Source organism: uncultured Draconibacterium sp., assembly GCF_913060805.1.
GTDB lineage: Bacteria > Bacteroidota > Bacteroidia > Bacteroidales > Prolixibacteraceae > Draconibacterium.
The window spans coordinates 1-44,798 of the sequence record NZ_CAJXTC010000041.1; the positions used below are offsets into that span (position 1 = coordinate 1).

Consider the following 44,798-nt stretch of genomic DNA (forward strand, 5'->3'; position numbering starts at 1 on the left):
GGATTCAGCAGGAGCTGGTCGCACAGGACTTACCCGGCGACAAAAGTAGAAAATTTTGTTCTTCCGCCAAACAAAATTTACGCATCGCGTAATTTTAAAGGCAAAGCCATGACTTATCAGATTGAAAATGAAACATAAACATGTGTAATTTTTTAAGTAAAATTTATAAAACTGAGTGAATTTTATCCGGCTTCGAACCGAGAGTTACTATCAATGCATACTTTTGGCTTAATGCTACAAAAAATCATTTATATTTGTCGAACCTATAATTAAAACAAACATCATGGAAAACAATTCTTCTCCACTGTTAAAATCATCGTTAACCTATGGTCTTTACGCAGCTTTAATTTCCATTTTTCTTAATGTAGTTATCTGGGCCGGTGGCATCATGGAATCATTAGGAATTTTTGGTTCGTTAATCGTTGCTATTCTTTCGCTGGTAATTTCGTTTGTTGTTATGCTGATTTTCACAAAGAATTACCGTAATAAAGAATTTGATGGTTACATTAGTTTTGTAGAAGCTTTTAAATTTGCCATGCTGGTAACAATTGTTTCAACCGTAATCCTGGTAATTTACACCTATGTATTCCATAGTTTTATTGCACCTGATTATATGGAAAACCTGATGGCAAGTATGCAGCAAAAAACATTGGAATTTATGGAAAGCAAAGGAGCTCCGGATGCAACTATTGAACAGACGCTGAGTCAGTTTGAGAAAGTTCCCACAATCGCTAAAACACTTCAGTCGACAGTACTGTCCGGTCTTATTGGCGGAGGTATTATTTCGCTTATTGTTGCGGCAATTGCCAAAAAGAAAGTTGAAGATTCATATTAATAATTTACAAAAGAGTTTTTAATGGATATTTCCGTAGTTATTCCCCTGTTTAACGAAGAAGAATCACTACCCGAACTGGCGGCGTGGATAAAAAAGGTGATGGAGGAAAATAACTTCACGTACGAAGTTATGATGATTGATGATGGCAGCCACGACAGCTCATGGAAAGTGGTAGAACAACTTCAAAAAGAAAATTCGTGTATTAAAGGAATAAAGTTCAGGCGTAATTATGGGAAGTCGGCTGCATTATATTGCGGTTTCGAAGCGGTGCAGGGCGATGTGGTAATTACCATGGATGCCGATTTGCAGGACAGCCCCGACGAAATTCCGGAGCTTTTCCGTATGATTAAGGAAGATGGTTTTGACCTGGTTTCGGGCTGGAAGAAAAAACGTTTCGACCCGGTTCTTACGAAAAACCTACCCAGTAAATTATACAACTGGACAGTTCGCCGGATGAGTGGTATTAAACTGCACGACATGAACTGCGGCCTGAAAGCTTACCGCAAAAACGTAATAAAAAGCATTGAAGTTTACGGAGAAATGCACCGCTATATTCCGGTTCTGGCAAAATGGGCCGGCTACAAAAATATTGGCGAAAAAGTGGTTGTTCATGCCGAAAGAAAATACGGAGTAACCAAGTTCGGGCTTGAGCGCTTTATTCGTGGCCCGCTCGACTTACTTTCGGTAATGTTTATTTCGCGTTTTGTGAAACGCCCCATGCACTTTTTTGGAATTTTAGGTGCGCTAATTTTCTTTATCGGTTTTGCATCTGCCGGATATCTGGGAGTTCAAAAGATCATTCAGCTAAACCATGGAATTACCGGACATTTAATTACCGACAGTCCCTATTTTTATATTGCTTTAACATCGATGATTCTTGGCGGACAATTCTTTTTGGCCGGATTCCTTGGCGAATTGGTATCAAGAAGTTCGAGCGATCGTAACAAATATCAAATTGATGTAAAGACATTTGAGTAAAGACTTTTTATTTCATGGAGCAAAAAGATATCCGTTTTCGTAAACAGCGCGATTTGGGCGTTGTTATTTCTGATTCATTTGATTTTTTAAAACAGGAAGCAAAACCGATCATGCGTATGATTGGCATTTATGTTCTGCCTTTTGTAATTTTATATGCCGGTGCACAGGTTTATTTTCAGCGCAATGTGTTAAGTCAGTTCGACCTCACCAATCCTGAAAGTATTATGGCCGACATTGGCCCTTTCTACCTCAACCTGTTTATGTTTATGTTTTTTGGCCTTTTTGTGCAGTCGCTGCTGGTGGGCACCTACTACAGTTATCTCGAGGCTTACATAAAACACGGAAAAGGCAATTTCCAACTGACCGATATCAGTTCGAAGTTTTTCTCCAATAGCCTGCTGGCACTCGGAGCTAACCTCATTTTTGTTATTATCGTATTTTTTGGCGCCATGATGTGTATTGTGCCCGGATTGTATTTTGCCAACACCTTTTCAATAGTAGTTTTCATTCTTATTTTCGAGAAGAAAGGAATTAGTGATGCGCTTAGTCGCTCATGGAAACTGGTAAACTCAAGCTGGTGGAATACTCTTTTGATCAACCTGATTGCGGTAGTTATTGTATATGCTGTTGGAATTGTATTGTCAATTCCATCGATGATCATGGGAGTTTCAACTACTATTTTTTCTACCGAAGTAACCAATCCTGCCGATTATCCGAACTGGTACTGGGTGTTGACTGCTATTTCATCGGTAATAACTACTGTTCTATTGGTTATTCCGTTTACATTTCAGGCATTTCAATATTTTAATCTTGCCGAGCGTAACGATCCTACAACACCGCTTGCTCCTCTGGAATAGACAATATATTCAGGTTCAGACCGGTTGAACTTTCAACAACTTCATAAAAGCATGTAATACTTTTTACAATGTTAGTGTAACGCGTGGCTTTTTGTGTCGTCTTATTAAAAAGCAAATCAACTTTTTAACGAACAAAAGCCATAAAAAATGATTAAAACAAACAAGCTCTCAAAAGTTTTCAGAACCGATGAGATTGAAACCAGTGCACTAAACGATGTTAACCTACATGTAAAAAACGGCGAATTTGTTGCTATAATGGGACCTTCGGGCTGCGGCAAATCAACGCTGCTAAATATTATCGGGCTTCTCGATAATCCGTCATCAGGCAAGTATTTTTTCGACAATGAGGAAGTAGGTCAACTGAAAGAACGCAACCGAACCATGCTCAGAAAAGGAAACATCGGTTTTGTGTTCCAGAGTTTTAACCTGATTGATGAATTAACTGTTTTTGAGAATGTTGAGCTTCCGCTTATTTATTTAAAAATGAAAGCCGGCGAACGTAAAAAGCGCGTTGAGGAAGTACTGGAGCGCATGAAAATCGGTCACCGAAAAAAACATTTCCCGCAACAACTTTCCGGAGGTCAGCAACAACGTGTGGCCATCGCACGTGCAGTGGTGGCTAATCCAAAACTTATTCTTGCCGATGAGCCCACCGGAAACCTCGACTCAAAAAACGGGGAGGAAGTGATGCAATTACTTACCGAGCTTAACCAGGAAGGAACTACCATTGTGATGGTAACACACTCGCTTCGCGATTCGGAATATGCCCACCGCGTTATCAACCTTTTCGACGGTATGGTAATTACCCAGGAAGTGAAAAAAGAGCTGGGAGAGATTCTACTTTAATCATTTCGCTACACACAAACACTGCTCAATTCCGCTGAACCCGGATTGAGCACCATAAAACCAAAAACTATTACCATGTCAGAATTTAAACGTAACCTCAGGCTGGGATGGAGAAATATCCTGAAAAACAAATTCTTTTCCTTTTTAAATATTGGCGGCGTTGCCATCGGGATTGCCGTTACCACCCTCATCCTTTTTTGGGTGGTCGACGAACTCAGTTTCGACAAATTTAACGACAACCTCGGGCAGATGTACCAGGTTTACGAACACCAGGTTTATTCCGACGGACAGGATCTGCATACCGGATGCACGCCTTTTCCCTTGGCCAACGAATTAAAACAAACTTATCCTGAAATTGAAAATGCCACCACTTATACCAATCTAGGCGGCTTGCCGGTAAAATACGAAACCACCGAATACAAAGACATCAGTCTGACGCTGGCCGATCAGGAGTTTATGAATATTTTCTCGTTCGAACTTATTGAGGGGGATTTGAATGCCATTGATGCTCCCGATAAAATATTAATCACACCAAAAATTGCCCAACTATTTTTCCCCAATGAATCGCCAATTGGCAAAATGCTAACCGTTTACGGCAACTACACTTTTACGGTTGGAGCGATCATCGACTATCCAAAAGACCATTCATCAACACAGTTCGACATTTTGGCATCGATAAAATTGGCCGAACAACTTGGTGCTGATCTCACACGATGGGGAAACAACTGGCCATTCACATGTTTGCTGCTCACCAAAGGAACCGACGCCAATCAATTGGAAAGTAAACTCACTGGATTCCTGAAAGAAAAGGGACAGGAAAATACATCCATTTACCTGTTCCCGTATGCAAAGCGTCATTTATATACTTTCTCAGGGGAAAACAACCGCATTCAATATATTTACCAGTTTTTGGCTATTGCGCTGATCATTGTTCTTATCGCATCCATCAACTTTGTAAATTCATCTACGGCCAGTTCCGAAACACGCCGGCCCGAAGTTGGAATCCGCAAAGTTTTAGGAGCTACAAAAGCTAATCTCACCTCACAGTTTTTTTACGAAAAAGGGTTGATGATTGTAATTAGCATCATATTGGGAGCGGCGATGGTTCTTGCTTTTACACCACTTTTTGGTCAACTTTCCGACAAGCATATTTCCCTGTCGCTATTGGGTAACAAATACCTCATTTTTATGCTGATCGCAATGATCCTGACAACGCTTATTTTATCGGTGGCCTACCCGTCGTTGTATATTTCTTCATTCCCACCGGCGCGCGTATTAAAAAAAGCTACCCGCAAAAGTGCCAACCGGATCAGTTTCAGAAGCTTGTTGGTTGTCGTTCAATTTACGCTATCAATCATCCTGATTATCTGTACCATTGCGGTGAATTCGCAACTCAAATTCATCAATAATTACGATTTGGGATACAACCAGAACAATCTCGTCTACATTAATCTTGACGACGCAACGAAAACTAAACACGAAGCGCTTTCGGCATCGTTAAAAAATATCAGCGGCGTGGAAAACCTTACAAAAGCTGATAAACTTCCGTTTTGGGGTGGAAACTCGTCGTGGGGTTACGACTGGCAAGGCAAAGATCCGGAGAACAAAGTATTGATTTGCGCCATGCACGTTGACCGTGAATATTTCGAAACGCTGGGAATTTCAATGGCTGAAGGACAAAGCTTCTCCCCTTCCACTGAGTTAGCAGAAGATAGTGAAAGCGAATTCTCAAACGAAGTAATCCTGAATCAGGAAGCCATTCGCCGCATGAAAATGAGCGAACCAATTCAGAAATACTTTGGCAGAAATGGCGGCGACAGAGCACGCATTGTGGGAGTTGCAAAAGATTTTCATTTTGAGTCGTTACGCACAGGAATCGAGCCGATGGTAATGCTCCCGTTAAACGACAATCCCGATGTTTTGATCATGCGGATACGACCCGAAAATTTTAGTCAAACGATTACTGCAATAAAGGATAACTGGAAATCCATTATTCCTGACTCCAATATCGAGATTGGCTTTTTTGACCAACGACTGCAAGACATGTATAATTCCGAACTGCGCATATCAGGCCTGTTCCAATACTTTTCGTTTGTAGCCATATTTATTGCCTGCATTGGTTTGTTCGGGCTATCGGTTTTTGCCATTGAACGCAAAAGAAAGGAGATCGGTATCCGCAAAGTAAACGGATCAAAAGTTTCGCAAATTCTGGCCATGCTCAACAAAGACTTTATCAAGTGGGTACTCATTTCGTTTGTGATTGCATCGCCACTGGCATGGTATGTAATGAGCAGTTGGTTACAAAACTTTGCCTACCAAACCGAACTTCACTGGTGGATTTTTGCGCTGGCTGGAATTCTTTCCGTTGCCATTGCATTGTTGACGGTTTCGGTGCAGAGTTATAAAGCTGCAACCCGTAATCCAGTCGAGGCTTTGCGTTACGAGTAAGACTTAATAAAATATAAAAGCGGGATTCCATTATTACTATTCGGAATTCCGCTTTCTATATAAAAAATCCTCCGCTAGCAACACTTAAAAATAAAGACAAAAAGGTTTCACCATTCATCAGTTTTAACCACCTATTTGTCGCATCATTTCAATTTTTATCCCGATTTTTATAAACTTAGCGATTCAAAAGAAAGCAGAAAATGGCAAATACAACCCGTTTAATAATAGTTGGAGGATTTTTGGGAGCAGGAAAAACTACTTTGCTTTTCAATGCTACACAAAAGTTAATGGAAGAAGGGAAACAAGTGGGTTTGGTTACCAACGATCAGGCGTCGGAGTTGGTCGATACCTCATTTCTGTTACGTACAAAAGTAAATGTTGCCGAAGTTAGCGGCAGCTGTTTTTGTTGCAATTACAAGGGATTTACAGATTCTCTACTACAAGTAAAACAAGAAGCTAACGCTGATGTTGTAATTGCCGAACCGGTTGGAAGTTGTACCGATTTATCGGCCACATTAATGCAACCGTTAAAGGAAAATTTTAATAAAAAATTGGTGATTTCTCCGCTAAGTGTTCTTGCCGATCCGGTTCGTCTTACCGATATTTTAAACGGCGGAAATGCAGGATTACATCCGAGTGCAGCCTATATTTTCAAAAAACAACTGGAAGAAAGCGACATTATTCTTATTTCAAAAGCAGATCTTTTAAAAGAGGATGAGCGGGACGAACTAAAGCAAAAAGTGGAGGCTGCTTTTCCTTTTGCAACCGTTCTTTGCATCAGTTCAAAAACCGGTGAAGGGATACAAGAATGGTTGAAACTTATTGAAACAACTACCAAAGCCGGACAACGTATTGTTGAAATTGATTACGATAGATACGCCGAGGGAGAAGCTGTTTTGGGCTGGTTAAACGGTTCAATAACATTATCGGGTAAAACTGACTGGAATAAATTTGTTGCAGACATTCTAGGTCGCCTGGCAGCCAAAATCGATGAAATGCAAGTTGGAGTAGGCCATATAAAAGTACTGCTTGAAAACCATCAGGAATTCATTTCCGGCAATATCACAGGCTCCTCGAAAACACTTTCGATAAGAGGAGAAGTCAGTGAGTCCGAAAAAGTACAACTTACAATTAATGCGCGCGCTGAAATCACTCCTGAAAAATTAGATCGATTAATAAAAGAAACGTTGAATAGTGTTTCCGGCAATGAAATTAAAACAACAATTAAAGCATGGAAATACCTTAGCCCCGGATACCCAAAACCAACGCACCGATATAAAAATGTGGTCTATCCGGGAAACAATATTTAACACGAAGGGTAATTGTAACAAAGTGTTAGAAGTGAAGTGTATAGCTATTGGCTATGCACTTTTTTTATTTTAGCGAACAACCAAATCTGCCGAAACTTTTGATTTATTGCGCGTTACAAAAACGGCATCTAAACTTTTAATAATTAATTGGAATCCGCTTAATCATTTTGGGCGGTAAACGGTTATTATTGGGTAGATTTGCACAACATTTTTTTAAGATGCGCAAAACCCAGAGGAATAAAAAAACAGAAGGCAAACAGCGGGGAGGCTTGTTTCAGGTGCTTGGACCTTACAAAGCGCTGGTTACAACCTTAATTATAATGGCACTTGCCGGTAGCGGAATCAACCTGCTTATTCCACGAATTATTGCCCGCGGAATCGACTCATTTACAGCCAACCAATTTGACGCTAAAACGGTAATTACTGAATTCGTTTTGGCAGCAGTCGGGATATTTATTTTTACGCTACTTCAGGGTGTTGTACAAACTTTAGCGGCCGAAAAAGTTGCCAAAGATCTTCGCAATAAATTGTCGGACAAGATTTCGAAACAAAACTATTCGTTCATTTTAAAAGCCAATCCTTCGAAATTGTTAACCAACATGACTTCCGATATGGATTCGGTAAAAATGTTTGTATCGCAGGCATTTGTTTCCATTATCTCGTCGTTGTTTATCATTTTCGGCGTAGCGGTTCTGCTGATTTCCATTAACTGGAAACTGGCGCTGGCCGTGCTCACCATCGTACCTATCTTGTCGGTGGCCTTTTACATTGTATTCAAAAAAGTAAAAGTGCTTTTTAAGCTTAGTCGCGAGGTGATCGACGCACTCAACCGTGTGATCAACGAAAGTATTCTGGGCTCGGCACTTATCCGGGTTTTAAACTCGCAACAGCCCGAAATTCTGAAGTTTGTAGAAAAGAATGTGGAATCGCGCGATTTAGGACTTTCAATTGTTCGCCTGTTTTCGGTGCTCATCCCAATTGTAACATTTGTGGCCAACTTTGCTATTGTAATCATTCTGGCACTTGGCGGACACTATGTGGTTTTGGGAACGCTTACGCTCGGTAACTTTGCAGCCTTCAACAGTTATGTAATGATGTTGATTTTTCCGGTAATGATGATCGGATTTATGAGCAATATTATTGCATCGGCAACGGCTTCTTACGGCCGAATCAGGCAAGTTTTGGATGCTCCGCCACCAGTTGACAACGGAACTGTAAACACAGATATTTCGGGAGACATTAAACTGCAAAATATTTCGCTGAGTTTTGATAAAAAGCCGGTGCTGAAAAATATTTCGTTCGATATAAAAGCCGGAAGTAAAACGGCGATTATCGGACCAACAGCAGCAGGAAAAAGCCAGTTGCTTTATTTGCTTACCAATCTTATTTCACCGGATTCAGGATCGATCACCATCGACAATATACCGGTTAAAGATTACTCCACCGAAGTGTTAAACCGGCAGCTTGGTTTTGTCTTTCAGGACAATGTGATTTTTAATATGAGCCTGCAGGAAAACATCGCGTTTAACGACCAGGTTTCGGATGAAGATCTACAAAAAGCCATTGCCACGGCCGAACTGGCTGATTTTATAAAAACCTTACCCGACGGTTTAAACACCATCGTTTCGGAGCGGGGGACCAGTCTTTCGGGCGGGCAAAAACAACGTATTATGCTGGCGCGCGCACTGGCTTTAAATCCGAAAATACTTTTGCTCGACGATTTTACTTCGCGAGTTGACCGTAAAACCGAAGATAAAATTCTGGCCAATATTCATAAATATTACCCGGAACTTACGCTGCTTTCCATCACGCAGAAAATAGCTCCGGTTACCGGATTCGACCAAATCATTCTTCTTATGGAGGGCGAAGTAGTTGCAACGGGTAAACACGAAAGTTTGAAAGAAAATTCGCCCGAATATATTCAGATTTATAACTCACAAAAAAGTACTAGTCACTATGAAACGAGCATGTAATACATTACACCCAAGCAGATTATTTAAATACGTGCGAGTTCCATACTATACCATTAAAAACTAACAATTTTAATAGTATGAATTATAATCTGAGCCGCACACCCGATAAAAAAGAGAAGAAGCTTCCGTTTCTGAAATCACTTAAGAAACTGGTAGCTATTATCAGTGGCGAACGCCGTAACCTGATCATCGCTTTTGCAGCAATTGCATTAAATGCCGCATTAAGTCTGGCGGGCACATACGTAATTGGATATACAGTTGACAATTATGTGCAGACCAAAGATTACAACGGAATTTTGCTTTTTGCCGGAATTTTGCTGGCAATGTACGTGGTAGCTTTTTTTGTGAATTATGCGCAAATGATTATGATGGGCGGTATTGGGCAGCGTATGTTATACAGCCTTCGTAACTCAGTATTTAATAAACTACAAGAACTGCCACTCGATTTTTTTAACCAAAATAAATCGGGCGATCTGATATCACGCATCAACAACGACACGCAAAAGGTAAACGAGTTCTTTTCACAATCGCTGATGCGTTTTATTGGCGGAATTATTACCATGACCGGAGCAGGAATTTTACTATTGGTTATAAACCTGCCACTGGGATTGGCAGCACTCTCTCCTGCCCTGCTTTTGCTGGTTTTTACCAAAGTTATTTCGCCGTGGATACGCAGAAAGAACGAGGCCAGTTTAAAAAGTCTGGGCGACCTTTCTGCAGAAATTCAGGAAAGCCTGGCCAATTTTAAGGTGGTTGTTGCTTTTAACCGCCGAGACTATTTCAGGAAACGATTTACCGAAGTAAATGAGGAAAATTATAAACAATCGGTTTATGCCGGAATTGCCAACACAGTTCTGAACCCGGTTTATACTTTTGCTGCGAATATTGGGCAATTGATTGTGCTGGCCTTGGGTATCTACCTCATCATACAGGGAAGTTTCAGCGTTGGTTTGCTGATCAGTTTTATCGCTTATGTGATGAACTTTTATAATCCCTTGCGGCAACTGGCAATCCTTTGGGCAAATTTCCAGCAGGCGCTGGCAGCTTGGGACAGGATCTCGTTTTTGCTTTCATTGGAAAGTAACCTGAGTGTTATGCCAGCGGAGGAAAAACAAGATACTTCAGCACTGGTGCATTTTAAAGATGTTTCGTTCTGTTACCCTAATGGGAAAGAGGTACTTCATAAAGTCAGCTTCGATCTGGAACGTGGAAAAACCTATGCATTTATCGGACCAACCGGTGGAGGGAAAACAACAACCGCTTCGTTAATTGCGCGCTTATACGATGCTACAAAAGGAACAATTCTGCTGGATGGAAAGGACATAAAGTCCTACGATCCGGCTGAGAGAACGGCCAAAATCGGTGTTATTCTTCAAGACCCGATTTTATTCTCGGGCACGGTACGCGAAAATATTTTATACGGCAACGAAGCCATGTCAGCTTTAAGTAACGAAGAGCTACGTCAATCGCTTGAAGAAGCCGGACTGGGAAGTTTGTTGCAACGTTTTGACAGTGGTTTGGAAACGCCTATTCAAATGACAGGCGATGGAATCAGCTTGGGCCAAAAACAATTGATTGCTTTTATGCGGGCCATTTTGCGTAAACCGGAATTACTTATTCTTGATGAAGCTACGGCAAATATTGATACGGTTACCGAGCAGCAACTCGAAAAGATCATCAACAACCTGCCGGCATCAACATCGAAAGTGATAATTGCCCACCGATTGAATACCATTGAAAATGCCGATGAGATTTTCTTTGTAAACTCAGGAGAAATTACAGCTGCCGGCTCGCTTGACAAAGCACTTGACCTTTTGATGCAAGGAATTAATGAAAGCTAAAACTGAATTTTGAATTTCGATTAACGATTTTAGATTTACGATTGAAAAATAAGCACTTGAAAATTCAGAATAAACTTACTTCGTCGTTCATTATTCGTTAATGATCATTCTACATTCCATTCAACATCGCAAACTAACTTTGCACCTCAACCTTCCGAACTGTTTTAAACAGGTAGCGGGCAGCAAAAATTCCTACCACAATATTTGCTAGTAATCCGGCCCAAAATACGCCGCTTATTCCAAATAAAACAGAACCCAGCCAGGCAAGTGGCACATAAATAATCAGCATTCGGATCATTGAGAAAACGGTTGACGGCATCGGTTTGTTAATACCGTTAAAGCTTGAAGTTGACAACATTAACATTCCCAAGAAACCGTAACTAGCACCGATTATGTAGAAATATTTAATGGTGATTTCTACCACCTGTGCATCGGTTGAGAACAGTGCAGCGATTGAATCTCCAAAGAACAATAAAAGCACAAAAACGGTAGCTCCCCAAATCATCGAAAACTTAAACGACAGTTTTAATGCTTCGTTAATTCGTTGAAACTTTTGTTTGCTGAAATTCTGCCCTACAAAAATGATCAGAACCGATCCAAGCGCAGCGATAACCATTAACGCAAACATCTCAACACGCGAGGCCACACCAAAAGCGGCAACAGCTTCTTTACCAAATCCGGCCAATATTCTTGTTATCAATCCTACCGAAATTGGTGTAATAAGCATCGACAACGATGCAGGTCCGGCCACATACAACACCTTCCTCCAGGTTTCGATAGTTTTTTGAAAACCACCCAATCGGAAGGTCAGCATTTTATTCCGGTTGATCAGGATATAAAGAATGGCCACCAGGCCAAGACTTCTGGTAATTACAGTAGCCCACGCAGCACCTTTTATGCCCATCTCGGGGAAAGGGCCGTATCCAAAAATCATTAACGGATCGAGAATGGCGTTAAACACAGCGCTAAAAAGCATGATCATTCCGGGTGTAAAAGTATCGCCGGTTGCCCGCACAATGTTGTTCCCGATCATTGGAATAACAACAAATGGCACGCCGAGGTACCAGATCCTCATATAATCATCAACATACTGAAGTACATCTTCTTCGGCGCCTAAAGCCGTAAACAAGGGTTTAATGGTAAGTAGCCCGATGGTAACGAAAATCAAAACTACAATCAGTCCGAGCACAATCGCCCTGCCCGACATCGCTTTAACATCGTTTTTATCAGCGTGTATAATATTCCTGGAAATGAGGGAACTTGTGCCAATTCCAACACCCATTGCTACACTGTTCAGGAACATCACCACCGGAAAACTAAAGCTCATTGCAGCCAGTTGCTGAACCCCCAGTTTTCCAACAAAAAAAGTGTCGATCAGGTTAAAGATCACCATTCCAATCAGCCCCAGCAACATGGGCCAGGTTAACTGCATAAGGTGCTTCTTTACATCGCCTTCCGTCAGGTTTCTACTTCGATTTGTCATATATTTTCTAATCGTTTACTTACAATTTTTGGTTTCATCCAGTTTCTTGCGGGCGTTAAACTGCATACGCTTCAGGTACTGAAATAGTTCGTCTTGTTCCGCTTCGGAAAATCCATCCAGCAAAGTCTCAGTCCAGTCGGCAAATACAGTTTTTAACTGTGGCAAAATCTCCTTTGTTTTTTCGGTCAACCGGATTTGCATTACACGGGCATCATTTTCGGCAGGAGTACGCTGAATGTAGCCATTTTGCTCCATCAACCGGATTTGCGAAGTGATGGAAGATTTATCGAGATGCAGGTATTTTGCCAGCTCATATTGCGAAACGCCCTCGTGCCGCGACACATACATAATCGTAGCAATTTGCGCATGCCCGATCGACAACGACTTAAACTCCGACTGAAAATACTTGTGCGCAGCCTTCGAAAGCTCCCCGATCATCCGGCCTGCAAACCGACTCTTCTCTTCCGATTCTTTATTCATGCTGCAAATTTATAAATTAGTTGGAATTCCAACTATTTATTAAAAGTGTTAAAGGTTGTTTTTAACATTAACATATCATCGTTCTATTTTTTCATCTCGGAGAGGAATCGTATTTTTCGGAAAATTTTAACGATGCGAATTTCATTTCTATTCCTGTTTATTCTTTTTGCGCTGGGATCTGCCGCTCAAGGTAGTAGCGTAAAAATTGCTTTGCTGAAATACAACGGTGGCGGCGACTGGTATTCCGATCCTACTGCCCTGCCCAATCTCATCGAGTTTTGTAACGAAAATCTGCATACCAATATAAATCCTGAGCCATCGACCATTGAAATTGGCAGCCCCGAGCTGTTTAATTTTCCGTTTGTGCATTTAACCGGGCACGGCAACATCATTCTATCGGAAAGCGATGCGATGAATTTGCGCGTTTACCTCGAAGGCGGTGGTTTTTTACACATCGACGATAATTACGGACTGGATGAATATATCCGCCGCGAAATGAAAAAGGTTTTCCCCGACCAGGAGTTTGTTGAACTGCCGCCGTCGCACGAAATTTTTCATCAGAAATACGATTTTAACGAAGGCATCCCGAAGATACATGAGCACGACAATAAGCCACCTCAGGCATTTGGATTATTTGTCGACGATCGGTTGGTTTGTTTGTACACCTACGAAACCGACTTAGGTGATGGTTGGGAAGATATCGACGTACACAACGATCCGGAAGACCTGCGCCAAAAAGCGCTCAAAATGGGTGCTAACATTATCGCCTACGTATTCGGACAATAATCAATTTGGCAGTTTAACAATTTATTTCATGAAAGTAGTAGCCTTTAACGGAAGCCCGAGACGTAACGGAAATACATCGATTTTAATCGAAGAAACATTTAAGATCTTCCAGGCGGAAGGAATAGAAACCGAAGTTGTACAGATTGGGAACAAACCGGTTCATGGTTGCACTGCGTGTGGAAAATGCCGCGAAATTCAGGACCGGAAATGCCACATTAAAAACGACCTGTTGAATCTTTGTATCGAAAAAATGATTGAAGCCGATGGGATTATTTTTGGGACGCCGGTTTACTTTGCCGATGTGAGCACCGAAATAAAAGCTTTGATGGATGTGGCCGGTTATGTTACGCGCGGCAACGGGCACTTGCTAAAACGAAAAGTTGGTGCCGGTGTAATTTCTGTTCACCGAGGTGGTGCTCTGCCCACTTTCGATACCATAAACCGATTCTTTCTGATCAACCAGATGATCGTTCCCGGCTCCAGCTATTGGAACTTTGCTTTTGGTAAAAACCAGGGCGACGTGCTGCAGGATGAAGAAGGAATCAACACGATCAGAACACTCGCGGAGAACATGAGTTGGTTGATGAAGAAGATTCAAACAGATTGAGAAGAGATTGAATTAGAATGAAGGCAGATTGAAAATCGAATGATTAACTGTTAAATTGCTAAACTGACAACTACGACTATATACTGAGACTCTTCCATGTTGCCAATTTATCCTTAATCCTTTATCAATAATCCTTCCTCTCCTTTCAACTTTTGCCTTGAATTGAGAAATTGCCTATTGCAACTCTCGCATACTGCCTATTCCCATTAAATACGAGTCCTTATCTAATGAATGTCAGTATTAATGTACTTCGTTTGCACTTTCTTTGCGCCCGATTAATTAATTGATTTTTGTTAACCACAGGGTTTTAAAAGGAAAACGATCGATGAAAACTGAAGGATTGCCGAATGTTCAGATAACGGCTTATGAAGTTCGTGATGATGAGAAAAAGCTCATAGAAAAATTCGAAAAAGAGCTGGCCATTAAAATAGTAAGTACAAAACGAGCACTTAGCGAAGGTACTCTTCACCTGGCAGAAGGAAGTAACGCCATTACAACGTTGGGGCAGAGCCAGTTGAATGCATCAATGCTGGAAAAATTGCAGGTAATAAAAATAAAATGTATCTCGACGCGTACCATCGGCTACAATCATATCGATGTAAAAGCAGCCGAGAAACTCGGCATAAAAGTATGTAACGCCACTTACGATCCGAATGGCGTGGCGGATTATTCCGTCATGCTAATTTTGATGCTGCTACGCAGATACAAACAGGCGATGTTCAGGGCCAATGTTAACGACTATTCGCTGGAAGGTTTGCAGGGACGAGAGATGAAAGACCTGACAATCGGTGTGGTAGGTACCGGAAACATCGGTAGTCATGTTATTGAAAATCTTTCGGGTTTTGGATGTCGGATTTTGGCTTACAACAAAAGCATTAATCCCAAGGCTGCAGAAAAGGCAACTTATGTAAGCCTTGACGAGTTGTATGAACAATCGGACATAATCAGCTTCCACCTGCCTTTGACTGACTCAACCTACAAAATGGTGAACCGCTCAACATTAGCACAAATGAAAAATGGCGTGATGCTGATTAACACTGCCCGCGGCGAATTGATGGACTTTGAGGATATTATCGAAGGAATCGAAAATCACAAAATTGGTGCACTCGGTCTTGATGTATTTGAGAATGAGCACGGTATCTATCACCACGACCGCCGAAACGACATTATCAGCAACAAAGATATGGCCTACATTCGCCAGTTTCCGAATGTGATTATGACTCAACACATTGCCTTTTATACCGACACCGCAGTTGAAAGTATGGTTTCATCAGCACTAAATGGCATTATTGAAGTGTTAACGACCGGAAGCAGCAAACATGAAGTTTAGCGATCGGATCAAAGCATTTCCGGGTGGAAGCATGTTGTTTCCTATGGCTTTGGCTGCGGTAATCAATACACTTTTTCCACAGATACGAATGTTGGGTTACCCCACTTCTGCACTATTTTCAAGCAGCGGCACCATGGCCTTGATTGCAATGATCTTGTGTTTAATTGGCCTGCAGTTCCGAATGGAACAATTAAAAGTATTGGTAAAAAGCGGTGGCCTTATCATTTTCCTGAAACTGCTTATTTCAATTGTTTCCGGATATGTGATATTGCACTATTTCGGGTTGGATGGTTTTTGGGGCATTTCGGCACTGGCATTGGTCGCTGCTATTTCGAGTGTAAATCCGGGAATTTACCTGGCTTTGATGAAAAGCTATGGCAACAATAACGACATCAGCTATTTTACCTTGCTGAACCTGATCGGTTTGCCTTTTGTGCCCATTAGTATTTTAGGATTTACCTCCGGAAACGGAATCGATTATATCAGTATTATTTCTACGCTGGTGCCTTTCCTAATTGGTATTGTGCTCCGTTCGTTGGATGCCAGCCTTGAAAAATATACAGACAAAGGAATAAAATTACTTATCCCCTTTCTTGGCTTTTGTCTGGGTGCCAATATCAATTTAACGGTTGCATTTAAAGCCGTGGGCACGGGAATGGTTTTGTTGATCATCTTTCTGCTGGTAAACAACTTGGTACTTTTGGTGATCGAACGCTATCTGTTTAAAAGAACCGGCTATTTATCGATTGCGATCAGTTGTATTGCCGGCCTGTCGATTGCAGTTCCTGAATTGATGGCAGAACTCGATCCGGCTTATCTACCCTATGTAGAAACCGCAAAATCACAGGTTGCTTTTGCTGCCATTTTCAGTGCACTCATCGTTCCTTTATGGGTAAAAAGGCTGGCTGTTAAGCCAATTGAGTAAAAACCATCCCAGTAAAAAAAGGTTATACTATCCGAGTTGCTATTCAAAACTTTTTCTCCCGATACTTCGATCGGGATTTGGCTATGGCCGATTTTCAATTCGTCCGACATAGCCGTCCTCAACTTTCTACTTATTCTTCCTTTTGCCCTTTTCCTTTTCACTTTTGCCTTGAAACTTATTCTTCTTTCTTCGCTTCGTCCCAAATCTCATCCATCTCAGCAAGACTCATATCGTGCAGACTTTTTCCCTGCATCAGCGTTTTGCCTTCGAGGTAATTAAAGCGTTTTATAAATTTAATGTTAGTGCGTTCCAGCGCTGCTTCGGGATCGATATCATACAAACGGGCAGCATTTACAACGGCAAAAAGTAAGTCGCCAAATTCGGCTTCCATTTTATCTTTATCGGCTTTATTAATTTCAACGCTTAACTCGTCAACTTCTTCTTTTACTTTATCCCAAACCTGCTCTTTGTACTCCCAGTCGAAACCTACACCACGAACTTTTTCCTGAATACGATTGGCTTTTACCAGCGCCGGCATGGCAGCCGGAACACCCTCCAAAACACGTTTATTACCGCCTTTTTCCTTCAGTTTTAGTGCTTCCCAGTTTTCAGCAACTTTATCTGCCGAGCCATCAACATCAACATCGCTAAAAATATGCGGATGACGATAAACCAGCTTTTCGTTTATTCCTTCCAGCACATCGCCAATATCGAACGCCCCTTTTTCATCACCGATTTTGGCATAAAAAACAATGTGCAACAAAATGTCGCCCAGTTCCTTTTTAATCTCCTGCAAATCGTTTTTCAAAATGGCATCGCCCAATTCGTAGGTTTCTTCAATAGTTAGTTTGCGCAACGACTCGAGTGTTTGTTTTTTATCCCACGGACATTTCTCTCGCAATTCGTCCATTATATCCAGCAAGCGTTTAAACTCTTCTATTTTTCGTTCCATTCTTTTCAGTTTCAAATTCTATCCGAAGTTAAGGATTCAATTCTTTAACAAAACAAAACTGATTTTAAAGTTTTACAGACTTATTAAAGAAATAATTTTATCTTGTTAGCATAATTATTAAAATTCAAATTTATGATATTAGGAGTATCTGAATGGCTAAGCGGCAAATTAGGCTGGAATGTAACAACAATACGGATTGCATTTGTAGTTGGCGTATTTATTTTTGGTGTAGGACTGGGTTTGTACTTTATTCTTTGGCTCGTAAAAATGTTCTCGAAATAAAAAAATTTCCAATTCCTCCATCGTTCAGAAATTGAATATCAAAGCCTTCCGACATGCGATAGTGGCAATTTATTTTCGTAAATTTGCCGTGCTTAAATTTTTAAGAAGACACATTGGATAAACAAATTTTACTGGAAGGAATTGATCTCCTTGAATTTTTTGGAGTAAACAATTCGAAAATTGAACTGATAAAAAGGCTGTTCCCAAAAATTAAGATCACTGCACGGGGCCACGCCTTGTTCGTTCAGGGGGAGCCATCGGAAATAAAAGCTTTTGAGAAAAAGTTCGCCCTCATTCTCGATCATTATTACCAGTACAATATGCTCTCGGAAGAAATTATTCACGAGCTGTTGGATTCGGGTATTTCTTCGTTTGAAGAAAGCAGCACCGGTGAACCCGATATTATCGTTTTTGGTAACAGCGGGAAACCCGTTCGTGCCCGCACGCCCAACCAACGCCGGTTGGTGGAAGCCAGTGCAAAAAACGATTTGATTTTTGCCATTGGTCCGGCGGGAACTGGAAAAACCTATACCGCAATTGCACTGGCAGTAAGAGCACTAAAAAATAAAGAAATACGTAAGATTATTTTGAGTCGCCCGGCTGTTGAGGCCGGCGAGAACCTGGGTTTTCTTCCCGGCGATTTAAAAGATAAGATCGATCCGTATTTGCAACCACTTTACGATGCTTTGCAGGATATGATCCCGCCGAAAAAACTGGAGGAATTTCTGAAAGACGGCGTGATACAAATTGCCCCGTTGGCTTTTATGCGCGGACGAACATTGAGCAACGCTTATGTTATTCTCGACGAAGCACAAAATACCACCGTTAACCAGCTAAAAATGTTTCTAACCCGAATGGGACTCAACGCCAAATTTATTATTACCGGCGATGTTACACAGATCGACCTTCCGAGAAAAAGTCATTCAGGCTTGATACAGGCGCTGAAAATTTTGAAGGGAATTAAAAATATCGGGAACATTTATTTCGATAAAAAAGACATTGTACGCCACCGTTTGGTACGCGACATTGTAGAAGCTTACGATAAACATGACGAGGAGAAAATTGAGATAAAAACTGAATCGAAAGATAAAGGCGAAAAGTAAATCATTCTTCAGTTTGTAAAACCGTTAAAACTTTAACCATTTTACAATTTATCAGTTTTACAATTTCCGGAGTTAAACAAAAACCAGCTAAATTTGTAATAAAAGCGGAAAAGCATTTTAACACAGACAATAAGTATAATACAACAATAAATATTCAACAAAAATGGGTAACGCACTTACAAAAACAAGTTTCAATTTCCCGGGACAAAAAAGCCACTACAAAGGTAAAGTTCGCGACGTATACAACATTAACGACGACTTTTTGGTGATGGTTGTTTCCGATCGCATTTCAGCATTCGACGTGGTACTGCCAAAAGGAATTCCTTTTAAAGGCCAGGTACTTAACCAGATTGCAGAGAAATTTTTGGATGCTACTGCCGATATTGTTCCGAACTGGAAAATAGCAACACCCGATCCGAACGTAACAGTGGGTCATTTTTGCGAAACTTTCCCGGTAGAAATGATCGTGCGCGGTTATTTAACCGGTAGTTCGTGGAGATTGTACAAAAATGGCGGTCGCGACATTTGCGGCGTTCCGCTTCCTGAAGGTTTGAAAGAACACCAGGCTTTTCCTGAACCGCTGTTAACGCCAACAACAAAAGCAGAGCAAGGCGCTCACGACGAAAACATTTCGCGCGAAGAGATCATCGCACAGGGATTGGTTTCGGAAGAAGATTACAAAGAACTGGAACGTATTTCGTTGGCGCTGTTTAAACGTGGTAGCGAAATTGCCAAAGAAATGGGATTGATTTTGGTAGACACCAAATACGAGTTCGGTAAAAAAGATGGTCAGATTTACCTCATCGACGAAATTCATACACCCGATTCATCGCGTTATTTCTACGCCGACGGTTACCAGGAACGTTTTGATAAAGGCGAAAACCAAAAGCAACTTTCGAAAGAGTTTGTTCGCGAGTGGTTAATGGAAAACAATTTCCAGGGCCGCGACGGCGATGTACTTCCTGAAATTCCTGAGTCGTTTGTTAACGAGGTTTCAGAAAGATACATTGAATTGTACGAAAACATTACCGGCGATAAATTCGTAAAATCGGACACTACTAAAATTGAAGACCGCATTGAAACTGCCGTTAACGATTTTTTGAAGCAAGCATAAAAGAATAACGATCATAAACTAAAGACACCTGCTTAATTTTAAGCGGGTGTTTTTGTTTGTAATATTTATTGTTAACTTTCTACCCTTAAACACGAATACAAAACCAGAATCTCTATGTTTAAACCTCTTCTTGTAAGCCTAATTTTACTAGTTAGTTATCAGTGTTTACATGCTCAAAAGAAATACATTAACCGAAAGATAGCCCAGAAAAATTACGAAGGTTATATGTTAATGACAGAAGAAAAGTACCAGGATGCGCTGCAACTTTTTAACGAAGCACTGAACGAAGATCCCGAGGCCTTTTTCATCTATCAAAACAGGGCACTTTGTAAACTACAATTAAATGATACGGTTGGGGCAATTACCGATTTTAAATCGAATATTGATTTAGAACCCGATAACGCCGAAACTCGATACGCACTGGGAAATCTCTACAAACATCGGAAAGACTCAGTAAATGCGCTTAACTATTTTGTTCAGGCGATAGACGTTGCGGCGGATGATTTCAGCCAAACAAAACTGTTATACATGAACCAGTTTGCCGGAAACTATTACCGTTTGAATGAAAAGTACGATTCGGCGCTGGTGTTTTACGATCGGGTTAAAAACTATACGCCCGATAATTCCTCGGTATACATCAATTCTGCCGTGTGCTATTTCTACATCGACAGTATTGATAGTTTCTGTGCCGACCTTGAAGAGGCATTTATTCTGGGAGGAGATATAAACTGTATTGCTTTAAGTGCGTATTGCGACGGATGCTCGCATTTGCTGGAAGCCCGCGGCCACACCGACACACTTTCGAGAGCTCTTGACACAAGATTGGCAGGAATAATTTCGGATACGATCTACTATCCGAATATGACGAATAACGAATATGATATTTCGGAAACTGATTATAACCGAAAAGTTAAAGTATATTTTAATGATAACTGGCAAATATGTTTACCGGGTGAAGCCAGCTACTACAGGAAAGCTTTCTGGGCAAAATACCTGAATAGTTTTGGTGGCGAATTTGAGGATTACTACATCAGCGGAGAACTATATGCCACCGGGAGACTCGAACGAAACAGAATAAATGGCGACTACCGGGAGTTTTATAAAAACGGAAACCTGAAACTAGAAGCCCATTTCACGAATACACTCCCTCGCGGAATTTGGATCTATTATAATGAGGACGGCACAGAGGATATGCGGGTAATTTTCAAGAACGAATCGTTTGAGTTGAAAATAGTAAATGAAAATAATCCCAATTATCACCTTAACTCAGGCAATGGAGAATTCGAAATCTTTATCGAAAAATGGCCGGAAATCTCCTTTGTTCTCCGTGGTGAATATCTTGATCATATGAAAACCGGAAAGTGGACGTATAGCCAGGGTGATGAAATAATTTTACAGGAAAAATACAAAAATGGTGAATTCAGAAATGGCTTCGTAAATACTGATCAAGGGAGATTGCCGATAGCTGACAGCGCCCTTAAGCCTGCAATTTTTATCCCTCCCCACATAACTCAAATTGGAGGGCTCTATTTTAGCTCGGTTGAAGCCGCCAATTATTATTCGTATATAAAAACTGTTGGCTTATAAAGCGAATTTTGTTTTCTTCGCTAAAGTGAAATTTCATGTTGCTTATTTCTCACTTAAAAAATTGAATAATGAAAAAATTGACGATACTGGTTTTACTGGCATTCTTCGCCATAACTACTTTTGCTCAAGACGAATTCACCCTGGTAAAAGAAGGCGATACTGCTCCCGATTTCTCCATAACAATGCAAGACGGTTCGGTAAAAAAACTATCAGATTTGAAAGGGAAAGTGGTGTGGATAAACTTTTTTGCCAACTGGTGCCCGCCATGCCGAAAAGAGTTGCCTCATCTTGAAAAAGAAGTGTACCAAAAACTAAAAGCAAACGAAAACTTCGAGGTATTGGTCATCGGGCGCGAACACGATTGGGAAACGGTCAATAAATTTAAAGCCGAGAATAATTACACACTTCCCTTCTACCCCGATGCGGAACGCGATATCTTTTCGAAATACGCCAAACAAAACATTCCGCGTAACTTTATAATCGATAAAGACGGAAAAATTGCAGTCGCTTCCATTGGTTTTAAAGAAGACGAATTCAATAAAATTATTGAAAAGGTGCATGAACTGATTAACTAGGATTTAAACAATATTAATAAAAGAGCTGTTTGTATTTTACAAGCAGCTTTTTTTATGCTTTGAATTAAACACAAAACGCTGATAATTAATTTACTCACTAAAAACATAACTTTTATGAAAAAACTGCAATTGAAAATCCTGGCACTGTTCTGTGCCGGAGCATTAGTTTACTCGTGTAACGACACTCTTGTAAGCGACGAAAACGTTGATGAAGCTGTAGAACTTAAATCGGCATCATCATCGAAAAACAGTTACATTGTTGTACTGAACGATGCTGATCTTACGGCAGAACTGGCACAGCTAAAAGGTTACGAAAAGAAACAAAATGCTGTAAAAGCAAAGTCGGCGAAAATATTAAAACGTGCCGGCATTACCGACGGTGAAATTGGCCATGTTTACGGCAGTGCCTTAAAAGGATTCTCTGTAAAAATTGCTCCCGGGCAATTAAAGAAACTCGAAAACGATGCTTCGGTGGCTTATATCGAGGCCGATAAAGTTGTCGCTTTGGCTCCACCTCCTGGAAAAGGTCCTAACAAAGGCGACGGTGGCGACACCGGAGGCGGTGGACCATCAACGCAGGAAACTCCATGGGGAATTACCCGTGTTGGCGGTGCTGCTGTCGGAACAGGGAAAGTTGCCTGGATTATTGATTCTGGAATTGATTTGGATCATCCTGATTTGAATGTAGACAAAATAAAAAGTGAGACATTCTTGGGAGGAAAGTCAACTCCAGATGATCAAAATGGACATGGAACCCATGTTGCCGGAACAATTGCAGCAAAAGACAACTCTGAAGGTGTTGTTGGTGTTGCAGCCGGAGCAACGGTTGTTGCAGTTCGCGTACTCGATCGCCGAGGAAGCGGCACGGTTTCCGGTGTAGTTGCCGGAGTTGATTACGTGGCTAATAATGCATCACCGGGAGATGTAGCAAATATGAGTCTTGGCGGCGGTATTTCTACGACACTGGACAATGCTGTTTTAGCAGCCGCATTAAGCTGTCCATTTGTTTTAGCAGCCGGTAACGAAAGTGATGATGCAAACAGTCATTCTCCTGCACGCGTAGGTGATGAAAGCACAAAAGTTTTCACTATTTCAGCTTGTGACAGTAACGATAACTGGGCCTATTTCTCGAATTACGGAAGTGCCGTTGATTATTGCGCACCGGGTTACAGTATCAAGTCAACCTGGAAAGACGGAGGATACAATACCATTAGCGGAACATCAATGGCTTCGCCGCACGCAGCGGGTGTTCTTTTAATTGGATCAGCCAAAGCAGATGGTTATGTAAATGGTGATCCGGATGGCAACCCGGATCCTATAATTTCTTGGTAATTATCTAAGTTAAATAGCTCATAGCCCGGAGAATTACTCCGGGTTTTTTATTGCTCATCATTTAATAGAATTTCCGCAATTTTATACAGCTCATTCCCCACTTTTGCTCGTGTATCATTGGTAATTACAGCTACAACCATTTTCTCTTTCGGGTAAATAATAAGATTAGCACATCCTCCCACCGAACCACCGCCATGACCATAATATTCGCGTCCAAATTCATCGGTCCCTGAAAAGAATCCCATTCCATAGTTTGTTTTTTCTCCGTTTTTTAAGGTTTGTGGCGTAATCAATTGTTGTTTTATCGCTTCCGGAAAGAGTGTATTATTCAGCATTGCATTCCCAAATTTCACTAAATCAACTGAGGTAGAAATAAAACCACCTCCGGCCCATTTGTAACTGTTGTCAACATAAGGAGCATTAATAACCTTACCCTTGTCCATATCATAATAACCGGCACGAAACACAATGAGCGAATCCATACGCTCGGCAGTTGTTTCGGTCATTTCTAAAGGATTAAAAACACGTGTTTGCATAAAATGCAGAAACTCCTCGCCTGAAGCCCCTTCCATTACAGCACTTAAAAGATTAAAACCGTAACTGGAATAACTGTATTTTGTTCCCGGCTCAAATAATAAGGTGTCATTCATAAAAATTTTCAATCCATGTTTCACGGTTGGGTAATACTTCGACGATAGGTATTCGTCCCCATTATAATGCCTTATTCCAGCCAAATGTCCGGCCACCTGTCGCGTAGTAATTTCGTATTTCTTTTCAGGGAAATCGGGTACATATTTCTGAAGCGGCGCATCAAGATCAATTTTTCCTTCTTCAATTAAAATACCCAATCCTGCGGCAGTAAGCGCTTTTGAAATACTTCCTATTCTGAATTTTGTTTTCTCGGGATAAACCGGAACCTGTTGCTCGTAGTTGCTCAAACCAAATCCCTTCGACAAAACAATTTCATTATCAATCGAAACTGTAGCTGTCCACCCCACCGATTCACTTTCAACACGTAACTGTTCGATGTAATCTTCAGTCGCTTTTATTTTTGGGTCCTCTTTGGCACAGGAAATTCCTAGAAGCAAGACGATGATTAGCAGATAGTAAAGGTTTTTCATTGTGGTTCAATTTTGATTTCTGATTTCGCAACGAGAAGAAGCTATATAAAGTTACAAGAAAAACAGGATTCCGGAAACGTTGCACAATAAAGAATAAATCATCTTTTTTGCTCTTTTTGCCAAATTGTGTATTTTTGCCGCGCATTTTAAACACAGGTAACATGTTTTTATACAACCGGGTAAATAAGGAAGAACTAAAAAAAAGGCTGGCTGAAGAAACCTTTCAGCGTAAAACGATATCATTTTATCGCTATCACATTCTGGAAAATCCACAAGATTTTAGGGATGAATTGTTCCGCGATTGGTTTCCGCTGGACTGTTTTGGCCGAATTTATGTTGCCCGCGAAGGAATTAACGCACAAATGAGCGTACCGGAACACCACTGGGAAGCTTTTGTGGAGACCTTAAAAAAACATGAGATTCTGCAAGACATTCCGATTAAATATGCCATTGAAGACGATGGGAAATCGTTTTATAAACTAACGATTAAAGTACGCCCAAAACTGGTTGCCGATGGTTTGGATGACGATGCATACGATGTTACCAACGTGGGAAAACACTTGTCGGGTGTTGAATTCCACAAATACATCGGGCAGGAAGACACTGTTGTTGTCGACATGCGCAACTACTACGAAAGCGAGATCGGACATTTTGAAGGTGCTATTTGCCCGGAAGCAGATACTTTCCGCGAAGAACTGGAAATTGTTACCGACCTGCTGGAAGACAAAAAAGATAAAAAAGTGCTGCTATACTGCACCGGCGGAATCCGCTGCGAAAAAGCAAGCGCTTACCTGAAACATCAGGGATTTAGCGATGTAAACCAGTTGCACGGTGGAATTTTGGAATATGCCCGCCAGATAAAAACGGAAAATCTCGATTCAAAATTTATTGGTAAAAACTTTGTTTTCGACGAACGTTTGGGCGAAAGTGTAAACGGCGAAATCATTTCAAAGTGTCATCAGTGTGGAAAAGCCTGCGACTCGCATACCAACTGCGATAATCAAGGTTGTCATATTTTGTTTATCCAGTGCCCCGAGTGTGCCGAGAAATACCACGGTTGTTGTACGCCCGAATGTGCCGATGAAAAAATGCAGGGCACCGGCCGACCATCCGATTTGCGCATTGGTTTTGGCAACAGCCGTAAATTCAGAAAAAGCCTTTCGTTAATGCGAGTAGAAGAAAACAAATTAAACGTGTGATAAAAAGCGCCTTATACGTCATCCTGAACTTGTTTCAGGATCTTCATTTTACAAAAGTGAGATTCCGAACTAAATTAGGAATGACGGTAAAGCATTTATACACATTTCCTATTTTTGCGGCATGAACAATTTTTGGCAAGAGTTTGAAGGACCTGCGTTTTCGCTGGCCCCCATGGAAGATGTTACCGATACGGTTTTTCGCGAAATTGTAATGGGAATGACTGAACCGGGGAAACTGCACATGGTTTTTACCGAGTTCACTTCTGTTGAAGGCATGAATCACCCGGTGGGTCGGGAACGTGTTTCGGAACGTTTGATCGTGAATGAATCGGAACGTGCTTTGCTCAAAAAACAAAACATTAAAATTGTGGCACAAATCTGGGGACGCAACCCGGAGATTTACCACAACATTGCCAAATACATCACCGAAAATTACGATTTCGATGGCATCGACATTAACATGGGATGCCCGGTAAAAAAGGTATTTAAAATTGGTGCTTGTAGCGCTTTGATAGGCGAACCGGAGCGTGCCAAAGAAATAGTTCTGGCCACAAAAGAAGGCACACACCTACCTGTTAGTGTAAAAACCCGCACCGGAATTAAAGAACACATTACCGAAAACTGGATTGCCAATTTGCTGGAAGTTGATCCGGCAGCCATTATTCTACACGGACGTACACAACGTATGCAATCGGATGGCGACGCCAGCTGGGAAGAAATTACCAAAGCCGTTCAACTTAAAAACAGCTTAAAACCGCATATTCCTGTTCATGGCAACGGAGATATTCTGTCGTACCAACAAGGACTGGACCGCGTAAAACAAACAGGCGTAAACGGCGTAATGATTGGTCGGGGAATTTTCCATAATCCATGGTTTTTCAATCCCGAAAAAGAAGAGATTTCGATGGAAGACCGCATTGCCAAATTGCTGGAACATACACGTCTTTTTGAGCAAACCTGGAGCCCCGATAAAAATTTCAATATCCTGAAACGCTTCTATAAAATCTACCTCAATTCGTTTCCGGGCGCTGCAAAAATGCGTGCCGATGTGATGGAAATGAAAGATTATGACGAGGTATATCGTTATTTTAGTCCAAGCATCTAAAAGACTTTTGGAAAATATTTCCTGATTTTCACCAATTGCTTAATGTTATGTAAGCAAAGTATTTTGCGGGCAAAGCTCAAAATTTCTTCATAAAACTGTAATTATTTGACGGTTACTTCTACTTTTATTTCAAAATAACCGAAACAACCATTATGAAGAATTTGTACCTGCTTTTCATCTGCCTTATTGCTTTTTCGTGTAGTTCGAACAAAACCAAAATTTACCAGTGGCGCGGCGAAGACCGCAAGGGGATTTTTAACGAACAAAATCTGCTAAAAGAATGGCCCGAAGACGGACCTGCCGAACTTTGGTATGTTGAAGGAATTGGAGATGGTTTTGGATCGCCAACAGTAACCGACAATGAGATTTTTATCACAGGAGCTATCGACAGCACGGCCACTTTATTTTGCATGGATTTAAACGGGCAGAAAAAATGGGAAGTGTCACTCGGCAAAGAATGGGTTACCAGCTACCCGGGATCGCGCTCGCAACCTACTGTTGTTGACGATTTAATTTATTTGGGTACGGGAATGGGAAATTTGTTTTGCCTGAAACGCTCGAATGGAGAGTTGGTTTGGGAAAAACGGTTTGTGGAAGATTTTAATGGTATTTATCCGCGTTTTGGTCACTCCGAAGCGCCTGTTATTGATGGCGAAAAGGTTTTCTGGACTCCAGGAGGAAAAGAGTACAATGTGGTTGGATTAAATCGTTTTACAGGCGAAGTATTGTGGAGCAATGCCGGACACAGTGAACGATCGGGTTACAATCCGGGAACGTTGATAAAACTACCAACACGTCACATTTTCGTAACGTTTTCAGCTTATAATATGATGGGCTTTGATACGGAAACAGGCGAACTTTTATGGACACATGCACAGGATAATGTTCCGCTCGACAAACGCCAACCGGGAATGGGCGATACACACAGCAACTGTGTTATTTACGACACAGGTTATATTTACTACGCTGCCGGAGATGGAAATTGCGGAGTAAAACTGCAACTCTCGGACGACGGAACAGCGTTTAAAGAAGTTTGGCGCAATAAAGGTTTCGACAGTTACATGGGCGGGATTGTGAAAATTGACGACCAACTTTATGGAAGCGGAACTTCAACTAAATACTTTAAAAGTATTGATGCAACAAGCGGCGAATTAACCGACTCGTTGCGGATAGGTTGGGGCGCTGTTATAGCAGCCGACGACATGCTTTATTACTATGGTCAGAACGGAACTTTATCGTTAATCGATTTTGATGAAACCGGAAAGATGAACCAGATCAGCGATTTTAAAATAACAAAAGGGGCAAAAGAGCATTTCTCGCACCCTGTTATTAAAGATGGAGTTTTATATCAGCGACACGGCCAGGTGCTGATGGCATTCGATATAAAAGCTATGGATTAAAGTTCTACGTATTTCAGGAACTCTTCGCGAACACTTTTGTCTTTGAATTTACCGGAATACTCGGCAGTAACAGTACTGCTGCTTTCATCCTGAATTCCGCGCGACGATACACACATGTGTTTGGCATCGATTACAACGGCCATATCATCGGTTTTGAGTATGGTTTTTAGCTCGTTGGCAATTTGTACGGTTAAACGCTCCTGCACCTGCGGACGACGTGCAAAATAGTCGACAATACGGTTTATTTTGCTCAAGCCAATCACTTCTCCCGACGAGATGTAAGCGACATGTGCCTTTCCTACAATAGGTAAAAAATGGTGTTCGCAGGTAGAATTCATGTTGATGTTCTTTTCTACCAACATTTCGCCGTATTTGAATTTATTTTCGAATACGGAGACTTTGGGTTTATTGGCCGGATTTAATCCACTGAAAATTTCCTGCACAAACATTTTGGCAACACGATGTGGCGTTCCGCTCAAACTATCATCATTCAGGTCGAGCCCCATTGTTTCCATTATGTCGCGAAACTTGTCCTCGATAATTTCCATTTTTCGTGCGTCGCTCAGCACAAAAGCATCATCGCGCATTGGAGTATCGATTGATGTTGCAATATGATTATCGCCTATTGTCTCATGATTTTCATGTCCGTTTGTTTTACCATTCCTTTTCTTGTCGGCGCTGGTAAATATTATTTCTTCTCTGTAACTCATAATTTCTGTTTCTAGTTTCTACGAGTTAATAAACAGACCAAAAACTATTTTGTTTAATCTATAAAAACTAAATATTAAACAAATTGACTCTCATTTGATGATACAATTCTCAACTCGATTGAAACGAGGAATGAAACTCGCTGGTTTTTAACCACATAAAAAGACGCAGAAAAAATTCAGATTTAAACGGCTCAATCCCCTACCGCCATTCGTTTACACCGCAAAACAGGAATTGTATTTTTTTTGCCATTTTTTTTCATTTTTCTTTGCCAGTGTAAAAACAATTTCTACTTTTGCACACGCTTTAACAAAGCAACGACGTTCAAAACAAATATTGATACAAGTAATAAATGAAATCGCTGAAAAGCGAAATGACATTTAGCACTAAATACCACTGGTGAGGTGGGTGAGTGGCTGAAACCACCAGTTTGCTAAACTGGCGTACGGGTAAACTGTACCGCGGGTTCGAATCCCGCCCTCACCGCTTAAAAATATTTTCGGGATGTAGCGCAGTCCGGTTAGCGCACCTGCTTTGGGAGCAGGGGGTCCCAGGTTCGAATCCTGGTATCCCGACCACTGAATATTAAGGAGTTAAACGAAAGTTTAGCTCCTTTTTTATTTGTACGGGTACAACATAGGTACAACAAAATCACCCAATAAAAACCACCAAAAACGACCAGATACACAGAGTCATTCTATGTTATTCAACATTTCGAAAGCCAAATACAGCCAAATGAGCGTAAAATCTACGCCAACACGGTTTTTCATTTGATTGCACCTGATAGATTATTTACTTTTAATTGGTTAATTATCAATGCTATTGAAAAAATAAAATAATGTTGATGATTACCGGAACCTGTAAACAGATGAGCCAATATGGAAACAATAATCAAGAAATCAGGAGTAATTATATTTCGATTCAACCGGAAACTCCGGTGGATCTTCAATATTAGAATATTACGCAACCACAATACAACGATCCTTTTTATCCTGTTTGTTTGTCTTCTGATTCTGTTATTCGGTCTTTGGGGCATGGGATTTTCATTTATCCATATTATCCTCTACTCTGCCATAAGCATAACAGTACTTTTCTTGACTTTATTTTTTATCGGATCATTGAATGAAGCACGAAGATTATCCCAACAAATACCTTCCGGTGGTTTTCAGTTTGTGAAAAGTAATTTGAACGGAATTCATATACCAGACCTGGGATTCATGGAAACGGATCGGGAAAATATAAACCTGGTATTAAATGGACTTGAAATAAAAAGTAAAATCGATTTTAAACTGGTATCAGATAATCGGGCTGCCGCTGATTATAAAAAACTACTTCGCATTCTTCACCTGCTTATTGATGGTGGAATCCGAGATTTCAAAAAAGAGCGTAAAGAACAACTCTTTAAATTCATTGAATCAACCTTCACATTGAACGGAATAGAAGTAAAAAGGGCGAGTTTGAACTCGCGGTTTTCAGAGTTTGTGAATGAAAGTGAAACAGAATTTTCAGAAAATCTAAAGGAGTTTCAGAATATACTTTTTCGATAGACGGTATTTCTCCCGTAATTTGCCCGTAATTCAAATTACCCTCTTGATTTACTGCCACATACAGTTACATATTTGCTGATGAAGTTTTCACGCATCAAGCGTCATTAATCATTAAAAATATGTCACCTATGGAAAATCAAGCATTTATTTCCACGCAAGTACTGAACGAATTAAAACAAATCAAAACCCTTCTCGCAGAGAATAAAACTGTTTTTAATGTTGAAGAACTGGCTCAGTACACCGGGCTATCCAAAAGCAAAATTTACAAACTGCTCAGTAAAAAGCTGATTCCCACCGGCACTAATGCCAATATCAGGCAAAAGTTCTTTTATAAAAAAGACATAGATCTCTGGCTAATGGGTATTTCCAGAGAAGAACTGGAAGCGGAGGAAGAATTCAACAACTCATTATCAAGGAACAGAAAAGCATAACCATAAATACATTTTGAAATGAGTGATATGCCGTATATCCGTGTTGGAACTTCCTATTTCAAAAAAGTTAAAGCTCCTACCATTTCAGGAGATTTTAACGAAATTCTTGTGCCATGGAACATCGATACCATAAAACAGGATTTTGGAAAAACTTATGTGGCGGATATTCCGAAATATGATGGTTTTACCTGCATTCCCAATCATATCAATTTCAAACAAGTCTGCTTAGGATTCTACAACAAGTACTCTCCTTTAAGTAACAAACCAAAGAAAGGACCAATTGATGTTTCAACACTTTTTGTAAAACACATTTTCGGGAATCAATACGAACTGGGATTGGATTATTTGCAGTTGCTCTATCAAAAACCAGTGCATATTCTTCCGATTCTTTGCCTTGTGTCAAAGGAAAGGTCAACCGGGAAAAGTACTTTTCTGAAATGGCTCAAAGCAATTTTTGAAAATAACCTTACCTACCTGACAAACGATAGTTTTGGAAGCCAGTTTAATTCAGATTGGGCAAATAAACTTCTGATCTGTATTGATGAAGTTCTTTTTAATAAAGAAGAACTGACCGAGCGGATTAAATACCTCAGCACTACCAACCACAATAAAATGGAAGCCAAAGGTAAAGACAAAATTGAGGTAGAATTCTTTGGAAAGTTTATTCTATGCAGTAATAACGAAGATAATTTCATAAAAATCGATGCTGCCGAAGAACGTTTTTGGGTACGAAAGATTTCAAAGTTTGAAACTGAAGATACTGACCTATTAGATAAACTGGTTAAGGAGATTCCTGCCTTTCTTTTCTTTTTAAATAACAGGGAACTTTCATCTCCTCGGATTACCCGGATGTGGTTTACTCCTGCTCAAATCAGAACCCGCGCTTTACAAAACCTTATCCGTCATAACAGAAGCCGGGTAGAGAAAGAACTGGCCAGTATTTTATTTATGGTAATGGAGAAGTATGATTTGGATGAAGTGGAGTTTTGTCCCCAGGATGCCATGTTTGCCGTCAACCAAACAAGGGTAAAAACTGACCTCACACAAATCCGACACTTGCTGAAAAAAGAATGGAAGCTTACTCCAAAATCCAATTCGTTGACCTACGAAAAGTTTGCCATCTGGAACCGGGGAGAGATAACAAGGGAAACCGATACGGGTCGCTTTTACACTGTGAAAAAGGGATTTTTATTGGAAAATTTTGATGAATTGATGAATGAATAAACTATGCTGTTGAAAATAAAAAGATTAACTGCTCATCAAAGTCTCATCAAACACTCATCAAAACAAAAAATGATGAGAACAGAAAAGAAATACAAAAAACAAAATGATGAAGCGATGAGAAATTGATAAAGCATAAGCAGCTGATTGAAAGACAAGTTAGCTATCCTCTCATCAATTCATCAAAAAAATTAGAGAAATACTACTGATGAAAAATAACAAACTACAATGTGATACAGCCCGTGAAATTCCGATAACAGAATTTCTGAAAAGATCCGGATACTCACCGGTAAAAGAAAACCAACATTCAGCCTGGTACCTTAGTCCGATCCGAAAGGAAAATGAAGCCTCATTTAAGGTTTCCAAGGTTCTTAATCGCTGGTACGATCATGGTCTTGGCAAAGGAGGAAATATTATCGACCTGGTAATTGAAATGAATAACAACTGCAGCGTTAGTGAAGCGCTGGTGATCCTGGCTAAAAACATTCCATCTTTCTTTTTTCAACAGCAGAATAATGTGGTTACGCCAACGCCTGAGCCGGAAATACAGATCCAAAAGATCCTCCCCATCCGGCACCCGGCTTTAATCAAATACTTGTTGCAAAGAAAAATAGATGCAAAAACTGCAAGCGATTTTGCCAGTCAGGTTCATTATTCGATTAATCAAAAACGATATTTCGCTATAGGTTTGGAAAATGTTTCGGGAGGTTGGGAACTTCGAAATCCGTATTATAAAAATGCTGCAGCACCAAAAGACTTTTCCTATTTCACTACTGGTAAACAATTATTGAGTGTTACCGAAGGCATGTTTGATTTTTTTAGTTTGCTAATGCTTTATCCTGGCTTACCACACCAATCAGATTTTTTAGTGTTGAATTCTGTTTCGTTTATCAACCGCATTCATAAGATGGCCCAAACTTATCCCAAAGTTGATCTTTATCTCGATAATGATTCAGCTGGTAAAAAAGCGACCAAACGTTTATTGGCCGATCTAACGAACAGTGTCGATATGTCGGCCATCTATAAAAACTCAAAAGATCTGAATCAGCTGTTGATTGCCCGAAACCAACGTCTGCGTAGGTCTCCGTGGTAAGCCATGTCGAGAGGTGCCCAGGTTGCACCATGGGCATCTCTCGCTTTGCTCCCAGGCTCGCAAAGGGGCGCACAGCGCAGGTTCTAAATATTAATTTAAAGGTTAAAGAATATGAGAGTTCGCACAAAATATATCTCGTTTAGAGTAAGCAATATCGAAAAAAGAGCCATCACAATGGCTGCCGAGGAATGTGGATTAGGTACCAGTGAATTTGCCCGACGGGCATCACTAAACATGAAAGTAACCTTACGGTTTTCGCCCGAAGAATTGGAGGTGTACAATAACCTGCACACCTACCATCGCAACTTTACGGCCATCGGGAACCTGGTAAGAAGCAAACATTTTAATAAAAATGAAACCATTCTCCGGGAACTGGAAGGAGTAATTAAACTGATTAAAATCCACCTTGGAAAGTTTGAACAATGATCGGCAAGGCAAAAAGCATCTCACATACGGTCAATGCTGTCAATTACGCCATGAAAAAGCCCGGAGCGAAGGAGATCAACCGGAATAAAGTTGCAGGCGTAACTCCCAGGGAAATTGCAACGGAGTTCAGGATCTTTCAGAACCTGAATTCCAAGTGCCAGAAGAATACCTTTTCAATGGTGCTAAGTCCATCCATTCCCGACGGTGATAAATTAAGTAACTCGGATTTTGCAAAACTGGCCGGAGACTTTCTGAAGCGCATGAAATTAGACGATCATCAATTTATTTCTTTTCTGCATACCGATGAAAAACACAAGCACCTGCACATTTTCGTCAACCGTATTGATTTTGACGGGAAAGCGTACAAGGACCACTTTATCAGCAAAAAGGCGCAGCGTATTGCTGAAAGTGTGGCTAAAGAATGGGGATTTACTACTGCCAAAGAAATTCAGCAACAAAAAGAGCAACGACTTGGAAGCTACATAAAAGAAGCCCACCAACGGATTTTGACAGTAATGCCCCGCGACATTAATGATTATGCCCAATTAATGGAAGAGTATGGAATTCAAACGCACAGGAGAGTTGCCTCTGATGGAAAAGTTGTTGGATTGAAATTTCAGATTGGAGAGGAAACCATAAAAGGCAGTAGTGTTGGCCGTGAGTTTAGTGCTGCCAATCTACAAAAACAGATTCTGCAAAATTATGAAATGATGTACCGTGCTGAACGAGAAAAACAAAGAAAACGAGAACAACAAAACCGTCCTTCAAGGGATTTTGGAATAAGCTTTTAATATCATGAGAAAAAATTTATCGCAACAAAAATTACTGGAGATTTTAACTTCCGAAATTGAAACATTGAAGCAAACCACGGAGAATATAAATGAGATTGCTCCTGAAATTGACAGGCAATTACAGATTCTAAAGACAACCAAATTAAAATATGATATAAACACCGATAAGCTGGAGCAGCTTCTGGAGGATCATAAACGGAAATTGGAAAAGAGTGTTGTTATTCCGCATTGGTTTTTATGGGTACTCGCAGGAATTATGATTTGGATGATTATTCAGAATGTGGTTTATATATATTTGAAAGCACCGATATAAAATTTTGTTTGTGGTCTAACAGAGAATCATGTATAACGTCTAATATAAATGCCCCTAAAGCCCAACGAAAGCATTATCAACAACAGCTTTGATCGTAGAAGAATTGCCCCTAACAATACAAAGATGCAGCAATTCTGCAAAATACTTTTTTGATTAAAACTTCTTTAAATTTATTACGGGTAAGATTTAGAAATCTTACCCGTTATTTCTACAATTTGTAATAAGTTTACTGTTGCCCTATTCATAATCTCTCCTAGAAAACAGAGGGAGATCAAGTGTAAATAATTACTAAAACAGTAAACCCACAATTCCAATCCCGATAGCAAAAATATTTCCGCTGTAGGATGTGTCGGATTCTTTTTCGTTGATGTCCATCATATGGTATCCGGCTTCGAAGGTTATTCCCAGGTGAGATTTAACCGGTACAACAATGCCGGCACCAAGAAATATGTCTGTCCCGGAACCTTCTGAATTACCTGAACCATAATCAACACTCATACCATAGTACCTTAGGCCTATATCAAAATAGGGGAATGCAGTACTTTTCTCGTTACCAAAGGCATAACCTATTTGCGGTCCAAGGCCAATGTTATTGCTTTTGTAATCACCTTGTTTTTCGTGGGCAAACTCAAGCCCGCCACCGATAAAGAAGTTTTTGCCTACAAAATAGTTAACACTTGGCGAAAGATTAAATGTACTGGCATTATTGCCATCGTAATCTTCGAAAAGTTCGCCTCCCTGGCTGGTAAAACTTGCTACGCCGGAGATAAAGGTTGCACCTTTGTCAACGGCAAATTCCTGAGCAAATAAACTGCTTGTACTTACTAAAAGTGCAAACGCGAATAATAAAGGTTTTAATTTCATTTGATAAATCTTAAGTTAATTGTATTTGTTTTTTGATGAATCGAAATTCTTCTTTTCACAGATTTATTAGTTTATAATAACAAGATGCAAGCTGAGGCTTGCATCTTGCTTCTAGTTCTTTTATCAAGCCTGCAGACTAATCATAGTTTACAAAGCTGTGCCAGAGTTGGGATAAAATGATTTTCAAAATATTACAATTAGTTATCCGTCCTAGAATAAATTTCAGAATTTAAATAAATTGTTGAAAAATGTATAACAGTCCATAATCTAATTAATGGATCATCAAAATCCAGTTTGTCATGAGAATAGTGATACCCTCCTATAAGTGTTGGTGTTATATCCCCAGCGGTAACGATCGTCTCAAAATAATCTTCTAATACTGGATAATTTTCACTTAGATATTTTAGTAATTTAATAAATCTGCTTCTGGGGTTTATTTCATATATGTTATATGTCTTGGCAAAATCCATATTTCTGGAATTTGTAACGTTCCATATCTCATTACCAAGCGCGGACTCAATAAACTTATTAGAAATAATGGAATCAGATTTTGATATAGTTTGTAAAAGTTTATTAATTGATAATGGATCATAACCCTTTAATTTTTCACAAAATAAATGATAGGCCATTTTTGCGACATCAACTTGTTCTTGCTTCATTATTGCCGTATCAAAACGGGCAATAAATTCTTCTAAATACTGTATTTCTTCTAAGCTGAATTTTTTTTGCATAATTACAACATCTCCCAACTCCGGTTGAGATTTCTCGATACCACAACTTAAATTTATAAATAATAGTAGCATCATCTTCAATATAATCAATACCCTAACCATTTGTAAAAATCGTTGAAATGTTTTGCTGGAACTCCCCATTGAAATGAACTATTTTTCTGAACGACCCAATGTTCATCCCCCAAAATTCCTAATACTCTATCTATATTTATTCCACCTCCAATATTAATTTTTGAATGAAGATAACCATTCTTATTTCTGGTAGCAAATAAATCCAAGAATGTACTCATCTTTGTTTTTCCAAATCTTAATTTAACATTACCGGAGTGAAAACCTTGAATAGTGGACCCCCTATACCAAGCTTCGTTTGTAAAAACTTTGGTCATATCTAGAACTCCATCACCATACATATTCTCATATCTCATCCATTTATAAATATGTGCTGTATTATGAGCTCTGCTGTGCGCCGTAAAATCAATTTGCCCAGGTGTTGTTGGTGTCGAAAATCCATCAGTCGAAGCCAACATATTCAGGTAGTCATAGTCCTCAGAACATAAATTTATAGAGCCATCCCAAAATCCTCTGCCATCCAAGGTTGCACTGATTCCACCGGCCAAGCCTCCAATTAGTCCTCCAGAAGCCCCTCCTATTAATCCATTGCCAAGACCAGAAACTAGTGAATTTCCAAATCCTTGTCCATTTATAAGCCCATTACCAAAGCCAGAAGTAAAACCACTAGAGAAGCCAGCGCCACCGCCGATTGCAGCCCCAGAACCGAAACTTGATGCTGCAGATAGTGCTGTTGACGAACCTGCAAATCCTGCTCCGAACGAACCTCCAGCTATAGCCGAACTTATTCCTGCTCCTACTCCCGCACCTAGAGCACCAGCAGCCGCACCAACGCCAAAATGGCCTAATCCTTTCCAACTAAATTCGGCACCATTCGCAAGCCAGTTCGAAACACCTCCAATAACAGCACCAACAATAAGGTGAATAAACTCTCCATTTGGGTCATTATATTTCAACGGATTATTTAAACAATAAGAATATCTGTTGAAGTTCTGTGTAAAGTCAGCCAATTGCACATTCTCATCAGGACTTAAAAATCTTCCCACCAAGGGATCGTACAAACGTCCATTCATATTCACAATATTAAAATACGAAAGGTGTTCGTGCCCTGTAAAGCCACGATCAGCCGTTAAATCCGGTTCGCTGTTTAAAGTATAGCTCCAGTCGTCTTTGTCGCGTCGGCGACCCCAGGCATCAAAACTGTACTCGGCAGTTACCGTATTCGATGTATTTACCTTATGGGTAATATTGCCGAGGTAATCACGCAGTAAGTAATAGTAGTTAGTAGTTGAGCCAACCTTTTCGGCAACTACGGGTGCCGAGTAAGCATCGCCACCAATCCATGTAAATTCGGTAGTTGTGCTTCCTTCGGTTTCTTTTATATAACGGCTGCCTACATACCAACGGGTAAGTACAGTGCTTCCCAAATCGGTAATCAGCATTTTGCAACGTTGATTGTCGCTGTTATAAGTGAATGCAGCGTGATAGTCGTCTTCGTCGATGGTACTAACCTGCTCAAAAGAGGTATAAGTTGCCACCTGGTCGGCCGATGGGATAACCTGGTTGCCCGAGTTAATTTCGGTTACGGCAAATGGTTTGGTGGCATGTCCGTAGGTATAAGTGCCCGGCCCCAAATCGCTTTTGGTCGATATATTGCCATTACTTTCGTAAGCCATGGTAAGGTTTTGCGGTCCGCTAACCCCGGTTAACCTGTCGAGGTTATCGTAGGTAAAGGTTTCGGTTTTACTGCGCAGGTAATTTTGCCGCGAGTAAAGGTTGCCGGTGGAAGCCGTAAAATTGTAGCGGTAATCCTGCCGGTAGGTTGAACTAACCTTGGCTTTTGAGTAAGTCGGGTAACCGTAACTATCGAATCCAAACTCTCCAACTAAGCTGGCTCCATAAGTTGCGCCTGTAACCTGCTGACGGGCATTCATAGTATTGATGGTATACCGGGTTGAACCACCTGCCGAAATTGAAGCCAGGTAACCATAGCTGTTGTAGTTATTGGTTTCTACAATTCCCGAAGGGTGGGTGCGTGTGCTTAAGCGCCCTTTTGTATCGTAAGTAAACGAAGTTGACAATGCCGATTGCCCCGGAATGGTTTCACCAATGGTTGAAATCCTGCCTTTACTGTCGTATGTATAACTGCGGCTTACGCTGCCCGGCGAAGAAATTCCGGTTAATTGTTCGTTACTGTTGTAGGTGTACGAAGTGGTACCTTCAGGCGTAACCTTTGAACTTACACGGCCATCGGTATTATAGTTATAGGTTGTGGTCTGGTTACGTGCATTCTTTTGGGTTTTTAAGTTTCCAAAAGCATCGTAAGTATAAATTATTGTTCCGGCACTTGGATCAACTAGTTTGGTTTGGTTGCCTGCTACATCGTATTCCATACTTGTAACTGCCCCGCCCGGCGAGTTAATCGTTTTCAACTTCCCGTTGGGGTAGTAGGCATAGGTAATATCGCCTCCGTTATCGTGGGCTGTGGTCAACAAACCCTGGCTGTCGGTTTCTTTCCAACTGCTTTTTCCACCGGTTGTCTCTGTTACCCGGTTCGAAGAGTAGGCATAGGTTGTATTCTTTCCTGATGGCCGGGTAATTCCGGTAATCCTGCCATAACTATCGTACGAATGGGTATTCCATTGCGTAGGAGAAGTGGAAGTGCTTGGTTCGGAAACACGGTACAACTGGCCTTTGGTATTGTATTCGGTAGCAGTATAAATATACGAGCCACTAAAACCACGTACGTCGCTCCGGATTTCACGCCCCAGTTTATCGTGCCATATTTTACTCAGGGAACCATCGTTGCCCGATTGTTGAATGTAGTAGCAAGCATACGAAGGACCTCCCGATAAGCCCCAGGGGTAACTGGTTGTAGTAACAAAACCATCGGCCAGTGTTTCGGTAAGCTGCCGCCCCATGTTATCGTAGGTATAAGAGGTGGTGTTGTCCAGGTAGTCTTCTTCAGACGATAACCTGCCATAGCTATCGTAAGTCATGGTAGTAACATGGCTCATAGGATCGGAAATGGTTTTTACCCTGACTCCGTTGGTTTCGTAAGTGTAATTGGTTTGTTGAGCTCCAACACCACTGGCATACAAATACAATTGTTTCAGGTTACCATTACTGTAATAATCATGGTTTTTATAATAATACTTATCAGTTCCCTCATGATATCTTATGAAGTCCGGTTTTAAAATACCGTCGGTGTAATACGTGTAAGTTACCGTATTAGTAATCGTTGTTTCACCTGATTTTTGATATTCAACTTCTGAGCTGTTCAGTTTACCGATATACCAGTTAGTGGCATCGTTGGTGTAATTGTTTGTTGTAGTTTCGGTAACACCATTGTTAAAACTTTTCTCAATTTCTGTAGCATTACCATAAGTGTCGTAGGTAAAAGAGGTGGTTACACTGTGATCTGTTAAACTGTTTGTTTGGGTTGATGAAGAAATATATGGTAATATAGCGCTACCCGTCGTGGTTTTATAAGTCCAGGTATTCGACACCGAATTTAAGGTAGTACTACCGGCTTTATTAACCGTTGATGTCAGGGTTGGGAAATATTTACTGGTATTGTAACCGTAACTGGTTTCAGTACTCATATTATTGGCCACATCGGTAACCGTTTGTTTGGTGTGGCACAAAAATCCTTTTCCTTGTCTGTGTATTTTTGCTCCCTCAAATTTGTAGGTTGTTGTATTCTGTGAGCCTCTGCCGTTATCAGATAATACTGATTTTACAACCTGCAGTGGTCCCTGAAAATCCATGACCGGAAAGGATGCCCCTGAACCTTTCACATAGGTTGTCCCATATTCTGCAATCGATTGGTAACTGATCTCCGTTAACTGATCCAGACCATTACCAACCCTTTCTAATAGAATATTGTTTTTGCTTCCCGATTTATAAATCTGATAGCCGTTCCACCAGGCTGGTTCTCCATCGGTACAGAGGAAGTCAGTCCTTCCGTCCCCATCGTAATCTGCAAGGTAATAATTATGTGTGGCCACCGGATAGTTGGATAAGGAATGAGAATAAAAATCCGATCCTTCATCTTTAGAAATATAGTAATAGGAGCCATCCCAGCTGTCATCCGCAGATGTTACCATTAAATCTGAAGCTCCATCGCCATTAAAATCTCCAATTCTTAAATAGTCATCTTTCAGGTTGCTTCTTTTTTGCGGGATTGAATTGATCTGAAAATCAGTACCGGTTGATAACCTGACCTGCCAGTTTGACCAATCATATTCTGTGCTGCCATTTTTATAACCATATGCAAAAATGTCGACTTTGCCATCTGCATTAAAATCACCGAGAGAAAAAAAGTGATTTTTTGTTGGAATGGTAGAACTGTATATTTGAACTAATGTTGATCCGTTAAATTCCCAGATTTTTACGCCGTCATCATCGAAACTCCATATGTCTGCTTTTCCATCACCGTTAAAATCTCCACTAATTACCTCGTCGGATAATGAGCTATTGGTTCCTGATGCTTTAAGGGACATTGTTAATGTCAATTGACCTGAGGAGTTAGCAAAGGAATAGATCCTCCAATTTCCATTTGGATCATTTATAAACGCGTCATTTATGCCATCTCCGTTATAGTCGGCACCTGATAACTGATTATCTTCCTCTTGCTTATCTGTTCTTCTCTTTTTCTTTCCTGAATAACCAGTTTCGTCACTATTAGTCATTGTCCCAAAGGCCAGCGAGGATGTAAATGCAGAACCTGTACTTACTATAAATCGATAGGTTGAAGATGAACCACTTTGGGTTTCATATAAAATATCATCTTTCCCATCTCCATTTAAATCAACAATTGTTAGGTCTCCAACTGTGCCAAAGCTAAAAGAAGTGTTGCCATAGGCATAATTGAAATTGTCATTACCATCTCCATAATACATTTTGTATCCTGTCCACGATGCATATTCATTTGGCAGACATAGAAAATCGGCTTTCCCATCACCATTAAAGTCACCTGTAAGCATGGTCGATTTGTAGGTGACATAGCTATGTGATGTATTATACTCAGTTTGACTGAAGGAAACAGCATCAGGAGATTGATAACTAAACGCAGTAGAGTTATACCTGCTTGAACCAATTCCATACTCAATTATCTCGTTTAGTACAGAGTGCCTGTTATAACTGCTGTTTGGATAATTGTATTTAAATTCATATTTCTTAACAACATTGGAATTGTACTCAATCTCAATCTTGTCAAGAATGAGTTTTTGCTCCAGCGTTGCACCAAGAAGATACGAAGTGCTTATGTCAGATCTTTCTTTGTAAAAGAAAGTAATAGTATTGGGACCGTAGGTAATTTCACCTATATAATTATGGCCATTTTGTTTGAAGTAGGAATAATTCATTGTGTTGCCATAGACATCCGTCGCTTTATTGATGTACCAGCTAACAGTTTCGTCGTAGCCATCAATCGTTTGATCGGCATCAGTATCGTATCCATACTGACAGGTAATACCTCCTTTTGTTTTTACTTCAAACTTGTCTGCTCCGTAAGAACCGGTATAACATGTAACTTTACTTATGGCGTCATTCTCCGTTCTATACTGCGAGCCGTTTCCTCCATATGTCCCCGAAGTACATACCAGTCTTTGACCGTCAAGTGAAAATCGATCAGTTAGTGATAAATCCACTCCTTCAAATGCCGAGTCATAATAGTAAGTTTTAGGGCTTCTGGTAATAACCGAAAGTCCATTGATTTGCCATCCATAGCCTGCAATACCAGATCCGGCCAGGCTATTGTAGTTTATCGAAATGGAAGGCTGTAGTCCTGCTACTCCCGGAGGTATATCTAAAGGAATAGAATAAGTTGCTCCACCTACAGGATTTACATTGAAGCTTCCGCTTGTGGTTCCAACCATGTAGGAGGTATTTAATGACCTGGTTTCAGGATCAACTACTGTATAGTTGTACGAAACGCTTCCTGTCACCACAGGATCAACAATTTCAGCAGTCATAGTGCCACCACTCGGGGTGTAAGAATAGTTCGGGCCAAATGTTATGCTGTTTCTGGCCTGATGGGTTTGAGTACCGGATTCAGAAGAAGCTAACGTAATGTCAAACTCTTGTGCATAACCAGTGCTAATACCCATCATTAATATGATGAATAAAACATGTATTTGCTTCATTTTAATTGAATAAATGTTTGTTAGGTGATTTAGTCTTTAATGATTTTCCAATCCAGCGATTCTGCTCCGTTCACAATTTTCATGATATACATTCCCGGAGGTTGCTCGGAAAGATTGATTGTACTGATTTGATTGGAAACAGTTTTATTTACAAGCTGTTTTCCTTGTAGGTTATATACAACCAGTATAGGTTTAATATCTCCAATTTCAGGAATTTCAACTTTTAATACACCTTTTGTCGGATTTGGATATATTTTTATATCAAGGCTGGACAGTTCGGCTTCAATTAGTTTTTCTTCACTTATAGAGGAAGAACTTGCTGTAATTTCAGCACTTTTTGTTAGATCAATAACCCGTTCCGTGCGATTACCGCTGGCATCGTAGGTAAAAACAAATGTAGTATCACCAATACCATAAGAAGGGCTAATCTTTAGCAGAAATAATAAAGATATTGCGAGAATTATGTAGTATTTTGACTTCATGACTCATCCTCCTTTATTCTTTTGATTCAAGTTTTTCTATCCTGTCAGTTAGATCGTCGATGGTTTTTTGTTGATCTTGATAAGCTTTAATCAATATAGTAATGAACTCATTATACTTAATCCCCAATGTTCCTTCATCATCTTCAGAAACCAATTCAGGATAAACCTTTTGTACTTCCTGTGCAATTAATCCAATATGGGTTGCTTCCGGATCATAGTTCTTTTGATCCGTTATGTTCTCTCCTTCACTCAAGCGGGGGATCATTTTATATTTAACAGGCCGAAGTTCCAGTAAGCGATTGTCTGCATCGCTTAGATCCAGAATGTCCTTTTTTAGTTTTTTATCGGAATACTGAATTGGTGTATAGTAATAGAAAATGTAACGTGCGTACAAGTAGCCCCAGAAGTAACTTGAAGTTCCAAGATAAGAGGAGCTTGATGTAGAATAGAGATTTCCTGAAGAATAATACATCGGGTACGAACTGTTTACCTTAAGATTTCCATTCACATCTAATTGGTAGGATGGACTGCTGTTGTTTATACCAACTTTTCCTGTACTATTCACATTAATCTGTGAAAAACTGTTTAAAGACAGGGCTAGAAAGCCCAACACGAAAAGAAATGAAATTTTTTTCATAATTTTGGTTTGTTTTAGTGTAGCATTATGGGTTGCCGCCCAGCTACGTTATTAACTAAGTTTAAAGCCCGGAATATTCCGGGTTTTATTTTTTACTTTAATTGAATTATGGTTCTTTCTTTAATGCCGTAGTTTTATGTCAAATTGCCAACCGGCACGGGTTTGTAATTATTACGTTCGAATTTATAGGGATCTGTTTGTAATAGCAAGGAGATACATACGCCATAAAGCTTTTTGTTGTGCGACTGATTTATAAACACCTGTATATGTGCCACATACGTCTCACAGATACTTGGTTTTATATAGCTTTTTTAGGATAAGAAATGACTGATTAAAGAAAATACCATGTTTAACGGTGAAAAAATTACAGGAATTGAAGATGTTTTAAATAATTATCTATCCTTTCTAAATAATGAAATCTATAAACCCAACGAAACCGTAACAAGAAACTGCCTCGGACGAATAGAATAATTGCTACTTACAAGTGAAATATCGCTGTTATAATAACGTACCATTTCGGAATGGTTAAATATATTTCGTACCTCCAGTTTGTATTTAAGTTTGCCTTTTGACGGTTTCAGGTGGTACGAAAAATTGGCAAAAAGCACGTTTGATTCTTGCTGTCCACTTTGTTTGGTGCTATAGTATTCGCCTGATAAGCCAAATAAATGTCTTTTTTCGGGAGTATAAAAAATGCTCCCTGAATGTTTCTGGTCAACAACCGAAATATCGGCCTGTTGCGAGGTTTGATCGATTATCTGTAGTTGATAGCCATATTCGAGATCTATCCTTTTCCAACGGTTGACGCTTATTCCCGGATGAAAAACATAAACTTTATTTCTTAACCATCCCAATTGGTTATTTAGT

At 40.3% G+C, this 44,798-nt stretch carries 39 protein-coding genes and 2 tRNA genes; 30 read left to right on the forward strand and 11 right to left on the reverse strand.

Going from position 1 to position 44,798, the window contains the following annotated elements:
- Nucleotides 1-283: 283 nt before the first annotated feature.
- From QZ576_RS19080 to QZ576_RS19115, 8 genes are all read left to right on the forward strand, one after another.
- Entirely contained in the window at nt 284-835 is a 552-nt protein-coding gene (locus tag QZ576_RS19080; RefSeq protein ID WP_297100070.1) for a DUF4199 domain-containing protein, read from the forward strand.
- Between the two features lie 21 nt (nt 836-856).
- Nucleotides 857-1,813, forward strand: coding sequence for a glycosyltransferase family 2 protein (locus tag QZ576_RS19085; RefSeq protein ID WP_297100073.1), 957 nt, complete (start codon nt 857-859; stop codon nt 1,811-1,813).
- 14 nt (nt 1,814-1,827) lie between these two features.
- Nucleotides 1,828-2,670, forward strand: a complete 843-nt coding sequence (locus QZ576_RS19090) for a hypothetical protein (RefSeq protein WP_297100077.1) — start codon at nt 1,828-1,830, stop codon at nt 2,668-2,670.
- Nucleotides 2,671-2,817: 147 nt separating this feature from the next.
- Entirely contained in the window at nt 2,818-3,516 is a 699-nt protein-coding gene (locus QZ576_RS19095) for an ABC transporter ATP-binding protein (protein ID WP_297100078.1), read from the forward strand.
- Nucleotides 3,517-3,591: 75 nt separating this feature from the next.
- Nucleotides 3,592-5,964, forward strand: coding sequence for an ABC transporter permease (locus QZ576_RS19100; protein WP_297100081.1), 2,373 nt, complete (start codon nt 3,592-3,594; stop codon nt 5,962-5,964).
- Between the two features lie 200 nt (nt 5,965-6,164).
- The gene (locus QZ576_RS19105) at nt 6,165-7,274 is read left to right on the forward strand and encodes a GTP-binding protein (RefSeq protein ID WP_297100084.1); all 1,110 of its coding nucleotides are present in this window, start codon (nt 6,165-6,167) and stop codon (nt 7,272-7,274) included.
- Between the two features lie 218 nt (nt 7,275-7,492).
- Nucleotides 7,493-9,247, forward strand: coding sequence for an ABC transporter ATP-binding protein (locus QZ576_RS19110; protein WP_297100089.1), 1,755 nt, complete (start codon nt 7,493-7,495; stop codon nt 9,245-9,247).
- Nucleotides 9,248-9,324: 77 nt separating this feature from the next.
- Complete coding sequence (locus tag QZ576_RS19115; protein WP_297100091.1) at nt 9,325-11,088, forward strand: ABC transporter ATP-binding protein; 1,764 nt, start codon at nt 9,325-9,327, stop codon at nt 11,086-11,088.
- A 133-nt stretch (nt 11,089-11,221) separates the two neighbouring features.
- Here the strand turns inward: QZ576_RS19115 and QZ576_RS19120 are convergent, their stop codons facing one another.
- Both QZ576_RS19120 and QZ576_RS19125 read right to left on the reverse strand, forming a co-directional pair.
- On the reverse strand, nt 11,222-12,571 hold the full coding sequence (locus tag QZ576_RS19120; protein ID WP_297100093.1) for an MATE family efflux transporter: 1,350 nt from the start codon (nt 12,569-12,571) through the stop codon (nt 11,222-11,224).
- Between the two features lie 15 nt (nt 12,572-12,586).
- Nucleotides 12,587-13,051 (reverse strand): MarR family winged helix-turn-helix transcriptional regulator, encoded by a 465-nt coding sequence (locus QZ576_RS19125; protein ID WP_297100096.1) that lies wholly within the window; start codon nt 13,049-13,051, stop codon nt 12,587-12,589.
- Between the two features lie 132 nt (nt 13,052-13,183).
- Between QZ576_RS19125 and QZ576_RS19130 the strand changes: the two genes are divergently transcribed.
- From QZ576_RS19130 to QZ576_RS19145, 4 genes are all read left to right on the forward strand, one after another.
- Nucleotides 13,184-13,837 (forward strand): DUF4159 domain-containing protein, encoded by a 654-nt coding sequence (locus QZ576_RS19130; protein WP_297100098.1) that lies wholly within the window; start codon nt 13,184-13,186, stop codon nt 13,835-13,837.
- Between the two features lie 28 nt (nt 13,838-13,865).
- Nucleotides 13,866-14,444: a flavodoxin family protein gene (locus QZ576_RS19135; protein WP_297100101.1), complete on the forward strand. Its 579-nt coding sequence runs from the start codon at nt 13,866-13,868 to the stop codon at nt 14,442-14,444.
- 325 nt (nt 14,445-14,769) lie between these two features.
- Nucleotides 14,770-15,774 carry a D-isomer specific 2-hydroxyacid dehydrogenase family protein gene (locus QZ576_RS19140; protein WP_297100103.1) on the forward strand — a complete coding sequence of 335 codons (1,005 nt, stop codon included), beginning with the start codon at nt 14,770-14,772 and terminating at the stop codon, nt 15,772-15,774.
- A complete protein-coding gene (locus QZ576_RS19145; RefSeq protein WP_297100107.1) occupies nt 15,764-16,699 on the forward strand; it encodes a 2-keto-3-deoxygluconate permease in 936 nt (311 codons plus the stop codon). Before QZ576_RS19140 ends, QZ576_RS19145 begins: the two co-directional genes overlap by 11 nt.
- 175 nt (nt 16,700-16,874) lie before the next feature.
- Here QZ576_RS19145 and mazG read toward each other — a convergent pair whose 3' ends face one another.
- Nucleotides 16,875-17,651 carry a nucleoside triphosphate pyrophosphohydrolase gene (mazG, locus tag QZ576_RS19150; RefSeq protein WP_297100110.1) on the reverse strand — a complete coding sequence of 259 codons (777 nt, stop codon included), beginning with the start codon at nt 17,649-17,651 and terminating at the stop codon, nt 16,875-16,877.
- Between the two features lie 132 nt (nt 17,652-17,783).
- Here mazG and QZ576_RS19155 point away from each other — a divergent pair, with 132 nt between their 5' ends.
- From QZ576_RS19155 to QZ576_RS19180, 6 genes are all read left to right on the forward strand, one after another.
- Entirely contained in the window at nt 17,784-17,933 is a 150-nt protein-coding gene (locus QZ576_RS19155; protein WP_082063913.1) for a PspC domain-containing protein, read from the forward strand.
- Between the two features lie 113 nt (nt 17,934-18,046).
- Nucleotides 18,047-19,036 carry a PhoH family protein gene (locus tag QZ576_RS19160; RefSeq protein WP_297100115.1) on the forward strand — a complete coding sequence of 330 codons (990 nt, stop codon included), beginning with the start codon at nt 18,047-18,049 and terminating at the stop codon, nt 19,034-19,036.
- Nucleotides 19,037-19,199: 163 nt separating this feature from the next.
- A complete protein-coding gene (locus QZ576_RS19165; RefSeq protein ID WP_297100117.1) occupies nt 19,200-20,150 on the forward strand; it encodes a phosphoribosylaminoimidazolesuccinocarboxamide synthase in 951 nt (316 codons plus the stop codon).
- Nucleotides 20,151-20,264: 114 nt separating this feature from the next.
- Nucleotides 20,265-21,737, forward strand: a complete 1,473-nt coding sequence (locus QZ576_RS19170) for a hypothetical protein (protein WP_297100120.1) — start codon at nt 20,265-20,267, stop codon at nt 21,735-21,737.
- A gap of 68 nt (nt 21,738-21,805) precedes the next feature.
- Nucleotides 21,806-22,312: a peroxiredoxin gene (locus QZ576_RS19175; RefSeq protein ID WP_297100124.1), complete on the forward strand. Its 507-nt coding sequence runs from the start codon at nt 21,806-21,808 to the stop codon at nt 22,310-22,312.
- A gap of 114 nt (nt 22,313-22,426) precedes the next feature.
- The gene (locus tag QZ576_RS19180) at nt 22,427-23,644 is read left to right on the forward strand and encodes a S8 family serine peptidase (protein ID WP_297100127.1); all 1,218 of its coding nucleotides are present in this window, start codon (nt 22,427-22,429) and stop codon (nt 23,642-23,644) included.
- Between the two features lie 47 nt (nt 23,645-23,691).
- Here the strand turns inward: QZ576_RS19180 and QZ576_RS19185 are convergent, their stop codons facing one another.
- Nucleotides 23,692-24,765, reverse strand: coding sequence for a serine hydrolase (locus tag QZ576_RS19185; RefSeq protein WP_297100130.1), 1,074 nt, complete (start codon nt 24,763-24,765; stop codon nt 23,692-23,694).
- A gap of 161 nt (nt 24,766-24,926) precedes the next feature.
- Between QZ576_RS19185 and QZ576_RS19190 the strand changes: the two genes are divergently transcribed.
- The 3 genes from QZ576_RS19190 to QZ576_RS19200 all read left to right on the forward strand — a co-directional run bounded on the left by QZ576_RS19190 (nt 24,927) and on the right by QZ576_RS19200 (nt 28,469).
- Complete coding sequence (locus QZ576_RS19190) at nt 24,927-25,964, forward strand: rhodanese-related sulfurtransferase (RefSeq protein WP_297100132.1); 1,038 nt, start codon at nt 24,927-24,929, stop codon at nt 25,962-25,964.
- A 121-nt stretch (nt 25,965-26,085) separates the two neighbouring features.
- Nucleotides 26,086-27,069, forward strand: coding sequence for a tRNA-dihydrouridine synthase (locus tag QZ576_RS19195; protein ID WP_297100135.1), 984 nt, complete (start codon nt 26,086-26,088; stop codon nt 27,067-27,069).
- Between the two features lie 152 nt (nt 27,070-27,221).
- Nucleotides 27,222-28,469: a PQQ-binding-like beta-propeller repeat protein gene (locus QZ576_RS19200; protein WP_297100137.1), complete on the forward strand. Its 1,248-nt coding sequence runs from the start codon at nt 27,222-27,224 to the stop codon at nt 28,467-28,469.
- Here QZ576_RS19200 and folE read toward each other — a convergent pair.
- Nucleotides 28,466-29,179: a GTP cyclohydrolase I FolE gene (folE, locus tag QZ576_RS19205; protein WP_297100140.1), complete on the reverse strand. Its 714-nt coding sequence runs from the start codon at nt 29,177-29,179 to the stop codon at nt 28,466-28,468. The two genes, QZ576_RS19200 and folE, sit on opposite strands and share 4 nt — an antisense overlap.
- 396 nt (nt 29,180-29,575) lie before the next feature.
- On the opposite strand from folE, the gene QZ576_RS19210 reads away from it, so the two are divergent.
- The 9 genes from QZ576_RS19210 to QZ576_RS19250 all read left to right on the forward strand — a co-directional run bounded on the left by QZ576_RS19210 (nt 29,576) and on the right by QZ576_RS19250 (nt 34,999).
- Nucleotides 29,576-29,663 (forward strand) — tRNA-Ser (locus QZ576_RS19210).
- A gap of 14 nt (nt 29,664-29,677) precedes the next feature.
- Nucleotides 29,678-29,755, forward strand: a tRNA-Pro gene (locus QZ576_RS19215).
- A 456-nt stretch (nt 29,756-30,211) separates the two neighbouring features.
- On the forward strand, nt 30,212-30,724 hold the full coding sequence (locus tag QZ576_RS19220; protein WP_297100142.1) for a hypothetical protein: 513 nt from the start codon (nt 30,212-30,214) through the stop codon (nt 30,722-30,724).
- A gap of 128 nt (nt 30,725-30,852) precedes the next feature.
- Entirely contained in the window at nt 30,853-31,155 is a 303-nt protein-coding gene (locus QZ576_RS19225; RefSeq protein ID WP_297100144.1) for a helix-turn-helix domain-containing protein, read from the forward strand.
- An 18-nt stretch (nt 31,156-31,173) separates the two neighbouring features.
- Nucleotides 31,174-32,379: a primase-helicase family protein gene (locus QZ576_RS19230; RefSeq protein WP_297100146.1), complete on the forward strand. Its 1,206-nt coding sequence runs from the start codon at nt 31,174-31,176 to the stop codon at nt 32,377-32,379.
- Between the two features lie 205 nt (nt 32,380-32,584).
- Nucleotides 32,585-33,469: a toprim domain-containing protein gene (locus tag QZ576_RS19235; protein WP_297100149.1), complete on the forward strand. Its 885-nt coding sequence runs from the start codon at nt 32,585-32,587 to the stop codon at nt 33,467-33,469.
- A gap of 111 nt (nt 33,470-33,580) precedes the next feature.
- Entirely contained in the window at nt 33,581-33,895 is a 315-nt protein-coding gene (locus QZ576_RS19240; RefSeq protein ID WP_297100152.1) for a hypothetical protein, read from the forward strand.
- Nucleotides 33,892-34,686: a relaxase/mobilization nuclease domain-containing protein gene (locus QZ576_RS19245; RefSeq protein ID WP_297100154.1), complete on the forward strand. Its 795-nt coding sequence runs from the start codon at nt 33,892-33,894 to the stop codon at nt 34,684-34,686. The genes QZ576_RS19240 and QZ576_RS19245 overlap by 4 nt, the downstream gene beginning before the upstream one ends.
- A 4-nt stretch (nt 34,687-34,690) precedes the next feature.
- Nucleotides 34,691-34,999 carry a hypothetical protein gene (locus QZ576_RS19250; protein WP_297100157.1) on the forward strand — a complete coding sequence of 103 codons (309 nt, stop codon included), beginning with the start codon at nt 34,691-34,693 and terminating at the stop codon, nt 34,997-34,999.
- A 288-nt stretch (nt 35,000-35,287) separates the two neighbouring features.
- Here QZ576_RS19250 and QZ576_RS19255 read toward each other — a convergent pair whose 3' ends face one another.
- The 6 genes from QZ576_RS19255 to QZ576_RS19280 form a co-directional block, all read right to left on the reverse strand.
- A complete protein-coding gene (locus tag QZ576_RS19255; protein WP_297100160.1) occupies nt 35,288-35,863 on the reverse strand; it encodes an outer membrane beta-barrel protein in 576 nt (191 codons plus the stop codon).
- Nucleotides 35,864-36,060: 197 nt separating this feature from the next.
- Nucleotides 36,061-36,669 carry a hypothetical protein gene (locus tag QZ576_RS19260; protein ID WP_297100163.1) on the reverse strand — a complete coding sequence of 203 codons (609 nt, stop codon included), beginning with the start codon at nt 36,667-36,669 and terminating at the stop codon, nt 36,061-36,063.
- Between the two features lie 11 nt (nt 36,670-36,680).
- Nucleotides 36,681-42,812: an FG-GAP-like repeat-containing protein gene (locus QZ576_RS19265; protein WP_297100166.1), complete on the reverse strand. Its 6,132-nt coding sequence runs from the start codon at nt 42,810-42,812 to the stop codon at nt 36,681-36,683.
- Between the two features lie 29 nt (nt 42,813-42,841).
- Nucleotides 42,842-43,294, reverse strand: a complete 453-nt coding sequence (locus QZ576_RS19270; RefSeq protein WP_297100169.1) for a T9SS type A sorting domain-containing protein — start codon at nt 43,292-43,294, stop codon at nt 42,842-42,844.
- Between the two features lie 13 nt (nt 43,295-43,307).
- Nucleotides 43,308-43,931, reverse strand: coding sequence for a tail fiber domain-containing protein (locus tag QZ576_RS19275; RefSeq protein ID WP_297100172.1), 624 nt, complete (start codon nt 43,929-43,931; stop codon nt 43,308-43,310).
- A gap of 419 nt (nt 43,932-44,350) precedes the next feature.
- Nucleotides 44,351-44,798 (reverse strand): hypothetical protein (locus QZ576_RS19280; RefSeq protein ID WP_297100175.1); only part of this gene is annotated, 448 nt, incomplete at its 5' end.

Excerpts from the sequence above, each read along its gene's own strand:
- QZ576_RS19080 (WP_297100070.1), top strand. The coding sequence starts at position 284 with ATGGAAAACAATTCTTCTCCACTGTTAAAATCATCGTTAACCTATGGT.
- QZ576_RS19085 (WP_297100073.1), top strand. The coding sequence starts at position 857 with ATGGATATTTCCGTAGTTATTCCCCTGTTTAACGAAGAAGAATCACTA.
- QZ576_RS19090 (WP_297100077.1), top strand. The coding sequence starts at position 1,828 with ATGGAGCAAAAAGATATCCGTTTTCGTAAACAGCGCGATTTGGGCGTT.
- QZ576_RS19095 (WP_297100078.1), top strand. The coding sequence starts at position 2,818 with ATGATTAAAACAAACAAGCTCTCAAAAGTTTTCAGAACCGATGAGATT.
- QZ576_RS19100 (WP_297100081.1), top strand. The coding sequence starts at position 3,592 with ATGTCAGAATTTAAACGTAACCTCAGGCTGGGATGGAGAAATATCCTG.
- QZ576_RS19105 (WP_297100084.1), top strand. The coding sequence starts at position 6,165 with ATGGCAAATACAACCCGTTTAATAATAGTTGGAGGATTTTTGGGAGCA.
- QZ576_RS19110 (WP_297100089.1), top strand. The coding sequence starts at position 7,493 with ATGCGCAAAACCCAGAGGAATAAAAAAACAGAAGGCAAACAGCGGGGA.
- QZ576_RS19115 (WP_297100091.1), top strand. The coding sequence starts at position 9,325 with ATGAATTATAATCTGAGCCGCACACCCGATAAAAAAGAGAAGAAGCTT.
- QZ576_RS19120 (WP_297100093.1), bottom strand. The coding sequence starts at position 12,571 with ATGACAAATCGAAGTAGAAACCTGACGGAAGGCGATGTAAAGAAGCAC.
- QZ576_RS19125 (WP_297100096.1), bottom strand. The coding sequence starts at position 13,051 with ATGAATAAAGAATCGGAAGAGAAGAGTCGGTTTGCAGGCCGGATGATC.
- QZ576_RS19130 (WP_297100098.1), top strand. The coding sequence starts at position 13,184 with ATGCGAATTTCATTTCTATTCCTGTTTATTCTTTTTGCGCTGGGATCT.
- QZ576_RS19135 (WP_297100101.1), top strand. The coding sequence starts at position 13,866 with ATGAAAGTAGTAGCCTTTAACGGAAGCCCGAGACGTAACGGAAATACA.
- QZ576_RS19140 (WP_297100103.1), top strand. The coding sequence starts at position 14,770 with ATGAAAACTGAAGGATTGCCGAATGTTCAGATAACGGCTTATGAAGTT.
- QZ576_RS19145 (WP_297100107.1), top strand. The coding sequence starts at position 15,764 with ATGAAGTTTAGCGATCGGATCAAAGCATTTCCGGGTGGAAGCATGTTG.
- mazG (WP_297100110.1), bottom strand. The coding sequence starts at position 17,651 with ATGGAACGAAAAATAGAAGAGTTTAAACGCTTGCTGGATATAATGGAC.
- QZ576_RS19155 (WP_082063913.1), top strand. The coding sequence starts at position 17,784 with ATGATATTAGGAGTATCTGAATGGCTAAGCGGCAAATTAGGCTGGAAT.
- QZ576_RS19165 (WP_297100117.1), top strand. The coding sequence starts at position 19,200 with ATGGGTAACGCACTTACAAAAACAAGTTTCAATTTCCCGGGACAAAAA.
- QZ576_RS19170 (WP_297100120.1), top strand. The coding sequence starts at position 20,265 with ATGTTTAAACCTCTTCTTGTAAGCCTAATTTTACTAGTTAGTTATCAG.
- QZ576_RS19175 (WP_297100124.1), top strand. The coding sequence starts at position 21,806 with ATGAAAAAATTGACGATACTGGTTTTACTGGCATTCTTCGCCATAACT.
- QZ576_RS19180 (WP_297100127.1), top strand. The coding sequence starts at position 22,427 with ATGAAAAAACTGCAATTGAAAATCCTGGCACTGTTCTGTGCCGGAGCA.
- QZ576_RS19185 (WP_297100130.1), bottom strand. The coding sequence starts at position 24,765 with ATGAAAAACCTTTACTATCTGCTAATCATCGTCTTGCTTCTAGGAATT.
- QZ576_RS19190 (WP_297100132.1), top strand. The coding sequence starts at position 24,927 with ATGTTTTTATACAACCGGGTAAATAAGGAAGAACTAAAAAAAAGGCTG.
- QZ576_RS19195 (WP_297100135.1), top strand. The coding sequence starts at position 26,086 with ATGAACAATTTTTGGCAAGAGTTTGAAGGACCTGCGTTTTCGCTGGCC.
- QZ576_RS19200 (WP_297100137.1), top strand. The coding sequence starts at position 27,222 with ATGAAGAATTTGTACCTGCTTTTCATCTGCCTTATTGCTTTTTCGTGT.
- folE (WP_297100140.1), bottom strand. The coding sequence starts at position 29,179 with ATGAGTTACAGAGAAGAAATAATATTTACCAGCGCCGACAAGAAAAGG.
- QZ576_RS19220 (WP_297100142.1), top strand. The coding sequence starts at position 30,212 with ATGGGATTTTCATTTATCCATATTATCCTCTACTCTGCCATAAGCATA.
- QZ576_RS19225 (WP_297100144.1), top strand. The coding sequence starts at position 30,853 with ATGGAAAATCAAGCATTTATTTCCACGCAAGTACTGAACGAATTAAAA.
- QZ576_RS19230 (WP_297100146.1), top strand. The coding sequence starts at position 31,174 with ATGAGTGATATGCCGTATATCCGTGTTGGAACTTCCTATTTCAAAAAA.
- QZ576_RS19235 (WP_297100149.1), top strand. The coding sequence starts at position 32,585 with ATGAAAAATAACAAACTACAATGTGATACAGCCCGTGAAATTCCGATA.
- QZ576_RS19240 (WP_297100152.1), top strand. The coding sequence starts at position 33,581 with ATGAGAGTTCGCACAAAATATATCTCGTTTAGAGTAAGCAATATCGAA.
- QZ576_RS19245 (WP_297100154.1), top strand. The coding sequence starts at position 33,892 with ATGATCGGCAAGGCAAAAAGCATCTCACATACGGTCAATGCTGTCAAT.
- QZ576_RS19250 (WP_297100157.1), top strand. The coding sequence starts at position 34,691 with ATGAGAAAAAATTTATCGCAACAAAAATTACTGGAGATTTTAACTTCC.
- QZ576_RS19255 (WP_297100160.1), bottom strand. The coding sequence starts at position 35,863 with ATGAAATTAAAACCTTTATTATTCGCGTTTGCACTTTTAGTAAGTACA.
- QZ576_RS19260 (WP_297100163.1), bottom strand. The coding sequence starts at position 36,669 with ATGATGCTACTATTATTTATAAATTTAAGTTGTGGTATCGAGAAATCT.
- QZ576_RS19265 (WP_297100166.1), bottom strand. The coding sequence starts at position 42,812 with ATGAAGCAAATACATGTTTTATTCATCATATTAATGATGGGTATTAGC.
- QZ576_RS19270 (WP_297100169.1), bottom strand. The coding sequence starts at position 43,294 with ATGAAGTCAAAATACTACATAATTCTCGCAATATCTTTATTATTTCTG.
- QZ576_RS19275 (WP_297100172.1), bottom strand. The coding sequence starts at position 43,931 with ATGAAAAAAATTTCATTTCTTTTCGTGTTGGGCTTTCTAGCCCTGTCT.